Annotated in this window: 58 protein-coding genes and 1 tRNA gene (2 of these 59 only partly in view); 39 read left to right on the top strand and 20 right to left on the bottom strand. The window is 66.9% G+C overall.

The window, feature by feature from the left end; genetic code table 11:
- Positions 1 to 338, top strand: the final stretch of a protein-coding gene (locus ABXG85_RS03390) for a malate dehydrogenase (protein ID WP_353512329.1). The gene continues 646 nt to the left of window position 1, outside the view; only the last 338 of its 984 coding nucleotides appear in the window; its start codon lies beyond the left edge, outside the window; it ends in the stop codon at positions 336 to 338.
- Between the two features lie 6 nt (positions 339 to 344).
- Here ABXG85_RS03390 and ABXG85_RS03395 read toward each other — a convergent pair whose 3' ends face one another.
- Both ABXG85_RS03395 and ABXG85_RS03400 read right to left on the bottom strand, forming a co-directional pair.
- Positions 345 to 803, bottom strand: a complete 459-nt coding sequence (locus ABXG85_RS03395) for a phosphoribosyltransferase (protein ID WP_353512400.1) — start codon at positions 801 to 803, stop codon at positions 345 to 347.
- Positions 800 to 2,017 (bottom strand): aspartate kinase, encoded by a 1,218-nt coding sequence (locus tag ABXG85_RS03400; protein ID WP_353512330.1) that lies wholly within the window; start codon positions 2,015 to 2,017, stop codon positions 800 to 802. Before ABXG85_RS03400 ends, ABXG85_RS03395 begins: the two co-directional genes overlap by 4 nt.
- Positions 2,018 to 2,105: 88 nt before the next feature.
- On the opposite strand from ABXG85_RS03400, the gene ABXG85_RS03405 reads away from it, so the two are divergent.
- Genes ABXG85_RS03405 through ABXG85_RS03415 form a run of 3 tightly spaced genes read left to right on the top strand, consistent with a single transcriptional unit; the run spans position 2,106 to position 5,390 of the window.
- Positions 2,106 to 3,227: a methyltransferase gene (locus ABXG85_RS03405; protein ID WP_353512331.1), complete on the top strand. Its 1,122-nt coding sequence runs from the start codon at positions 2,106 to 2,108 to the stop codon at positions 3,225 to 3,227.
- Positions 3,224 to 4,537, top strand: a complete 1,314-nt coding sequence (gene rpoD, locus ABXG85_RS03410) for an RNA polymerase sigma factor RpoD (RefSeq protein WP_353512332.1) — start codon at positions 3,224 to 3,226, stop codon at positions 4,535 to 4,537. Before ABXG85_RS03405 ends, rpoD begins: the two co-directional genes overlap by 4 nt.
- A gap of 28 nt (positions 4,538 to 4,565) precedes the next feature.
- Positions 4,566 to 5,390, top strand: a complete 825-nt coding sequence (locus ABXG85_RS03415) for an EamA family transporter (RefSeq protein ID WP_353512333.1) — start codon at positions 4,566 to 4,568, stop codon at positions 5,388 to 5,390.
- Here ABXG85_RS03415 and ABXG85_RS03420 read toward each other — a convergent pair.
- The gene (locus ABXG85_RS03420; protein WP_353512334.1) at positions 5,374 to 5,880 is read right to left on the bottom strand and encodes a 2'-5' RNA ligase family protein; all 507 of its coding nucleotides are present in this window, start codon (positions 5,878 to 5,880) and stop codon (positions 5,374 to 5,376) included. The genes ABXG85_RS03415 and ABXG85_RS03420 overlap by 17 nt on opposite strands.
- Before the next feature lie 59 nt (positions 5,881 to 5,939).
- Here ABXG85_RS03420 and ABXG85_RS03425 point away from each other — a divergent pair, with 59 nt between their 5' ends.
- From ABXG85_RS03425 to ABXG85_RS03465, 9 genes are all read left to right on the top strand, one after another.
- Positions 5,940 to 6,428, top strand: a complete 489-nt coding sequence (locus ABXG85_RS03425; RefSeq protein ID WP_353512335.1) for an NUDIX hydrolase — start codon at positions 5,940 to 5,942, stop codon at positions 6,426 to 6,428.
- Positions 6,406 to 7,290 carry a riboflavin biosynthesis protein RibF gene (ribF, locus tag ABXG85_RS03430; RefSeq protein ID WP_353512336.1) on the top strand — a complete coding sequence of 295 codons (885 nt, stop codon included), beginning with the start codon at positions 6,406 to 6,408 and terminating at the stop codon, positions 7,288 to 7,290. The genes ABXG85_RS03425 and ribF overlap by 23 nt, the downstream gene beginning before the upstream one ends.
- Before the next feature lie 37 nt (positions 7,291 to 7,327).
- Positions 7,328 to 8,293, top strand: coding sequence for a sensor histidine kinase (locus ABXG85_RS03435; protein WP_353512337.1), 966 nt, complete (start codon positions 7,328 to 7,330; stop codon positions 8,291 to 8,293).
- Positions 8,290 to 8,886, top strand: coding sequence for a response regulator (locus ABXG85_RS03440; RefSeq protein ID WP_353512338.1), 597 nt, complete (start codon positions 8,290 to 8,292; stop codon positions 8,884 to 8,886). Before ABXG85_RS03435 ends, ABXG85_RS03440 begins: the two co-directional genes overlap by 4 nt.
- A 100-nt stretch (positions 8,887 to 8,986) precedes the next feature.
- On the top strand, positions 8,987 to 9,514 hold the full coding sequence (locus ABXG85_RS03445) for a TorD/DmsD family molecular chaperone (RefSeq protein WP_353512339.1): 528 nt from the start codon (positions 8,987 to 8,989) through the stop codon (positions 9,512 to 9,514).
- On the top strand, positions 9,486 to 11,783 hold the full coding sequence (locus ABXG85_RS03450; RefSeq protein ID WP_353512340.1) for a molybdopterin-dependent oxidoreductase: 2,298 nt from the start codon (positions 9,486 to 9,488) through the stop codon (positions 11,781 to 11,783). Before ABXG85_RS03445 ends, ABXG85_RS03450 begins: the two co-directional genes overlap by 29 nt.
- A complete protein-coding gene (locus ABXG85_RS03455; protein ID WP_353512341.1) occupies positions 11,783 to 12,370 on the top strand; it encodes a 4Fe-4S dicluster domain-containing protein in 588 nt (195 codons plus the stop codon). Before ABXG85_RS03450 ends, ABXG85_RS03455 begins: the two co-directional genes overlap by 1 nt.
- Positions 12,363 to 13,124: a polysulfide reductase NrfD family protein gene (locus ABXG85_RS03460; RefSeq protein ID WP_353512342.1), complete on the top strand. Its 762-nt coding sequence runs from the start codon at positions 12,363 to 12,365 to the stop codon at positions 13,122 to 13,124. The genes ABXG85_RS03455 and ABXG85_RS03460 overlap by 8 nt, the downstream gene beginning before the upstream one ends.
- 41 nt (positions 13,125 to 13,165) lie before the next feature.
- Entirely contained in the window at positions 13,166 to 13,597 is a 432-nt protein-coding gene (locus ABXG85_RS03465; protein ID WP_353512343.1) for a rhodanese-like domain-containing protein, read from the top strand.
- A 40-nt stretch (positions 13,598 to 13,637) separates the two neighbouring features.
- Here the strand turns inward: ABXG85_RS03465 and gcvPB are convergent, their stop codons facing one another.
- From gcvPB to ABXG85_RS03505, 8 genes are all read right to left on the bottom strand, one after another.
- Positions 13,638 to 15,059, bottom strand: a complete 1,422-nt coding sequence (gcvPB, locus tag ABXG85_RS03470) for an aminomethyl-transferring glycine dehydrogenase subunit GcvPB (protein ID WP_353512344.1) — start codon at positions 15,057 to 15,059, stop codon at positions 13,638 to 13,640.
- On the bottom strand, positions 15,056 to 16,372 hold the full coding sequence (gene gcvPA / locus ABXG85_RS03475) for an aminomethyl-transferring glycine dehydrogenase subunit GcvPA (protein ID WP_353512345.1): 1,317 nt from the start codon (positions 16,370 to 16,372) through the stop codon (positions 15,056 to 15,058). The genes gcvPB and gcvPA overlap by 4 nt, the downstream gene beginning before the upstream one ends.
- A gap of 111 nt (positions 16,373 to 16,483) precedes the next feature.
- Positions 16,484 to 16,870 (bottom strand): glycine cleavage system protein GcvH, encoded by a 387-nt coding sequence (gene gcvH, locus ABXG85_RS03480; protein WP_353512346.1) that lies wholly within the window; start codon positions 16,868 to 16,870, stop codon positions 16,484 to 16,486.
- A gap of 18 nt (positions 16,871 to 16,888) precedes the next feature.
- On the bottom strand, positions 16,889 to 17,938 hold the full coding sequence (gene gcvT, locus ABXG85_RS03485) for a glycine cleavage system aminomethyltransferase GcvT (RefSeq protein ID WP_353512347.1): 1,050 nt from the start codon (positions 17,936 to 17,938) through the stop codon (positions 16,889 to 16,891).
- Between the two features lie 15 nt (positions 17,939 to 17,953).
- The gene (locus tag ABXG85_RS03490) at positions 17,954 to 19,678 is read right to left on the bottom strand and encodes an ATP-binding protein (protein WP_353512348.1); all 1,725 of its coding nucleotides are present in this window, start codon (positions 19,676 to 19,678) and stop codon (positions 17,954 to 17,956) included.
- Positions 19,678 to 20,556 (bottom strand): DNA double-strand break repair nuclease NurA, encoded by an 879-nt coding sequence (locus tag ABXG85_RS03495; protein ID WP_353512349.1) that lies wholly within the window; start codon positions 20,554 to 20,556, stop codon positions 19,678 to 19,680. Before ABXG85_RS03495 ends, ABXG85_RS03490 begins: the two co-directional genes overlap by 1 nt.
- A 4-nt stretch (positions 20,557 to 20,560) precedes the next feature.
- Positions 20,561 to 22,291: an NAD-dependent malic enzyme gene (locus tag ABXG85_RS03500; RefSeq protein WP_353512350.1), complete on the bottom strand. Its 1,731-nt coding sequence runs from the start codon at positions 22,289 to 22,291 to the stop codon at positions 20,561 to 20,563.
- Positions 22,292 to 22,352: 61 nt separating this feature from the next.
- Entirely contained in the window at positions 22,353 to 22,685 is a 333-nt protein-coding gene (locus ABXG85_RS03505) for a metal-sulfur cluster assembly factor (RefSeq protein ID WP_353512351.1), read from the bottom strand.
- A gap of 173 nt (positions 22,686 to 22,858) precedes the next feature.
- Here ABXG85_RS03505 and ABXG85_RS03510 point away from each other — a divergent pair, with 173 nt between their 5' ends.
- On the top strand, positions 22,859 to 23,554 hold the full coding sequence (locus ABXG85_RS03510) for a TerC family protein (protein WP_353512352.1): 696 nt from the start codon (positions 22,859 to 22,861) through the stop codon (positions 23,552 to 23,554).
- 1 nt (position 23,555) lies between these two features.
- Positions 23,556 to 24,074, top strand: a complete 519-nt coding sequence (locus tag ABXG85_RS03515; protein ID WP_353512353.1) for a DedA family protein — start codon at positions 23,556 to 23,558, stop codon at positions 24,072 to 24,074.
- On the opposite strand, the gene ABXG85_RS03520 is transcribed toward ABXG85_RS03515, so the two are convergent.
- Positions 24,071 to 24,373 carry a P-II family nitrogen regulator gene (locus tag ABXG85_RS03520; protein WP_353512401.1) on the bottom strand — a complete coding sequence of 101 codons (303 nt, stop codon included), beginning with the start codon at positions 24,371 to 24,373 and terminating at the stop codon, positions 24,071 to 24,073. The two genes, ABXG85_RS03515 and ABXG85_RS03520, sit on opposite strands and share 4 nt — an antisense overlap.
- A gap of 5 nt (positions 24,374 to 24,378) precedes the next feature.
- A complete protein-coding gene (locus ABXG85_RS03525) occupies positions 24,379 to 25,335 on the bottom strand; it encodes a sodium-dependent bicarbonate transport family permease (RefSeq protein WP_353512354.1) in 957 nt (318 codons plus the stop codon).
- Between the two features lie 47 nt (positions 25,336 to 25,382).
- Here ABXG85_RS03525 and purE point away from each other — a divergent pair, with 47 nt between their 5' ends.
- From purE to ABXG85_RS03545, 4 genes are all read left to right on the top strand, one after another.
- The gene (gene purE, locus ABXG85_RS03530; RefSeq protein WP_353512355.1) at positions 25,383 to 25,877 is read left to right on the top strand and encodes a 5-(carboxyamino)imidazole ribonucleotide mutase; all 495 of its coding nucleotides are present in this window, start codon (positions 25,383 to 25,385) and stop codon (positions 25,875 to 25,877) included.
- Positions 25,874 to 26,974, top strand: coding sequence for a 5-(carboxyamino)imidazole ribonucleotide synthase (locus ABXG85_RS03535; RefSeq protein WP_353512356.1), 1,101 nt, complete (start codon positions 25,874 to 25,876; stop codon positions 26,972 to 26,974). The genes purE and ABXG85_RS03535 overlap by 4 nt, the downstream gene beginning before the upstream one ends.
- A 21-nt stretch (positions 26,975 to 26,995) precedes the next feature.
- A complete protein-coding gene (locus ABXG85_RS03540; protein ID WP_353512357.1) occupies positions 26,996 to 28,126 on the top strand; it encodes a phenylacetate--CoA ligase family protein in 1,131 nt (376 codons plus the stop codon).
- Between the two features lie 103 nt (positions 28,127 to 28,229).
- Positions 28,230 to 29,150: a carbohydrate kinase family protein gene (locus tag ABXG85_RS03545; protein WP_353512358.1), complete on the top strand. Its 921-nt coding sequence runs from the start codon at positions 28,230 to 28,232 to the stop codon at positions 29,148 to 29,150.
- Here ABXG85_RS03545 and hisH read toward each other — a convergent pair.
- The 5 genes from hisH to ABXG85_RS03570 all read right to left on the bottom strand — a co-directional run bounded on the left by hisH (position 29,121) and on the right by ABXG85_RS03570 (position 33,079).
- On the bottom strand, positions 29,121 to 29,717 hold the full coding sequence (gene hisH / locus ABXG85_RS03550; protein ID WP_353512359.1) for an imidazole glycerol phosphate synthase subunit HisH: 597 nt from the start codon (positions 29,715 to 29,717) through the stop codon (positions 29,121 to 29,123). The genes ABXG85_RS03545 and hisH overlap by 30 nt on opposite strands.
- On the bottom strand, positions 29,717 to 30,301 hold the full coding sequence (gene hisB / locus ABXG85_RS03555; RefSeq protein ID WP_353512360.1) for an imidazoleglycerol-phosphate dehydratase HisB: 585 nt from the start codon (positions 30,299 to 30,301) through the stop codon (positions 29,717 to 29,719). Before hisB ends, hisH begins: the two co-directional genes overlap by 1 nt.
- A complete protein-coding gene (locus ABXG85_RS03560; protein ID WP_353512361.1) occupies positions 30,294 to 31,337 on the bottom strand; it encodes a pyridoxal phosphate-dependent aminotransferase in 1,044 nt (347 codons plus the stop codon). Before ABXG85_RS03560 ends, hisB begins: the two co-directional genes overlap by 8 nt.
- A 129-nt stretch (positions 31,338 to 31,466) precedes the next feature.
- Positions 31,467 to 32,084 carry a nitroreductase family protein gene (locus ABXG85_RS03565; RefSeq protein ID WP_353512362.1) on the bottom strand — a complete coding sequence of 206 codons (618 nt, stop codon included), beginning with the start codon at positions 32,082 to 32,084 and terminating at the stop codon, positions 31,467 to 31,469.
- Between the two features lie 53 nt (positions 32,085 to 32,137).
- Positions 32,138 to 33,079: a thiamine-phosphate kinase gene (locus ABXG85_RS03570; protein WP_353512363.1), complete on the bottom strand. Its 942-nt coding sequence runs from the start codon at positions 33,077 to 33,079 to the stop codon at positions 32,138 to 32,140.
- Positions 33,080 to 33,106: 27 nt separating this feature from the next.
- Here ABXG85_RS03570 and ABXG85_RS03575 point away from each other — a divergent pair, with 27 nt between their 5' ends.
- From ABXG85_RS03575 to ABXG85_RS03585, 3 genes are read left to right on the top strand one after another with little or no spacing between them, the layout of a single operon-like run.
- A complete protein-coding gene (locus ABXG85_RS03575) occupies positions 33,107 to 33,820 on the top strand; it encodes a 2-phosphosulfolactate phosphatase (protein ID WP_353512364.1) in 714 nt (237 codons plus the stop codon).
- Positions 33,808 to 34,512 carry a WecB/TagA/CpsF family glycosyltransferase gene (locus ABXG85_RS03580; protein WP_353512365.1) on the top strand — a complete coding sequence of 235 codons (705 nt, stop codon included), beginning with the start codon at positions 33,808 to 33,810 and terminating at the stop codon, positions 34,510 to 34,512. Before ABXG85_RS03575 ends, ABXG85_RS03580 begins: the two co-directional genes overlap by 13 nt.
- A 9-nt stretch (positions 34,513 to 34,521) precedes the next feature.
- A complete protein-coding gene (locus ABXG85_RS03585) occupies positions 34,522 to 36,420 on the top strand; it encodes a tetratricopeptide repeat protein (RefSeq protein ID WP_353512366.1) in 1,899 nt (632 codons plus the stop codon).
- 59 nt (positions 36,421 to 36,479) lie between these two features.
- Here the strand turns inward: ABXG85_RS03585 and ABXG85_RS03590 are convergent.
- Positions 36,480 to 36,555 (bottom strand) — tRNA-Ala (locus tag ABXG85_RS03590).
- 37 nt (positions 36,556 to 36,592) lie between these two features.
- Complete coding sequence (locus ABXG85_RS03595; RefSeq protein WP_353512367.1) at positions 36,593 to 36,931, bottom strand: hypothetical protein; 339 nt, start codon at positions 36,929 to 36,931, stop codon at positions 36,593 to 36,595.
- 62 nt (positions 36,932 to 36,993) lie between these two features.
- Here ABXG85_RS03595 and ABXG85_RS03600 point away from each other — a divergent pair, with 62 nt between their 5' ends.
- The 17 genes from ABXG85_RS03600 to ABXG85_RS03680 all read left to right on the top strand — a co-directional run.
- Positions 36,994 to 37,629 carry a Rad52/Rad22 family DNA repair protein gene (locus ABXG85_RS03600; RefSeq protein WP_353512368.1) on the top strand — a complete coding sequence of 212 codons (636 nt, stop codon included), beginning with the start codon at positions 36,994 to 36,996 and terminating at the stop codon, positions 37,627 to 37,629.
- The gene (locus tag ABXG85_RS03605; protein WP_353512369.1) at positions 37,626 to 38,372 is read left to right on the top strand and encodes a metallophosphoesterase; all 747 of its coding nucleotides are present in this window, start codon (positions 37,626 to 37,628) and stop codon (positions 38,370 to 38,372) included. Before ABXG85_RS03600 ends, ABXG85_RS03605 begins: the two co-directional genes overlap by 4 nt.
- A complete protein-coding gene (gene rsmA / locus ABXG85_RS03610; protein WP_353512370.1) occupies positions 38,365 to 39,183 on the top strand; it encodes a 16S rRNA (adenine(1518)-N(6)/adenine(1519)-N(6))-dimethyltransferase RsmA in 819 nt (272 codons plus the stop codon). Before ABXG85_RS03605 ends, rsmA begins: the two co-directional genes overlap by 8 nt.
- Positions 39,184 to 39,349: 166 nt before the next feature.
- Complete coding sequence (locus ABXG85_RS03615) at positions 39,350 to 39,709, top strand: NADH-quinone oxidoreductase subunit A (RefSeq protein ID WP_039455610.1); 360 nt, start codon at positions 39,350 to 39,352, stop codon at positions 39,707 to 39,709.
- On the top strand, positions 39,700 to 40,245 hold the full coding sequence (locus ABXG85_RS03620) for a NuoB/complex I 20 kDa subunit family protein (RefSeq protein WP_353512371.1): 546 nt from the start codon (positions 39,700 to 39,702) through the stop codon (positions 40,243 to 40,245). The genes ABXG85_RS03615 and ABXG85_RS03620 overlap by 10 nt, the downstream gene beginning before the upstream one ends.
- A 3-nt stretch (positions 40,246 to 40,248) precedes the next feature.
- On the top strand, positions 40,249 to 40,869 hold the full coding sequence (locus ABXG85_RS03625) for an NADH-quinone oxidoreductase subunit C (RefSeq protein WP_353512372.1): 621 nt from the start codon (positions 40,249 to 40,251) through the stop codon (positions 40,867 to 40,869).
- Entirely contained in the window at positions 40,866 to 42,083 is a 1,218-nt protein-coding gene (nuoD, locus tag ABXG85_RS03630; protein ID WP_353512373.1) for an NADH dehydrogenase (quinone) subunit D, read from the top strand. The genes ABXG85_RS03625 and nuoD overlap by 4 nt, the downstream gene beginning before the upstream one ends.
- Positions 42,084 to 42,092: 9 nt before the next feature.
- Entirely contained in the window at positions 42,093 to 42,638 is a 546-nt protein-coding gene (gene nuoE / locus ABXG85_RS03635) for an NADH-quinone oxidoreductase subunit NuoE (protein ID WP_353512374.1), read from the top strand.
- Complete coding sequence (gene nuoF / locus ABXG85_RS03640) at positions 42,635 to 43,951, top strand: NADH-quinone oxidoreductase subunit NuoF (protein WP_353512375.1); 1,317 nt, start codon at positions 42,635 to 42,637, stop codon at positions 43,949 to 43,951. Before nuoE ends, nuoF begins: the two co-directional genes overlap by 4 nt.
- 3 nt (positions 43,952 to 43,954) lie before the next feature.
- A complete protein-coding gene (nuoG, locus tag ABXG85_RS03645; RefSeq protein WP_353512376.1) occupies positions 43,955 to 46,306 on the top strand; it encodes an NADH-quinone oxidoreductase subunit NuoG in 2,352 nt (783 codons plus the stop codon).
- Positions 46,307 to 46,332: 26 nt separating this feature from the next.
- On the top strand, positions 46,333 to 47,397 hold the full coding sequence (nuoH, locus tag ABXG85_RS03650) for an NADH-quinone oxidoreductase subunit NuoH (RefSeq protein ID WP_353512402.1): 1,065 nt from the start codon (positions 46,333 to 46,335) through the stop codon (positions 47,395 to 47,397).
- Positions 47,394 to 47,942, top strand: a complete 549-nt coding sequence (gene nuoI / locus ABXG85_RS03655) for an NADH-quinone oxidoreductase subunit NuoI (protein WP_039455593.1) — start codon at positions 47,394 to 47,396, stop codon at positions 47,940 to 47,942. Before nuoH ends, nuoI begins: the two co-directional genes overlap by 4 nt.
- The gene (locus ABXG85_RS03660) at positions 47,939 to 48,472 is read left to right on the top strand and encodes an NADH-quinone oxidoreductase subunit J family protein (RefSeq protein WP_353512377.1); all 534 of its coding nucleotides are present in this window, start codon (positions 47,939 to 47,941) and stop codon (positions 48,470 to 48,472) included. Before nuoI ends, ABXG85_RS03660 begins: the two co-directional genes overlap by 4 nt.
- Positions 48,469 to 48,756 (top strand): NADH-quinone oxidoreductase subunit NuoK, encoded by a 288-nt coding sequence (gene nuoK, locus ABXG85_RS03665; RefSeq protein WP_353512378.1) that lies wholly within the window; start codon positions 48,469 to 48,471, stop codon positions 48,754 to 48,756. The genes ABXG85_RS03660 and nuoK overlap by 4 nt, the downstream gene beginning before the upstream one ends.
- Positions 48,757 to 48,758: 2 nt before the next feature.
- Positions 48,759 to 50,579 (top strand): NADH-quinone oxidoreductase subunit L, encoded by a 1,821-nt coding sequence (gene nuoL, locus ABXG85_RS03670; protein WP_353512379.1) that lies wholly within the window; start codon positions 48,759 to 48,761, stop codon positions 50,577 to 50,579.
- Complete coding sequence (locus ABXG85_RS03675; protein WP_353512380.1) at positions 50,573 to 51,982, top strand: complex I subunit 4 family protein; 1,410 nt, start codon at positions 50,573 to 50,575, stop codon at positions 51,980 to 51,982. The genes nuoL and ABXG85_RS03675 overlap by 7 nt, the downstream gene beginning before the upstream one ends.
- A protein-coding gene (locus ABXG85_RS03680) for an NADH-quinone oxidoreductase subunit N (protein WP_353512381.1) crosses the window boundary here: on the top strand, positions 51,979 to 53,202 show its 5' portion. Its footprint extends 57 nt past the window's final position; only the first 1,224 of its 1,281 coding nucleotides appear in the window; the start codon lies at positions 51,979 to 51,981; its stop codon lies beyond the right edge, outside the window. Before ABXG85_RS03675 ends, ABXG85_RS03680 begins: the two co-directional genes overlap by 4 nt.

The following is a 53,202-nucleotide window of genomic DNA, read 5'->3' on the forward strand; positions in this document are numbered from 1 at the left end:
AGGAGTTCATCCCCACCGTGGCCGGGCGGGGTGCCGCCATCATCCAGGCCCGGGGAGCTTCCAGCGCCGCCAGCGCCGCCAACGCCGCCATTGAGCACATCCGCGACTGGGCCTTGGGCACCCCGGAAGGGGACTGGGTGTCCATGGCCGTGCCCTCCCAAGGGGAGTACGGCATCCCCGAGGGCATCGTCTACTCCTTCCCCGTGACCGCCAAGGACGGGGAGTACCGCATCGTGGAGGGTCTGGAGGTGAACGCCTTCGCCCGCAAGCGCATGGAGATCACGGCGCAAGAACTCCTAGACGAGATGGCGCAGGTGAAGGCCCTTGGCCTCATCTAGGGCCTTCTAGCGCCAGACCTCGGGGGCCCAGGGGTAGACCACCCAGGCCCCCGTTTCCTTGGCGTAGAAATCGGAGCGGTCCGGCACCCGGTTGCGCTCGAGCTTGAAGTGCAAGGTGGCCACCACCGGCACCCCACCCGCCTTTTGGATGCGGGCCTTCACGGCGTAGGCGGTGCGCCCCGAGTCCCAGACATCGTCCACCAAGACCCGCTTACCCATGAGGAGGGAATCCTCGGGGAACTGGAGGAAAACGGGCTCGGGCAGGGTTTCCTCCCCCTCTTTGTAGAACATCACCGCCGCGGTGAGGATGTTACGGGCAGAAAGGGCCTGGGCCAGGAGGGCGGCGGGGATGAGGCCCCCCCGGGCGATGCCCAGGAGGAGGTCAAAGGGCTCCTCCCGAAGACGCTCCGCCAGGGAACGCACCAGGCGCAAAAGCTCTTCCCAGGAGAGGGTTTCCCTCATCAGGGCCTGTCCAGCTCAAAGGCCTGGTGCACGGCGCGCAAGGCGGCCTCGGCATGCTCGGCGGGGATGATGACGGAAATCCGCACCTCGCTGGTGGCGATCATCTCGATGTTGGCCCCGGTGGAGGCCACCGCCTGGAACATCTTGGCGGGGATCTCCGGGGCGGAGGCGAGCCCCACCCCCACGATGGACACCTTGGCGATGTCGGGCCTCAGGATGGCCTCGCCCCCAATCTCGGCCAAGACCGGCTCCAGGGCCTCCAGGGCCTCCTGAGCGAAATCCTTCTTGACCGTGAAGGCCATCTGCTGCCTCGAGGGGTCGTGGCCGGGCACCCCCTGGATGATCATGTCCACGGCGATGCCCCGCTCCGCTAAGGCCTGGAAGACCTTGGCGGCGATGCCCGGCTGGTCGGGAATGCCGATAAGCCCAATCTGGGCGTGGTCCAGGTCCAAGGCCGCGCCCGTCACCACCTTGCCCATCTCCATGTTGACCTCCTTCACCAGGGTACCGGGGTTATAGGAGAAGCTGCTGCGCACGTGAAGCACCACCCCATAGCGCTTGGCGTAGTAGACCGCCCGGGGATGGAGCACCCTGGCCCCCAGGGCCGCCATCTCCAGCATCTGGTCGTAGCCGATGACCTCCAGTTTCCTCGCCTCGGGGATCAGGTGGGGATCGGTGGTGTAGACCCCTTCCGTGTCCGTGTAGATCTCGCACTCCTTGGCCCCCAAGGCGGCGGCGATGGCCACGGCGGTGGTGTCCGAACCGCCCCGGCCCAGGGTGGTGATCTCCCCTTGCGGGGTGGTGCCCATGAAGCCGGCAATCACCGCCACGTAGCCTTGGTCCATGGCCTCTTGGATGCGCCTGGGGTCCACCTCGAGGATGCGGGCGTCGCCATAGCGGCCGTCTGTGGTGATGCCGATCTGGTGCTGGACAAACCCCTTAGCGGGGATGCCCATGGCCCAAAGCTGCATGGAGAGAAGGGCCACGGACACCTGCTCCCCTGTGGTGGTGAGGAGGTCCAACTCGCGAAAAGGAGGTCTCGGGTTCACCCGCTTGGCCAGGGCGATGAGCTCGTCCGTGGTGTGCCCCATGGCCGAAACCACCACCGCAAGTTTATGCCCCTTCTCCCGATAATGGGCGATGCGCTGGGCTACTTTGTGGATGCGCTCCAGGTCGCCCACGGAGGTGCCGCCGTACTTTTGTACCACCAGGGCCACGCTCGCCTCCTTCCCGCCCCAGGGGCGGTTTGAAGAGGAATACTATCACATTTGCCCTTCCTCCCCAAGCCCCGTATCCTGAAAAGACGTGAGCCTGACCCTAAAGGCCTACCACCGCCTTACCCCCCTGCCCCGGGAGGGCGGCCTTCTTTACGTGAAACCGGGCGCGCGGGGCTACCGGGACCCGGTCTACGACGCCTTGCAAAAGGCGGTGGCCCCCTTTGGGAAGCGCGCCTTGGACCTGAACCCCGGCGTGGGCTGGGCCAGCCTCCCCCTGGAGGGGAAGATGGAGGTGGAACGGCTGGAAACCTCCCGGGCCGCTTTCCGCTGCCTAGCGGAAAGCGGCCTAAAAGCGCGCCTCGCCCCCCCGTGGGAAGCGGAGGAAGGGGCTTACGACCTGGTGGTCCTGGCCCTACCCGCAGGCCGGGGCACGGCCTACGTGGAGGCCAGCTTGGTGGCGGCCGCCAGGGCCTTGCGCCTTGGAGGAAGGATGTACCTGGCGGGGGACAAGAACAAGGGCTTTGAGCGCTACTTCAAGGAGGCCAAGCAGCTCCTGGGGTACGGGGAGGTGGTGGGGCGGGAAGGCCCTGTGCGGGTAGCCCTCTTGGAGAAGGAGAAGGAGGCCCCACCCCTGCCTCCCCTTTGGCGAAGCTTCCCAGCGCAAATCCTGGGGGAAACCTTCACCTTTTTCCACCTTCCCGGGGTCTTCTCCGCGGGCAAGGTGGACCCCGCTTCCCTGTTGCTCCTGGAAGCCCTGGGCCCAGAGGAGGTGCGGGGCAAGCGGGTGTTGGACCTGGGGGCAGGCTACGGGGCCCTCACCCTGCCCCTGGCCCGATGGGGAGGCAAGGTGACCGCGGTGGAGGACGATCTGGTTTCCGTGCTCTCTTTAGAGCGGAGCCTGGCGGAAAACCACCTCTCGGCCCGGGTCCTGCACTCGGATGTGGACGAGGCCTTGACGGAAGGCGAGGAGTTTGACATCATAGTGACGAACCCCCCCTTTCACGTGGGGGGTGCGGTCATCCTGGATGTGGCCCAGGCGTTCGTGGAAGCGGCGGCGGCCCGGCTAGCGCCGGGCGGTGGGTTTTTCCTGGTGGCTAACCCCTTTCTCAAGTACGAGCCCTTGCTGGAGGAACGTTTCGGCGCCTTCAAAACCCTCTTGGTGAGGGAGTACAAGGTGCTTTACGCAAAAAAGGAGGGAGGACGGCGTTGAAAAAGGCCAAGACCAAGAAGACGAAGGTAGAGGAAATCGAGGCCAAGGACACCCTCACCGCCTTAGAAGCCCTTCCCGAGGCGGAGGCCCCGGCGGAGGACCTCGCCGACCTCCCCGACCCCGACCCTGAGCTCCTGGAAGCCGAGGGGGACCTGGCCCTTTTGGACGAGGGGCTGGACCTGGACGCTGACCTCCTCCTCCCCGAGGCGGAGGGCGAGGAGGTCTTTGAGGAGGCGGAGGAGGAGCTCGCCCTTCCCAAGGTTTCCACCTCCGACCCCGTGCGCCAGTACCTGCACGAGATTGGGCAGGTGCCCCTCCTCACCCTCGAGGAGGAGATCGAGCTGGCCAGGAAGGTGGAGGAGGGGATGGAGGCCATTAAGAAGCTCTCCGAGGCCACGGGGCTGGACCAGGACCTCATCCGGGAGGTGGTGCGGGCCAAGATCCTGGGCACCGCCCGTATCCAGGAAATCCCGGGCCTCAAGGGCAGGCTGGACCCTAAGACGGTGGAGGAGGTGGACCAGAAGCTCAAAAGCCTCCCCAAGGAGCTCAAGCGCTACCTGCACATCGCCCGGGAAGGGGAGGCGGCGCGGCAGCACCTCATCGAGGCCAACCTGCGCCTGGTGGTCTCCATCGCCAAGAAGTACACCGGGCGGGGGCTATCCTTCCTGGACTTGATCCAGGAAGGTAACCAGGGCCTCATCCGGGCGGTGGAGAAGTTTGAGTACAAGCGCCGCTTCAAGTTCTCCACCTACGCCACCTGGTGGATCCGCCAGGCCATCAACCGGGCCATCGCCGACCAGGCCCGGACCATCCGCATCCCGGTCCACATGGTGGAAACCATCAACAAGCTCTCCCGCACCGCAAGGCAGCTACAGCAGGAGCTGGGCCGGGAGCCCACCTACGAGGAGATCGCCGAGGCCATGGGTCCGGGCTGGGACGCCAAGCGGGTGGAGGAAACCCTGAAAATCGCCCAGGAACCCGTGTCCCTGGAAACCCCCATTGGGGACGAGAAGGATAGCTTCTACGGCGACTTCATCCCCGATGAGCACCTCCCCTCCCCCGTGGAGGCGGCGGCGCAAAGCCTCCTCTCCGAGGAGCTGGAAAAGGCCCTCTCCAAGCTCTCCGAGCGGGAGGCCATGGTGCTCAAGCTCCGCAAAGGGCTCATCGACGGCCGGGAGCACACCCTAGAGGAGGTAGGGGCCTTCTTCGGCGTGACCCGGGAACGGATCCGCCAGATTGAGAACAAGGCCCTAAGGAAGCTCAAGTACCACGAGTCCCGTACGCGGAAGCTCCGGGACTTCCTGGACTAAGCCGCTGGCCCCGCCTGGGGCCCTTTTCATGGACGCCACCGGGCTCGCCTTGGGCTTCGGCCTCCTCTCGGCTCTCGCCTGGGGGGCGGGGGACTTCGGGGGCGGGATGGCCGCCAAAACCGCCCGCACCCAGGCCGTGGTCCTCTGGGCCTCCCTCCTGGGAGGGCTCCTCTTCCTGGTTTTGGCCCAAGCCCGCCAGGAACCCTTTCGCCCCCCTGACCTGCCCTTCGCCCTTTTGGGCGGGGCTTTGGGCACCGTGGGCCTCTACAGCCTTTACCGGGCCCTGGCCCAAGGGACCATGAGCCTGGCCGCCCCTGTGGCCGGGGTGGTGGGGGCCGCCCTCCCCGTGGCTTGGGGCCTCTTCCAGGAGGGGTGGCCCGGAACCGGGCCCGCCTTGGGCCTGGGGGTGGGGCTTTGGGGGGTCTGGCTGGCCTCGAGGCCCGAAGGCAACGCCAACCTCCTAGGCCTTCCCTGGGCCCTCCTCGCCGGGCTAGGCTTTGGCGGCTTCTACGTCCTCATGGACCGGGTGGAGGGCCTCCTCTGGCCCGCTGCCTTGGGCAAGCTCACCGCCTTCACCCTGGTCCTCCTCGTCTCCTCCCCGCCCAAGGCCCACCTGCCCAAGGCCGCCCTCCCTTGGGTCCTCCTCGCCGCCTTGGGGGACGCCGGGGGCAACCTCTTCTTCCTCCTCGCCGCCCAAGCGGGGCGGCTGGACGTGGCCGCTTTGGTTTCCTCCTTCTACCCCGCCACCACCGTGGCCTTGGCCTGGCTCCTCTTAGGGGAGCGCCTCGGCCCTGTGCGCACCCTTGGGGTGCTCCTAAGCCTCCTGGCCTTGGGCCTCATCGCCTTGGGCTAAGGAGGGGAAACCGCGCCACCTCCACCAAGTCTTCCCCCTCCTGGTCCTTGACCAAGGCCACCTCCTTGACCCAAAAGGAACGCCGGGGTGGAGGGGGAAGTTGTTCCGCCAAGGCCTTGGCCTCCGCCTCGCCAAGCCCCAAGGCCAGGGTGATGTGGGGCAGGTAGCTTGGGCCCTCGATCTCCTTCAAGGGCGGGGCCAGGGGCTCCAGGGCATGGAAGAGTCGTCGGAAAGGCGTGCCGCCGTAGGCCCGTAGGTAGACCACCCCTTGGGGAAAATAACCCCAAGCGCCAAGCCGCAGGCGAAAGGGAGCGTGCCCCCTCAGAATACCCTCCAAGGCGATCTTCAGGGCCTCCTCTTCATAGGGCCACTCGAAGGGCTGGCGCAGGTTCAGGTGAGGTGGGCCAAACCCCCGCACCCCGTGGCGGGCCTGCAAGCCTTCCAAAAAGGCCTGCAGGTCAGGGGGTGGCCACACCAGCACCCCGTACACGCCGCCAGTATACCCTGCCTCCCCAAAACGGCCTCTCAAGCCTCCTGTACCATGGAGGCGTGAGCCGCACCTACCTCTACCGCGGGCGCATCCTGAACCTAGCCCTGGAAGGGCGCTACGAGATCGTGGAGCACAAACCGGCGGTGGCCGTGATCGCCCTTCAGGAGGGCAAGATGCTCTTCGTGCGGCAGCCGCGCCCCGCCGTGGGCCTCGCCCCCTTGGAGATCCCGGCGGGGCTTATCGAGCCCGGGGAAGACCCCCTGGCGGCAGCCCAAAGGGAGCTCGCCGAGGAAACGGGGCTCACCGGGGACCTCACCTATCTCTTTAGCTTTTACGTCTCCCCAGGCTTCACCGACGAAAAGGCCTTCGTCTTCCTGGCGGAAAACCTGAGGGAAGCCCGGGCCACCCCCGACGAGGAGGAGGACATAGAGGTGGTCTGGCTAGACCCGGAGGAAGCCCTGGCCCTGCACCGTCGGGGCGAGGCGGAGTTTTCCGCCACAGGGCTTGTGGGGGTCCTCTACTACCATGCTTTTCTCCGAGGTCGCTGACGTTCCCAAGGGCGCCAAGGTGGTGGCCGTGGGCTCCTTTGACGGGGTGCATTTGGGCCACCAGTTCCTCCTGCGCCAGGCCCTGGCCGAGGCCAAGGCCCTAAAGGCGCCCCTTCTCGTCTACACCTTTGACCCTCCCACCAAGGTCTTCACCCGGGGGGAAGGCTTCCTCATGGACCTCACGGAGAAGGTGGAGGCCTTGAGGGAGGTGGGGGTGGAACTCATCCTGGCGGTGCCCTTCAACGAGGAGTTCGCCAAGAGGCCGGCGGAGGCCTTTCTGGAAGACTTAAGGGCCCTGGAGGCCCTCCGCATCCACGTGGGGGAAGACTTCCGCTTCGGCCAAGGAAGGGCTGGGGGGGTGGAGGAGCTCGCCCGGGTGGCCCCCACCCGGGTGGTCCCCCTCCTCACCCTGGGGGGGGAAGCGGTGAAGTCCAGCCGCATCCGCGCCCTCCTGCAAGAGGGGAAGGTGGAGGAGGCCCGCCACCTCCTGGGCCGCCCCTACGGGGCCTACGGGGTGGTGGTGGAGGGGGAGAAGCTGGGGCGGAAGCTCGGCTTTCCCACCGCCAACCTAGCGGTACACCCCAAGAAGGTCCTACCCCCCGGGGTGTACGCCGTGGAGGTGGAGGGGGGGTTCGGCCGCTACAAAGGGGTGGCGAACGTGGGTACCCGGCCCACCCTGGGGGGGGAGGAAAGGCGGCTTGAGGTCCACCTCCTGGGCTTCACCGGGGACCTTTATGGGGAAGAGGCCCGGGTGCGCTTCCTAAAGCGCCTTAGGGAGGAAAGGCGCTTTCCTAGCCTCGAGGCCCTCAAGGCCCAGATCGCCCAAGACGTGGCCCTGGCCCGGGCCTACTTCGGGCTTTAGGGACAACCCTCCCGCCAAAACCCTCTAGGCTAAAGGCGTGGACTGCGCCCGTTTGGCGGAGGCCCTAACCGGGGCCAGGGGGCGGCAAGAGGTGTTCCGCCGGACCCTCGCCGTCTTGGAAGAAGCGGGGCTTATCCGCTGCGGCGAAGCCTACTGGGTGGGAGAAGGGCTTACCCTCTTCCAGATGCAAGCCTGCCGCACCAGCTGTTCCTTGGTGGCCCATTCCCGCCGCTTGGCGGAGGAAGCGCTGCAGCGGAGGGAAAAGGTGAAAGAAGGCGCATTTTTAGCCCTACCCGTGCGCCAAGGGGAGAAGGTCTTAGCGGTCTTGGTCTTGAGCCTAGCCCCCGGGAAAAGGGTCCCGGAGGCGCTCCCATCCCTACTCCTCCTCGCCCTGCGCCGCCCTGGGCTAGAGCTGGCAGGCCGCCTTTTAGCCGCACAGGAAGAGGAGCGGCGGAGGGTGGGCCGGGAACTCCACGATGGGGTGGGGAGCCTCCTCACCGCCGCCCTCCTCACCCTCAAGGTGGCGGAGAGGCGGCCGGAAAAGCTTCCCGAGGCTCGAGCCCGGGTAGCGGAGGCCTTAGAAGAGGTCCGGAGGCTATCGCGCGAACTCCGCCTGCCCCTCTTGGACGACCTCGGGCTTAAGGAGGCGCTGCAACGCTACCTGGAGGACTATGGGAAAGGAGGGCTTCAGGTGGAAGCCCGCCTGGAAATCCCTCCCCTTTCCAAGGAAAAGGAGCTGGCCCTTTTCCGCGTGGTCCAAGAAGCCCTGACCAACGTGATGCGCCACGCCCAAGCCCAGCGGGTTCGGGTGGCGCTTTGGCGGGACGGGGACCGGCTTTTTGGCGTGGTGGAGGACGACGGGCGGGGGTTTGACCCTAGCCAGATCTCCCCTTCCGTAGGCCTATTAGGCATGCAGGAGCGGATCCAGGCCCTGGGGGGCACCCTCCTCGTCCAGTCCGCCCCCGGGGAGGGAACCCGGGTGGAGTTCGGGGTACCTCTATGAGGGTGGTTTTGGTGGAGGACCACCACCTGGTGCGCAAGGGGCTGCGCCTCCTGTTGGAGGAGGGAGGGCATGAGGTGACGGCGGAGTTCGCCACCGCCGAGGAGGCCCTGGCCGCTTGGTGGGAAGGGGATGTGGTCTTGCTGGACCTGAACCTGCCAGGCCTAAGCGGCCTGGAAGCCCTTTCTCCTCTAGCCCAAAGGGCCAAGGTCCTGGTGGTTTCCATGCACGACGAGCCCGCCTACGTAGCCCGGGCCTTCGCCCTAGGGGCTAAGGGCTACCTACCCAAAAGCGCCCTGGACCAAGAGCTCTTGGAGGCTTTAGAGCGGTTAGAGCGGGGCCTGCGCTACCTCCATCCTAGCCTCACCGAGGCGCTCTTGGAGGGCTATACCGAGCCCGGGCCCGAGGTCCTCTCGGAGCGGGAACGGGAGGTGGTCACCCTTTTGGCCCACGGGTACACCCTTTCCCAGGCCGCCGAACGCCTAGGGGTTTCGGTGAAAACCGCTTCCACCTACAAGCAACGGGCCCTAAACAAGCTGGGCCTCATGGACACCCCAGACCTGGTCCGCTGGGCCCGGGAGCGGGGACTGGCTTAGCTGGGACGTTTGCCTTAGGACAACCTCTGACAGGTGGGGCGGAAACCTTCCGTCTCGTGAATGAGGTAGCAAACCGTACCCTCAGACCTGGAGGTGAGGCATGGAACTCCTGGGCTGGGTCACGGCAAGCCTATTCCGCCCCCCGGGGGAGGCCCTTCATCGGGAACTTTACGCCGGCACCCTCCAAGACGCTTTGGAGGAACTGGTCGGGCATCCCGTGGCCTTGCCCCAGGTACCCCTCGAGGAGCTACAGGCGGCCTACACCCTTCTCTTTGTTTCCCATCCCGAGGGCCTCCCGGCGCCGCCTTACGCCGGTTACGCCCTGGATGGGGAGCTCTTCGGGCCCTCCTACCACCGCCTCTTAGAGCTTTACCGAGAAGGGGGGCTCGAGGTCCAGGAAACCTGGCGCGAGCTCCCCGACCACCTGGCGGCGCTTGGGGAGGCCATCGCCCTGCTCCACCCCAAACGCCCCGACCTGGCCCGGGTCTTGGTCCAAGGATTCCTGAGCCCTTGGCTTCAGCGCTTCGCCCAAGCGGTAAAGGCCAAGGACCCCACCGGGTTTTACGCCGCCTTGGTGGGGCTGCTTGAGGAGGTAGTGCATGCAAAGACGGGAGTTTCTGAAGCTTAGCGCCCTAGGGGCCGGGGCCTTGGCCCTGAGGGGAAGCGGCCCCGTCAAAGCGGGGAAAGCCCCCTGGTATACCCAAGAGGCGAGGAGCGTCTACCAGATCTGCGAAGGCTGCTTCTGGCGTTGCGGCATCGTGGCCCACGCCGTGGGAAGCCGCGTTTACAAGGTAGAAGGGTACGAGGCAAACCCCAAAAGCCGTGGCCGCCTCTGCCCCCGGGGCCAAGGCATGCCCCAGACCACCTACGACCCCGACCGCCTGAAACGCCCCCTCATCCGGGTGGAAGGCTCAGCCCGGGGGGAGGGAAAGTACCGGGTAGCCAGCTGGGACGAAGCCTTGGATCACGTGGCCCAGAAGATGCTGGCCATCAAGGAACAATATGGACCCGAGGCCATCGCCTTCTTCGGCCACGGCACCGGGGATACCTGGTTCGTGGATTACCTCCCTGCCGCCTGGGGTAGCCCCAACGCCGCCAAACCCTCCGTTTCCCTCTGCACCGCCCCCCGCGAGGTGGCCTCCCAGTGGATTTTCGGCCGACCTATCGGGGGCCACGAACCCGTGGACTGGGAAAACGCCCGCTACATCGTCCTCATCGGCCACCACATCGGCGAGGACACCCACAACACCCAGCTCCAAGACTTTGCCCTGGCCCTAAAGCGGGGGGCCAAGCTGGTGGTGGTGGACCCCCGCTTCTCCACCGCCGCCGCCAAGGCCCACCGCTGGCTTCCCATCAAACCCGGCACCGACACCGCCTTGCTCCTGGCCTGGATCCACGTTCTCATCTACGAGGAGCTTTACGACAAGGCCTACGTGGCCAAGTACACCACGGGCTTTGACGAGCTCAAGGCCCACGTCAAGGACCTCACCCCCGAGTGGGCGGCAACCCACACGGAGATCCCCGCCGAGGTTATCCGGGAAGTGGCCCGGGAGATGGCGGCCCATAAGCCCAAGGCGGTCCTCCCCCCCACCCGGCACAACGTCTGGTACGGGGACGACACCTACCGGGTCATGGCCCTCCTTTACCTGAACGTGCTCCTGGGCAACTACGGGCGCCCGGGGGGCTTCTACATCGCCCAAAGTCCCTACCTGGAAAAGTACCCCACCCCCCCCTTGCCCTTGGAACCCGCGGCAGGGGGGTGCTCAGGACCTGGGGGAGGTGACCACGAGCCAGAAGGCTTCAAGCCCCGGGCCGACAAGGGTAAGTTCTTCGCCAAATCCACGGCTATCCAAGAGCTCATTGAGCCCATGATCACGGGGGAACCCTACCCCATAAAGGGGCTCATCGCCTACGGCATCAACCTCTTCCACTCCATTCCCAACGTGCCCAGGACCAAGGAGGCCCTGAAGCGTCTGGACCTTTACGTGGCCATTGACGTCCTGCCCCAAGAGCACGTGATGTGGGCGGACGTGATCCTACCCGAGGCCACCTACCTGGAGCGCTACGACGACCTGGTGGCCATCGCCCACAAAACCCCCTTCATCCAGCTGCGGGTCCCCGCCCACGAACCCCTCTTCGACACCAAGCCCGGTTGGTGGATCGCCCGAGAACTGGGCTTGCGCCTGGGCCTCGAGGCGTACTTCCCTTGGAAGGACATCGAGGAGTACCTGAACACCCGCCTGCAAAGCATCGGGTTTGACCTGGAAACCCTCAAAGGGATGGGCACCCTGGTGCAGAAGGGGAAGCCCTGGCTGGAGGACTGGGAAAAGGAGGGCCGCCTGCCCTTCGGCACAGCCTCGGGGAAAATAGAGCTTTACTGCCAAGCCTTCAAGCAAGCGGGGCACCCGCCCCTTCCCGTCTTCACGCCCCCCGAGGAACCCCCCCAAGGCTTCTACCGCCTCCTTTACGGCCGTAGCCCCGTCCACACCTTCGCCCGCACCCAGAACAACTGGGTCCTCATGGAAATGGATCCGGAAAACGAGGTGTGGATCCACAAAGAGGAAGCGCGAAAGCTGGGCCTAAAAGACGGGGACTACGTCAAGCTGGTGAACCAAGACGGGGTGGAGGAAGGCCCGGTGCGGGTGAAGGCCACGGAGAGGATCCGCCGGGATTGCGTCTATCTGGTCCACGGCTTCGGCCACAAGGCCCCCCTGATGAAGGTGGCCCACGGCCGGGGCGCCTCCGACACCTACCTCCAGACCCGCTACCGCCTGGACCCCATCTCCGGGGGAGCGGGCCTGCGGGTGAACTTCGTGCGCCTGGAAAAGACCGAGCGCCCCAGGCTACCGGCCCTCACCGCCTTGGCCAAGCGGCCCTTTGACGAAAGGAGGCTGTGATGCCCCGCTACGCCATGGCCATAGACCTAAGCCTCTGCGTGGGCTGCGCCGCCTGCGCGGTGGCCTGCAAGATGGAAAACGAGGTGCCCCCGGGGGTCTTCAACCTCTGGATCCGGGAACGGGAACTGGGCACCTTTCCCGAGCTCAGCGTGGAGTTCCGCCCCGAACAGTGCATGCACTGCGCAAACCCGCCGTGCGTGCCGGTGTGCCCCACAGGGGCTAGCCACACGACGAAAGAGGGCCTGGTGCTGGTGGACGCCAAGAAGTGCATCGCCTGCGGAGCCTGCATAGCCGCCTGCCCCTACGACGCCCGCTACCTCCACCCAGGAGGCTACGTCGGCAAATGCACCTTCTGCGCTCACCGCCTAGCCCAAGGCAGGGTGCCCGCCTGTGTGGAAACCTGCCCCACCCACTGCCGCACCTTCGGCGACCTGGACGATCCGGAAAGCCCGGTTTCCCAGGCCCTGCGGGCGGCGGAACGGGTGGACGTGCTCCGGCCCGAGCAAGGGACAAGGCCCAAGCTCTTTTACCTCAACGCCCCCTCCAAGAAGGGGCTTTCCCGGGAAAGCGAGGTGCGTCATGACTGAGTTTTACGGCCTTCCCAACGCCCAGGAGTTTTGGCACTGGACCAATGCCCTGCACTTTGTCCTGGTGGGGCTGGCGGGAGGCGTGGCCCTCATCGCCTCCCTCTTGCACCTCAAGGAGCACCCGGAGGCCCGCCGCTACACCCTGTGGGCCTTAGGGCTCATCGCCTTGGACCTCTTCGTCCTTTGGGCCGAGTCTCCTGCCCGCTTCCGCTTCACCCACATCTGGCTTTTCCTTTCCTTCCATCCCCAAAGCCCCATCTGGTGGGGGGCCTGGGGGCTGGCCTTGGCCTTCCTCTGTGGGGGGCTTCTCTACCTGGGGAAAGGGCCTAAGAGGATCCTTAGTTGGGCGCTCCTCCCCTTCAGCTTGGTGGTCCTTTCCTACCCGGGCCTGGCCCTGGCGGTCAACCTGAACCGTCCCTTGTGGAACGGGCTCATGGCTGGCCTCTTCCCCCTCACCGCCCTGGTGCTGGCCCTGGGCCTGGCGTCCCTTCTGAGAAGTTCCTGGGCCCTTTACCCCTTGCGCCTCCTGGCCGGGGCCTCCCTGCTCCTGGCCCTCCTCTACCCTTTCACCCTCGCCGCGGAGGCCCGGGAGCATTTCCTGGAGGAGGGAGGGGTTCTTTACAACCTTCTCCTCCTCCTGGGGCTCGGCACCTTCGGGCGTGAGGGGTTCGCCCCCTGGGCGGGGCTTCTGGCGGCCGCCGGCCTGCGGGCCCTCCTGGTGGTTGTGGGTCAGTGGCAAGGTCTAGGTCTTTAGGGGAGGAAACCCCTAAGGAAAGGAGGTAAGGGATGAAAGGCATGAAGAAGCTGGCTTGGTTTGGTCTCCTTTTGGCCCTCCCGGTTTTAGCGCAGGCTACCACCACCACCTTTTCCGCCCTCACGGTGCGGGAAGTCGGCAACTTCCTGACCACCTTGCCCCAGGACTTCTACGGCATCCAGCCCGCCGCCGCCAAGCAGATGATGGACACCCTGGACGTCTTCATCCTGGACGTGCGGGAACCCAGTGAGCTGCAGGCGGGCAAGATCCCCGGAGCGGTGAACATCCCCATCCGCGACCTTCCCAAGCGCCTAGGCGAGCTGCCTAAGGGCAAGCCCATCCTCGTCTACTGCGGCATCGGCCACCGGGGTGCCATGGCCTTGGTCTTCCTGAAAGGGCAGGGCTACAACGTGAAGAGCATCCTCGGAGGGTTCAAGGCCTGGAGCGAGGCTAAGCTTCCCGTGGAGAAATGAGGGAGTAGAGCTCGGGGCGGGGCAAAGCCCCGCCCCATCTTTATCGGTCAAAGAAGGTGAGCTTGGGGTACTTGTTGGCCCGGAGCTCGTCCAAACGGCGCACCGGGGTGGTGTAGGGAGCGTTTTCCAGCCACTCCTTGGGCTTTTGCAGGAGCTCTCCCATGGCCTCGGCGAAGGCCTCGAGGGTCTCCTTGCTCTCCGTTTCCGTGGGCTCCACCATGAGGGCCTCCTTGACGATGAGGGGAAAGTACACCGTGGGGGGGTGGAAGCCCAGCTCCAAAAGGCCCTTGGCGAGGTCCAAGGCCCTAAAGCCCGCCGGGGGCTGGGCCACGAACTCGTGCATGCATGGCCCATCGTAGGGCACCCGGTAGCCCTTCTCCTTCAAGAGCTCCTTCAGGTAGCGGGCGTTCAGGACGGAAAGGGCTGCGGCCTTTTTGAGCCCGGGAAGCCCCAGGGTGCGGATGTAGGCCCAGGCCCGCACCAAGGCCAGGAAGTTGCCGTAGAAGCTCTTCACCCGCCCGATGCTCTTGGGCCGGTCAACGTCCAGGTAAAAGCCCTCCTCCCCCCGCGCCACCAAGGGCACGGGCAGGTAGGGGGCCAGGTGCGCCTTCACCCCCACGGGCCCCGAACCGGGCCCACCTCCCCCGTGGGGCACGGTGAAGGTTTTGTGCAGGTTGAGGTGGACCACATCAAAGCCCATGTCCCCGGGCCGGGCCCAGCCCAGGATGGCGTTGAGGTTGGCCCCGTCGTAGTAAAGCTGCACCCCCGCCTCCTTGGCCAGACGGGAGATCTCCAGGATGCGCCGCTCAAAAAGGCCCAAGGTGTTGGGGTTGGTGAGCATGATGGCGGCCACATGGGGGCCAAGCTCCCGCTTGAGGGCCTCGAGGTCCACCTCCCCGTCGGGCCCCGAGGGGACCTCCTTCACCTGGTAGCCCGCCATGCTGGCGGTGGCGGGGTTGGAGCCGTGGGCGGAGTCCGGCACCAAAACGAGCCGGCGCGTCTTCCCCTCCCCCCGGTCCTCGTGGTAGGCGCGGATGACCAATATCCCCGTGAGCTCCCCGTGGGCCCCGGCGGCGGGCTGCAAGGTGATGGCGTCCATGCCCGTGAGGGCCTTGAGGTACTCCCCCAGCTCCCACATGAGCGCCAAGGCCCCTTGCGCCGTCTTGGGGTCCTGGTAGGGGTGGAGGTCGGCGAAGAGGCGGGCCGCCTCCTCGTGGAGCTTGGGGTTGTACTTCATGGTGCAAGAGCCCAAGGGGTAGAAGGTGGTGTCCACCCCCACCTGACGGCGGGAAAGCCCGGTGTAATGCCGCACCAGGGTGAGCTCGTCCACCTCGGGAAGCCTAGGGGGCGCTTCCCGCAAGAAGGCCTTGGGGATGAGGTCCTCCGCCCGAGGCACCTCCTTCACCAGCTTCAGGCCCCGCCTCCCTGGGCGGCTCCGTTCAAAGATCAGGGGGTAGCTCACGCCAACACCTCCTCTAGCGCTTTCCGTAAGGCCAAAAGGTCTTCCTCCTGGTGAAGCTCCGTGGCGGCGAAAAGGGCTAGGTTCTCCCCGTACTCCCGGGGCACGGGGGTGGCGGCGTGAAGGCCCCGAGCGGCCAAAGCCGCCCGCACCGCCTCCGGGGCCTTGGGAAGCCTCAGGGCGAACTCGTGGAAGAAGGGCTTTGGGGTGAAGGGCTCCACCCCCGGCACCTCCAGGAGGAGGTCGTGGAGGCGGTGGGCCAGGGCCACGCCCCGAAGGGCCACCTCCCTAAGCCCCTCGGGCCCCAAGGCCGCCAGGTACATGGCCCCCATGAGGGCGGTGAGCTGGGCGTTGGTGGTGATGTTGCTCTTGGCCTTGGCCCGCCTTATGTACTGCTCCCGGGCCTGCAGGGTGAGGATGAAGCCCCGCTTGCCCTCGGCGTCCACGGTCTCGGAAACCAGGCGCCCCGGAAGCTGGCGCACGAAAGCCTTCTTGGTGGCCAAGTAGCCGAAGTGGGGGCCGCCATAACCCATGGGCAGGCCCAGGCTCTGCCCGTCCCCCACGGCGATGTCCGCCCCGTAGGCCCCGGGGGGCTTGAGCACCCCCAAGGAAAGGGGGTCCGCCACCGCCACGAAAAGCGCCCCCGCCCGGTGGGCCGCCTCCGCCAAGGGGGCGAGGTCCTCCAGGGCCCCCAGGTAGTTGGGGTTCTGGCCCACCACCGCCCCCACCGCCTCGGGCACGGGAAGGGAGGGGGTCCGCCCCCCTTCCAGGGGAAGCACCCTAAGCTCCGCCCCCACCGCCTCCAGATAGGCCTTCAGGACCGCCCGGTACTCGGGGTGGACCCCCTGGGAGACCCAAACAACCATCCGCCCCGTTTCCCGAAGGGCCAGCAAGACCCCCTCCGCCAGGGCGGTGGCGCCGTCGTACATGGAGGCGTTGGCCACCTCGAGGCCCGTGAGTTCGGCGATCATGGTCTGGTACTCAAAGGTGGCCTGCAAGACCCCTTGGCTCACCTCGGGTTGGTAAGGGGTATAGGCGGTGAGGAACTCCCCCCGGCTCGCCAGGGCCTGGACCACGGGGGGCACGTGGTGGCTCCTAACCCCCCCGCCCAAAAACGCCTTGGGGGCGGGGAGGTTTTGGGCGGCAAGGCGCCGAAGGGCCTCTAAAACCGCCCACTCCGGGAGCGGCTCAGGCAGGTCTATGGGGGGGTTTAGGATCTCTGCGGGCAGGTGGCGGAAGAGGTCCTCCAGGCTTTCCGCTCCCACCCGTCTGAGCATCTCCTGGATCTCCGCCTCGGTATGGGGCGTGTAGTCCATAGGTCCATCCTTAACCAAAACCCCCGGGCCATTTGACCCGGGGCAACAAAGGGCAAAAGCCCTCCGCCTAAACCCACCTGGGGAAGGCTCGCCCCGCCGAAAGCCATGGCCCTACGCTTCGCTCTCCAAGGCCTCCTGGTAACCCTCGGCGTCCAGGAGGTCATCCAGATCTCCCAGGTCTAGGGGACGGAGGCGGAAGATCCAGCCCTCCCCGTACGGGTCCTGGTTGATGAGCTCCGGGGTCTTCTCCAGGGCCAGGTTCACCTCCACCACCTCCCCGGCCACGGGAGCGTAGATATCGGAGGCGGTCTTCACGCTCTCCACCACCGCCACCGCCTCGCCCTTTTCCACCTTGCGCCCCACCTCGGGGAGCTCCACGTAAACCACGTCTCCCAAGGCGTCTTGGGCGTAGTCGGTGATGCCCACCAGCACCGTGTCCCCCTCGGGCAGGGCCCACTCGTGGGTCTTGGTGTAAAAGCGGTCCTTGGGTATGTCCATAGCGCCTCCTAACCCCCGCTATTTTAGCGGCACAAAGGGCAAGGGGCTAAGGGAAGCCTGTACCCGTCTGCCCCGCACCTCCACGAAGAAGGGACCTTCCGCCCCCTCCTCCACGTAGGCCAAGGCGATGCCCTTCTCGAGAAGGGGGGAGTAGCCCCCGCTGGTCACCCGGCCCACCGGGGCTTCCCCAGAGAGGACCGGGTAGCCTTCCCGGGGGATGCCCGTTTCCAGCACCAGACCCACCACCTTTTCCCGGCAGGGGGAGGCCAGCATGGCCTCCTTGCCAAAGAAGGCCTTCTCCTTCTTCACCACCCAGGCCCAGGGGGTGCAGAGGGGGTTGGTGGCCTCGGTGAGCTCGTGGCCGTAAAGGGGGAAGCCGGCCTCGAGCCTAAGGGTATCCCGGGCCCCAAGGCCCGCCGGCTTCGCCCCCCTTTCCACCAGGGCCACGAACACCGCCTCGGCGTCCTCCGGGGCGAGGAAGATTTCGAAGCCGTCCTCCCCCGTGTACCCCGTGCGGGCGAGAAGGGCGGGACGCCCCGCCACCTGCGCCCGGAACACATCGTTTTTCTTTTTCTGGGAAAGGTCCGCCTCGGTAAGCTCCTGGAGGAGACTTTCCGCCTGTGGGCCCTGGAGGGCGAGGAGGGCCGTCCTTTCGGAGGCATCCTCCAGCTCCACCCGGAAGCCCGCCGCCAGGGCCTCGAGGTGGGCGAAGTCCTTGGCGATGTTGGCGGCGTTCACCACCATGAGGTACTCCGCCTCTCCTAAGCGGTAGAGGTAGATGTCGTCCACCACCCCGCCCCTTTCGTTGGGGAGCATGGAGTACTGGGCCCTTCCCACCTTGAGCCGGGCGGCGTCGTTGGCCGTGGCCCACTGGAGGAAGGCTAACGCCTCCTCCCCCCGGATCCAGAACTCCCCCATGTGGCTCACGTCGAAAAGCCCCGCCCCCTGCCGCACCGCCAGGTGCTCCTCCACGATGGAGGTGTACTGCAGGGGAAGGGCATAGCCGGCAAACTCCACCATGCGCCCGCCCAGGCGCAGGTGGGCCTCGTAAAGGGGGGTCCGCTTCATGGCAAGGCCATGCTACTAAAAAAGCTCCCGCCTTAGGGCCTCGGCGGAGTTGTCCTCCAGGACCTCCTCCCGCTTGGTGGCCCAGGCGGGGAAGGGGAAGCGCACCAAAAGGGGCACGGGGATCTCCGGCTGCTGCAGGATCACCGCCCCCTGGGGCAGGATGAGGGCCCTTTGCCGGAAGGAGGTGGGGAGGAAGCGGTACTCGGGGCGCTCCGCCTCCGCGGCGTCCAGCCGGCCCACCACCCGGATAGCGGCGTTGGCCACCACCCGGCGCTCCACCTCGCTCGCCGTCTGCTCCGCCCCGATGAGGATGACCCCTAAGGAGCGGCCCCGCTCGGCGATGTCTAAAAGCACGTCCTTGATGGGGCCTTCTTCGTCCCGGGGGGCGTACTTGTTGAGCTCGTCCAAGACGATGAAGACCCGGCCCCGGTACTGCCCCCGCTCCTTGCGCTCGAAGACGTCCTTGAGGAGGCTTCCCACCACGAACATCTGCGCCTGGGGGGAGAGCTTGGCCAGGTCCACCACGTGCACCTGCTCCCCCTGAAGGGGGTCCGGGGGGTTGCCGGGGCGGTCGCCCCGGATGAGGTGGGCCACGTTCTCCACGCTGGCCCGAAGCCGCCTGATGAAGGCCTCGAGGGTCCCTCGGGCCTGCCGTGCGGTCCAGCTCCGGTCCCCTTCCCCCTCCCCCGTTTCCGGCCCCAGAAGCTTGTACTCCAAGTAGCGCACCAGCTCGGCAAAGCTCTTCAGGCGCACCTTGCCCAAGGCGTCGAAGGTGATCCCCTCGGGCAGCTCTTCCTTGGCCCAGTCCTCCACCAGGAGGTGGGGACCCTTCTGCCCCTCGGCAAGCCGCCGGAGCTTTTCCGTGAGGTGCTGCACCAAAAAGCCCAGGTTGGTCATAAAGCCCCGGTCGGCGAAGAGGAAGGGCAGAAGCCCCCTTTGGCAGAACTGGACCAGGTCGTAGTGGTAGGCCCGCACCCCCTCCAGCCGGGTCTCCACATCGGGCACGTACCCGTCCTTCTTGGGCGGGGCCAAAAAGGCCACGCTCTGGAAGGGAGTGGCGGGCAGGCCCAGGGCCTGGTAGGCCTGCCTCGCCTCCTCCGTGAGGCGGGCGTTGGGCTTGTCCAGGAAGAAGAGGTCCTCCCCCTTGACGTTGAAAAGGAGCACCTTGGCCTGGTGGGCATCCTTCAGGACCCCGCTTTCCAAGAGGCTTTTGAGGAGAAAGGTGGCGTAGCTGGTCTTGGCCGCCACCCCGCTGATGCCGGAGATGTTCACGTGCCCGCCCTTCACCCCGTTCAAAAACTCCAGGTTCAAATAGGCCACCTCCCCGTTCTTGAGGAGGCCGGCGGGGAGCTTGGTGCTTCCCCTTTGGTTCTTCATGGCCTCGTAGTAAAGGGCGAGCTCCAGGTCCTCCCCCTCCGCCAGGTAAACGGGAGAGCCGGGGTCGGGGGGGAAGAACTCCTCGGGGAGGATCCGGGTCACGCTCACGTGGGCCACGTAGGCCAGGCTCACGGGGATTTGGCCCTGAACGGCGAGGAAGGTGTCCGTATCGTAGGTCTCCCCCTCGTGGACCTTGGCCACGTGGTCCACCATGCCGAAGTAGCGCACCTTCCCCACCTTGGGGTGGAAGCCTTCCACCACCACCAGGTCGTCCAGCCGCAAAAGGCCTTCCCCCTCCACCCCCACCCAGAAGGCCAAGGGGGTGGCCTCCCGGCTTCCCAACACCACGCCGATCCGCTCCATCAACCACCTCCCAGATGCCGGGCCAACAACCTGGCCACCACCTCGCGGCTTCCCATCCTCCGGCCCAGCTCCCTTTCCAAGCCCCCCACGGGGGTGAGGTTCTGGGGCGCCCGGGAGTCCTTGACGGGGTGAGAGGCCAAGGCGGGAAAGAGGCTTAAGGAAAGGGCGGCGAGGGCCTCGTAAGGGCCCTCCATAGGGGTTTCCAGGCGCAAAAGCCCCGCCTCCGGGGGCCTCACCCCTTCCGGGGGCAAGGGCAGGCGCAAATACCAGCTGGCGAGCTCCTGCCCCTTGCGCCGGATGCGGAAAAGGGGGCTTCGCTCCCCGGGGGCAAGCCTGGCCAGGAGGGCCTCCTTTTCCGGGGGCAGGTAGCGGGCCCAGTGGGTTTTGACGTAGCCCACCAGGGGCCCTTCCCGCTTAAGGCGCACGGGGCCATCCACCACCAAAAGCCCTCCGGAAAGCTCCTTAGCCACCTCCGCTTCCAAGGTGGCCCTGGCCCGCCGCAAGCCCTCCTGGAGGGCGTAAATCCCCTCCCCCTCCACGGGGAAGGGCGCATACAGGAGCTCGCCCGCCGGCAGGGGCTCGGAGAGCCCCACCCCCACCCGGCGCACCACGGGGGAAAGAAGCCGCATCCTCCCCTCCTCGTAGACCACCGCCCCCGCGGCCACGCACCCTAAAAGGGCCAACCGCCTCCCCTCGGCCACAAGCCCCTCCGCCCGCTCCTTCCCGTCCAGGAAGTAAAGGGGCTCGGGCCAGGGAAGCGCCTCACCCGTCCTTGGTTCCCAAGGCTCCTCCAGGGGCCAAAACCCCTCGGGTTCCGGCCCCTCGGGCATGAGCTCCTGGGCCTGGGGAAGCTCCAGGGCGTAAAGCCGCCAGGCCATGCCCCTAGATTACCGGGGCAGGGCGGTACGGGAGGTACCTGGGCTCCCAGAAACGGCTTTGCACGAAGGCTAGAAGCTCCTCCAAGGAAAGCCCCTGGATCCGCTCCTCCTCCGCCACCCCCTCCTCCAGGGCCTTGCGCATGACCCGGGCGGCCACGTAGGGGGAGACCTCCCTTAGGTGGCGCACCGGGGGATAAAGGAGTTCAGGGAAACGCTCCCGGGTGAAGTCGTAGAGGGCGTAAGCGGCCTCGAGGACCATCCCGTCCGTCACCTCCCGGGCCCGGGCGAGGACGGCCCCCAGGCCAAGCCCAGGGAAGACGAAGGCGTTGTTCCCCTGGCCCACGGGAATGGTCCGGCCCATGTACCCCACGGGGGGGAAGGGGCTCCCCGCGGCCACCAAGGCCCGCCCCTCCGTCCAGTAGATGAGGTCATCGGGCAGGGCCTCGCTGGCGGAGGTGGGGTTGGAAAGGGGGAAGATCACCGGGCGGGGGGTGTGTTCCAGCATGGCCCGCGCCACCGGCTCGGTGAAGCTCCCCCCCTGCCCGGAAAGGCCCAAGAGCACCGTGGCCCGAGCGTTTTGGATGGTTTCCAAGAGGTTTGGGTACTCGCCCGAGAAGCGCCAGCCCATAAGGCGCTCCCGCCTTTGGGCGAAGGGGCGCTTGTAGGCCTCCATGTTTCGCCCTTCCACCAAAAGCCCCCGGGAATCCAGGACCAGGACCCGGGCCTTGGCCTCCTCCTCGCTTAACCCCTCCCGCTTCATCCCTTCCACAAGGGCCCAGGCCACGCCGATCCCCCCAGCCCCCGCCCCGTAGACCACCACCACCTGGTCCGCCAGCCTTTCCCCCTTAAGGCGGCAGGCGGAGAGGACCCCGGCCAGGGCCACGGCCCCCGTGCCCTGGATGTCGTCGTTGAAGGAAGGCACCACCTTCCGGTAGCGCTCCAGAACGCTAAAAGCTGCCTCCTTGGCGAAGTCCTCCCACTGGATGAGGGCCTTGGGGTAGCGCTGTTTCACCGCCTCCACGAAGCGGTCCAGGAACCGATAGTAGGCCTCGCCCCTTAGGCGCTTGTGCCGCACCCCCAGGTAAAGGGGGTCGTTCAGGAGGTCCTCCCGGTCCGTGCCCACGTCCAGCTCCACGGGCAGGGTCTTGTCGGGCCCCACCCCGCCCACGGCGGTGTAAAGGGTGAGCTTGCCGATGGCGATGGCCATCCCGCCAAAGCCTTGGTCCCCGATGCCCAAGATGGCGGACGAGTCCGTGGCCACGATGAGGCGCACCTCCTCCAGGGGCACGTTCCCCAAGGCCTCCTCCACCCGCTCGATGTTCTTGGTGCTGGCGGTGAAGCCCCGGGGGTAGCGGTAGATGTGGGAAAACTCCCGCACCGCCTCCCCCACGGTGGGGGTGTAGAGGATGGGGAGCATCTCCTCCAGGTGGTCCACCACCAGGGCGTAGAAGAGGACCTCGTTGCGGTCCTGCAGGTGGCGCAGGTAGATGTGCTTCTCCAGGGGGGAGGCGATGAGGCGGTAGCGGCGATAGACCCGTTCCTTCTGCTCCTCTAGGGTGTTCACGTGGGGGGGCAGGAGGCCCTCTAAACCTAGGGCGCGCCTTTCCTCCTCGGTGAAGGCGGTGCCCTTATTGAGGAGGGGAAGCCTTAAGAGCAAAAAGCCCGTGACGTAAGGCTCTAAGTAGCGCTCGCCCTTCTCGTCCCGCTTGACGTCGTAATAGCGGCTAACTGGCATGCCCCTATTTTTTCACCTCGCCCGAGGAAAAAGGCCCCAAGCGGGCGAGGCGGGGGCTCCCCTAGACGTTGAAGCCGAACATGCGCATCATGCGCTTTCCCTCCTCCGTCATGCGGGCCGGGGTCCAGGGCGGGGTCCAGACGAACTCCACGTTCACCCCCTGCACCCCAGGTAGGCGCATGACCGCCATCTCCGCATCCGCCTTCACCACGTCCTGGGCGGGGCAGCCGATAGCGGTGAGGGTCATGGTGATGTCCACCACGCCGTTTTCGTGGATCTCCACGTCGTAGACGAGGCCCAGGTCCACGATGTTCACCGGGATCTCGGGATCGTAGACCACCTTGAGGGCCTCGAGGACCTGCTCCTTGGTGGGCAACGTGGCCTCGGTTTCCATGCCCTTCAGTATACTCGGAAAACCCCAGCGCCTTTTGCTATAATGCCCCCGGTTGGGGAGTAGCCCCAAGCCGGCACCCCGTCAAGACGGGCCCATGGCCCCGGGGGCCGGGGGCAAGAAGCCCGGGCAAGACCACCGCTTCGTGCGGTGGTCTTTCTTTGTGGAGGTGAAGCATGGAGGCCAGCGTCCTTTCGGTGATCCTCATCCTGGTGGCCCTGGAGGTGATCCTCTCCGCGGACAACGCCTTGATCCTCGGGGTTATGGTCCAGAAACTGCCCGTCCACCTCAGGCGGAAGGCCCTCTTCTACGGCATCCTGGGCGCCTACGTCCTAAGGGGTCTCGCCCTCCTCTTCGCTGCCCTGGTCATCAAGCTCTGGTGGGTGCAGGTTCTTGGAGCCCTTTACCTCCTCTACATCGCCCTCAAGCACTTTCTCAAGCCCGAGGAAGCCCAGGCCCCGCCCCCCCTAGAGGTGAGCGCCGCCCACTTCTGGAAGGTGGTGGCCCAGGTGGAGCTCATGGACTTGGCCTTCGCCGTGGACTCGGTGCTGGTGGCCGTGGCCCTTTCCGACAAGCTCTGGGTCATCTACACTGGGGTCTTCTTAGGCATCTTGGCCCTTAGGATGTTGGCCAGCCTGGTGGTGACCCTCCTGGACCGCTACCCCCGGTTCAAGCACCTAGCCTACGTGGTGGTGGGCCTCGCCGGGGTGAAGCTCCTCCTAGGCGGCTGGGACAAGCTGGCCAAGGAAACCCTCCACCGCCCCGAGCTGGCCTTGGGCCTGGACAAAGAAGCCTTTAGCCTCCTCATCCTGGGCGTCCTCCTTCTGGGAAGCCTCTGGGCCCTGCGGAAACCCGCGGAGCGCGCCGCCTAAGATGTGGGCTTACCTCGCCCCCACCCTGGTCCTCTTCCTGGAAGTGGGCTTTCCCTTTGGCCTCTTCGTTCCCGGGGGCGATACCCTCCTCCTGGCCCTAGGGGCGCTGGCGGGGGAAGGGCAGCTCAGGCTCTTTCCCCTCCTCCCCCTTCTCTTCCTGGGAAGCCTTTTGGGCCACGGGGTGGGCTACGCCCTGGGGCGGGTCCTAGGTAAAAGGGTACAGGAGCGGCTTCCCCAGGAGCTCCTGGCCCGCACCCGGCGCATCCTACACCGCTTCGGCCCCACGGCCCTCCTCCTCGCCCCCTTCGTGCCCGGAGTGCGCACCGCCTTACCCTTCCTTATGGGCACCTTGGGCTTTCCCCTACCCCGCTACCTTTTCCTTTCCGCCTTGGGAAGCCTCCTTTGGACCCACGGCCTGGTGCTTTTCGCTTACTTCCTGGGGCAAAAGGTCTCCCCTTGGCTCCTCTGGCCAGCCCTAATCCTCCTGGCCCTCCTACCCCTCTTGCGCCGAGGGCGCTAAACGTACTTCTCCCCTCGCACCACAAAAACGTTTTCCACGTAGGCGATGACGGCGTAGTGGGGGAAGTACACTTCCTGAAGTCGCTCCAATATCTTCAGGGCCACCTCCTCGCTCACGATGGTCTCCAGGCGGATGTTCTGCCCCTCCCAGTCCACGCTCCGCATCCCGCGAGAACCTTCCCCACGGGCGGGAACGATGGTGTAGCCCTTAGCGCCAAGCCGCTTGATCTCCTCTACCAGCTTTCTCTCCAAGAGGCTTTCCGCCACGATGGTCACCAGCTTCAAGGGCACCAGGTTCACCGGCCTCACCCCCCAATCGCCTTGGCCACGGCGTGGTAGATAGGTATCCCCAGGATCAGGTTAAAGGGGAAGGTGACGGCGAGGCTCGCCGTGAGGTACAAACTGGGGTTCGCCTCAGGTAAGGCGATGCGCACGGCAGCAGGGGCGGCGATGTAGCTGGCGCTGGCGCTCATGGCCCCAAGCACCGCAGCGCCCCCTACGCTAAGCCCAGCTTTCAGGCCCAGGTAGACTCCTAAAATCCCGTGGAAAAGGGCTAGGCCCACACCGAAGAGGAGCAACCTAAACCCCAACTGACGAAGTACGGAAAGCCTCGAGGCCGCCACCATCCCCAAGTCCAGGAGAAAGAGAGTGAGAACTCCCTGAAATGGATCCACAAAGAAGGGTTTAACCCGTTCCATCCCCGCCTCCCCCGAAAGAAGGCCAATCAAGAGCCCTCCCAGCATCAAGACCACGCTTTTTCCGGTCAAGACCTCGTGCAGCGCTTCGGAAAGCCGGCCGCTCTGCCGTTTGCCTAGGAGGAGGGCCACTACGATCCCCGGCACCTCCAACAGGGCCACCAGGGTGGGCATAAAACCTTCCGCAGCGTGCCCCACAGTTTGGACGAAGGTGAGGGCGGCGAGGAAGGTCACGGCGGAAACCGAGCCGTAGTGGGCGGCCAAAGCGGCAGCGTCGGATCGGCCCACCTTTAGGAAACGCCGGGCGAGGAAATAGGCGGGAAAAGGCCTAAAAAGACCCAGAACGAGGGTGAAAAGGGCCGGGAGGAACACCAAGGCCAAAGGCGTGTGGGCGAGCTCTACCCCCCCCTTAAAGCCGATCGCAAAGAGGAGATAGATGGAAATGGCGGTGTAGAGGGCCTCGGGAAAGGCGAGGTCGCTCTTAAGAAGCCGGGCCGCCATCCCCAAAAAGTAAGCCAAAACCATGGGAGAAAGAAGGTTGAGCTTTAGGAGTTCCAAAGCGTCCATACCCCCAAGCTTTACTACGGGAAAAAGGGCTTTTACAATCCGGTACGATGGCGCCTTTGGTAGGTCTCATCATGGGCTCCCGCTCCGACTGGGAAACCCTGCGCCACGCCGCGGAGACCTTAGACGCCCTGGGCATCCCCTACGAGGTGCAGGTGGTCTCCGCCCACCGCACCCCGGACCTCATGGCGGAGTACGCCAAGGCCGCCGAGGCGAGGGGCATCCAGGTGATCATCGCCGGGGCGGGGGGAGCGGCCCACCTGCCTGGGATGACCGCGGCCCACACCGCCCTGCCCGTTCTGGGGGTGCCGGTGGAAAGCCAAGCCCTACGGGGCCTAGACTCCCTTCTCTCCATCGTCCAGATGCCCGCAGGCGTTCCCGTGGGCACCCTGGCCATTGGCCGGGCGGGGGCGGTGAACGCCGCTTTGCTGGCCGCTAGCATCCTCGGCCTCAAGTACCCCGAGGTGATGGCGCGGCTCAAGGCCTACCGGAAGGCCCAAACCGAGGCCGTCCTGGCCCACCCCGACCCCCGGGAGGCAGGATGAGGGTGGGCGTTTTGGGCGGGGGGCAGCTGGGGCGGATGCTGGCCCTGGCGGGCTACCCCTTGGGGCTTTCCTTCCGTTTCCTGGACCCTTCCCTCGAGGCCTGCGCCGGGCAGGTGGGGGAGCTTTGCGTGGGGGACTTTGCCGACCTCGAGGCCCTTTCCCGCTTCGCCCAGGGCCTAAGCCTCGTCACCTACGAGTTCGAAAACGTCCCGGTGGAGGCGGCTTTGCACCTGGCCGAAAGGCTTCCCGTCTTCCCTCCCCCCAAGGCCCTGGAGGTGGCCCAAGACCGCCTCCGGGAAAAGGCCTTCATGGCTGGCCTTGGCGTCCCCACCCCTCCCTTTTACCCCGTGGACGGGGTGGAGGACCTAGAGGTGGGCCTCAGCCAGGTGGGCCTCCCCGCCCTCCTCAAGACCCGCCGCGGGGGCTACGACGGCAAGGGGCAGGCCCTGGTGCGCACGGAGGAGGAGGCCCTGGAAGCCCTGCGCACCCTGGGGGGCCAGGGGCTCCTCCTGGAGGGTTTCGTCCCCTTTGACCGGGAGGTTTCCCTCCTCGCCGTGCGGGGGCGGGACGGGTCCATGGCCTTCTATCCCCTGGTGGAAAACCGCCACCACGGGGGCATCCTCCGCCTCTCCTTAGCCCCCGCCCCCGGCCTCACGGAGGCCCTGCAGAAGAAGGCGGAAGCCTACGCCAAGGAAGCCCTTTTGGCCCTGGACTACGTGGGCGTCTTGGCCCTGGAGCTTTTCCAGGTGGGAGAGGAGCTCCTTTTCAACGAAATGGCCCCCCGGGTCCACAACTCCGGCCACTGGACCCTGGAAGGGGCGGAAACCAGCCAGTTCCAAAACCACCTTCGGGCCATCCTGGGCCTCCCCCTGGGGAGCACCGCCCCCCGGGGGGTGAGCGCCATGGTGAACCTCATCGGCCACGAGCCCGACTTCGCCCAGGTCCTGAAGGTGGAGGGCGCCCACCTCCACTGGTACGGCAAAGGGGTGCGTCCGGGGCGCAAGGTGGGGCACATCACCCTGCGGAAAGACTCCTGGGAAGCCCTAAACCCCCTCCTGCCCCAGCTTTTGCGCCTGGCGCAAAGCCCTCCGGTATAATCCGGAGGCAAAGGAGGCGAAATGGAGCGGACAAAGCGCCTGAGGGAGGTCATCCGCGCGGCCAAGGCCCACCCCGTTTATCGGGAAAAGCTCAAGGACGTGGACCCCGAGGAGGTTTCCCTCGAGAACCTTTCCTCCTTGCCCCTCACCACGAGGGAGGAGTGGGTGGCCTACCTCAAGGAAAACCCCACCCCCCCGGAAGGGGCGAGGCTGATGCACCTCACCCCAAGCCCCCTCATGGGCTGGATGCCGGAGTACCTCTCGGAGGAGGACCTCCGCTACCAGGCGGAAGCCCTGGCCGCCCACTACCGGCGGCTTGGCCTTGTGGGCAAGCGGGTTTTGGTGGCCTTCAGCTACCACGTCTTCGCCGGGGGGTGGCTCTTCCACGAGGCGTTGCTCCTGGCGGGGAACCTGGTCTTCCCCCACGGCCCCGGGGAGGCGGCCCGCATCGCCGAGCTGAGCCCCCAGTTTGACGTCCTGGTCACCAACCCCTCCTTCGCCCTCAAGGTGGGCCAAGCGGGCGGGCGGTTCGGCCTGCTCCTGGCTGGGGGGGAGCCGTTCACCTCGGTGCCCGGCTTCCGGGAGAGGGTGGAGGCCCTCCTGGGCGGCACGGCCCTGGACGCCTACGGCACCAGCGAGCTAGGCATCGTGGCTGGGGAAAGCCTGGCCAAGGACGGGCTATGGGAGATCCCCGAGATGGCTGTCCTCGAGGTCCTGGACCCGGAAACCCTAAGGCCCGTGGCGGACGGGGAGAAGGGGGAGCTCGTGGTCACCGCCCTAAGCCGCACCCTCATGCCCATGGTGCGCTTCCGCACCGGGGACCTGGCCCTGGCCGAGCGCCGGGAAGGGCTTACCGTGCTCCCCCGCGGGGTCTTCGGCCGCACGGACCAGATGGTGAAGGTGAAGGGGGTGAAGCTTTACCCCACGGAACTCGCCCCCATCCTGGCCGGCTTCGGCCTGGACCCCAAGGGCTTCCAGGTGGTGGTGGAACGGAAGCTGGAGGGCACGGACAAGTTGGTGCTCCGCCTGAAGGCGGAAAAGGTGCCTCCCGGGCTTTACGAGGCCATCCAAAAGGCCACGGGGCTTAGGCTAGACGAGGTGGAGCTGGTGGGCGAGCTGGAGGGGGGTCTGGTGCTGGACCGCCGCTTCTAGCTCGTTAATCTCTTCTCATAACCCCGGGGTATACTTCCCCCAAAGCAACGGGGCCCTTGCGGTATAGTGAGGGCAAACCCTGTGCCTTGCGGAAGGAGGCAAGATGCGGTTTTTCGTGCTGGGGGATGTTTCCGTTGACCTGCTTTTCTTTGTGGAGCGAATACCGGAACCCGGGGAGGAGGTGCCCTCGAGGCGGGCCCTGATGAAGCCAGGGGGGGCCGGGGGCACCCTGGCGGCCCAGCTGGCGAGCCTGGGCCACCGGGTGTACCTGGCGGGACGGGTGGGCCAGGACCCCTTCGCCGAGCTGGCCCTGAGCCGGGTGCGGGAAGTGGGGGTGGACCTCAGGCACCTCCAGGAAGACCCCGACCACACCACCAGCTCCGTCCTCATCCTGGTGGTGCCCGGCGGGGAAAGGGCCATGGTGAGCGCGGAAGGGGCAAGCCGCTACCTGGACCCCGCCCTCTTCAAGCCCCGTTACCTGGACAGCGCCGACGCCGTGGTCCTCTCCGCCTACGCCCTGGTGGGGGGGCCTTCCCGGAGCTACGCCGTGGAGGTCCTGGAGGCGGCGAGGAAGCGGGAGCTTCCCGTCTTCGCCGACCTGGGCACGGGGGCGGTGCGGGCGGCGGGGGCGGAGCTCCTAAAGTACCTGCGGGGCGTCACCTGGCTCCTCATGAACCAGACGGAGCTTTTGGCCCTCACCGGCGCCGCCTCCCTCTCCCAGGGGGTGGCCCGGCTCCGGCAAGAAGGCTTCCCACACCTGGTCATCAAGGTGGGGGCCATGGGCTCCATCGTGGTGACCCCGGAAGGGGAGGAGCTTTTAGAGCCCTTCCCCATAGAGGACATCGTGGACTCCACCGGGGCCGGGGACGCCTACACCGCCACCTTCGCCCACGCCCTCCTCGAGGGCCGAAGCCCTGTAGAGGCGGGGAGGCTCGCCAACCTGGCGGGGGCCCTGGCCGCCACGGGGCTTGGGGCCCAGGGCCGCCTCATCACCCTAGAGGACCTCAAAGTAGCGGCGGGCTAGGGCCAAAAAGGCCAAGCCCGCCCGCCCGCTCTTCTCGGGGTGGAACTGGGGGGCAAGGAGGTTTGCCTTCGCCAGGAGGGCGGTGAAGGGGGTCCCCTCGTACTCCCCCACCCCCAGGGCGTAAGGGTTGAGGGGGCCATAGTAGGAGTTGGCGAAGTAGAAGTGGCGGCCCGAAAGGCCGGCGAAAGGCCCCTCGAAGGTCAGGGCGTTCCAACCCATCTGCGGCACCCGCCCCTGGGGGAAGCGGCGCACCCACCCCGGCACCACCCCAAGCCCCCTCACCCCCGGCGCCTCCTCGCTCCCCTCGTAGAGGACCTGCATGCCCACGCAGATGCCGAGGAAGGGAAGCCCCCTTTCCAAATGGACCAGAACCCGCTCCAAGAAGCCGCTTCGGGCGAAGGCCCCCATCACCTGGCCGAAGTGCCCCTGGCCCGGGAGGACGAGAAGGCCCGCCTCCGGATAGGCCTTGGGGTCGGCGGAGACCGCCACGGCGAAGCCCGCCGCCTCCAGGGCCTTGGCGGCGCTCTTTAGGTTCCCCGAGCCGTAGTCGATGAGGAGGGCCCGCACTAAAGCACCCCCTTGGTGCTAGGAAGCCCCTCCCCCATGAGGCGGGTGGCCCGGTGGAGGGCCCGGGCCAGGGCCTTGAAGCTCGCCTCCACCACGTGGTGGGCCTCCCGCCCCGCCAAAAGCCTCAGGTGGAGGGTGAGGCGCCCGTGGTTCACCAGGCCCCGCAGAAACTCCCGCAGGTGGTAGTGGTTCACCCCGCCCGCCGCCCCCACCACGGGCCAGGCCTCGGGGCGGTACTCCAGGTGGGGGCGGCCGGATAGGTCCACCACGCAAAGGACCAGGGTCTCGTCCAGGGGGGCGAAGGCCTCCCCGTAACGCTCCAGGCCCCTCCCCTCCCCCAAGGCCTCCTTGAGGGCCATGCCTAGGGCGATGCCCACGTCCTCCACCAGGTGGTGAACGTCCACCTCGAGGTCCCCCTTGGCCTCCACCTCCAGGAGGAAGCGCCCGTGCCGCTGGAGCTGGAGGAGCATGTGGTCCAAAAAGGGAAGCCCCGTGGCCACCTGGCCCCCCGGAGGACCGTCCAGCCCCAGGCGCAGGCGCACCCAGGTCTCCGCCGTGGCCCGCTCCACCAAGGCCTCACGCATAGGCCACCCCAAAAGCCGCCCTCAGGAAGGCGTCCATCTCCGCCTTAAGCCCCACGGTCACCCGAAGGCACCCCGCAAGCCCCGGATAGCGGTCCTGCCGCCGCACCAGGACCCCTTGAGCGAGGAGGTGGCGGAAGGCCGCCTCAGCGTCCGGGGTCTTCACCAGGAGGAAGTTGGTGTGGCTAGTGAAGGGGCGCCAGGTGGGGTGGGCTTGGAGCGCTGCATAGACCCGTTCCCGCTCCCGCACCACCTCCGCCACCACCGCCCGCACGTAGCCCGGGTTCTCCAAGACCACCTCCAAAACCGCCCCGGTGTGGGCAGGGAGGACGAAGGGGGGCAGGACTTCCCGCACCACCCCCGCCACCTGAGGGTGGGCCAGGAGGTAGCCCGCCCTTATCCCCCCCAAGGAGAAGGCCTTGGAAAAGGTGCGCAGAAAGGCCACGTGGGGATTTTCGCGGCCCAAGGGGCTAAAGTCGGTGCCGGCGAACTCCCGATAAGCCTCGTCCACCACAAGAAGCCCCCCCACCGCCTTGGCCCTTTCCGCCAGGGCCGCCACCGCCTCCTCGGGGAAGAGGGCCCCCGTGGGGGCATGGGGGTTGGGGAGGAAGAACACCCCGCCCTGGAAGGCGGCCAGGACCTCCTCCAGGGGCAGGGCGAAGCCTTCCCCCAGGGGCACCGCCCGGTAGGGGGTGCCCGCCACCCGGGCGGCGTGGGCGTAGTGGGGAAAGGAGGGGGCGAGGTCCAAGACCGCCTCCGCCGCCAGGCTCAGGGCCAGGATGAGGAGGTTGGAGCCGGGGGCGAGGACGATCCCCTCCTCCGGCCAGTCCAACAAGGTGGCAAGGCGCTTCCTAAGGGCTTCGGCGTGGATTTCTGGGTATCGGTTCCAGGAAAGCCCCTTGAGGCGCCTTAGGGCCTCCTCCTTGAGGGCCTCGGGCAGGTCAAAGGGGCTTTCGTTCTGGTCCAGCTTCACCGGGGCCTCCTCCTTCTTGTAGGGGTAAGGGGCAAGGTCCCGGAGGTGCGCCTTGAAGGCCCGCATGCCCCGAGTATAGCGGCAGACCAGGGGCACGCACCGGGCCAAGCCAGGCTTGGCCTAAAGCCCCAGGATGGCGCAGGAGGCGGGAAGGCCCAAGGGGCTCGCCCGCCACCCCACGCCCAGGGCCCCGCCCTAGCGCCAGACGGCCACCCGCTCCAGGGGCAAGCGGTGGGAAGAGTAGCCCTCCTCCGCCGGGTAGCCCAAGGGAAGGAGGGCGGGGATGGCCACGTGGGCGGGAAGGCCCAAAAGGGCCTTGACCCTCTCCGGGTCAAAGCCCAGCATGGGCACGCTCCCAAGCCCATAAGCCTCCAAAAGAAGGAGCAGGTAGCCCAAAAAGATGTAGCTCTGCCCCGCGGCCCAGGCCGCCCGCTCCCTCTCCCCCATTCCGGCAAAGGCGTTTTGGATGGCCCGCTTCTGCGCCTCCCGCCGCTCCCCCTGGACATTGGGGTGGATGACCTCGTCCAGGCGGGCCAGGGCCTCCTCGAGGTCCGCATAGACCACCAGGACCACCGGGGCCTCCTCCACCTGGGCCTGGCCAAAGGCCGCCTCCCTGAGGGCCTTCTTGAGGGCGGGGTCCCGCACCACCACCAGGCGCCAGGGTTGGAGGTTCCAGGCGGAAGGGGCCCTGAGGGCCGCCTCCAGGACCTCCCGCAACACCCCCTCGGGCACGGGGTCCGGCCGGTAGCGGCGGATGGAGCGGCGCCTTAGCGCCGCGGTCTTGGCGTCCAGAACGGGGAGCGTGGCCTCCATACCCCGGGGATGGTACCCAAAACCCTCTGGGCCCTTTGTGAAGTAAAGCGCAATCAGGGGCGGAAGTGATCGTACCCCTTCCGGGGCACGGGGGCCCCCCGGAGGTAAACCCCCACCCCCTCCACCAGGCGCCCGGCCCGGAAAAGGGGAAGCCCCACCTCCCTGGCCCGCGCCTCCACCGCTTCCCCGTTCTCAGGGGGCACCACCAAGACCGCCTCAAACTCCTCCCCCCCATAGAGGACGAACGCCAAAGCCCTTTCCTCGCTCCCCGCCAAGGCCAAGACGTCGGGATAAAGGGGTAACGCCTCCAGCTCCACCCGCACCTCGAGCTCGGAAAGCTGCCAAAGGGTCTCGGCAAGGCCGTCGGAGGAGTCCAGTCCCCCCCTTAGAAGCCCCTCCAGGGCCAGAAGGCCCAGGCGGGGCAAGGGGTAGTGGGCCGCTTCCTGGATGGCGGGGAAGGCCTCGAGGTCCACCCCCTGGTAATGGGCGAAAATGGCCGCCCCAAGCCGCCCCCAGCGGTCCCCGGCCAGGTAGAGGAGGTCCCCCGGCAGGGCCCGGCGGGGAAGGGGGCGCTTCGCCTCAGCAAAACCCGCCACCACCAAGGCCGCCTCCTCCCCAGCGTTGGTGTCCCCGCCCAAGAGGAAGGCCCCAAGCCGGCCCGCCGCCTCCGCCGCCCCCCGCACCAGGCCCAGGGCAAGCTCCTCCTCCGCCTCAGGGGGCAGGAAAAGCCCCAGGGCGAAGCCCAAGGGCCGCCCCATCTTGCAAAGGAGGTCGGAGGCGGTGGCCGCCACCCCCCGGAAGCCCACCTCAAAGGGCCCCATGCCCCTTAAGGCCACGTCCCGGTAGCGGAAGCCGTCCACCTTGAGAAGGAGGGCCTTCCCCTCGAGCCACACCCCTCCGGCGTCGTCCCCCGGGGGAAGGGGGGCGTCCAGGGGATAGCCCAAGGGGGCGAGCTTTCGGAGAAGGGCTCTTTCGCCCAGGTCTTTAAGCCGCATAAACCCAGGCTAGGGTATCATGGCGGGGTGTGCCGGGTTGACCTGTGCCTGAGGCCGGCCCCTGGCCCCTTGATCCTGGTGGAGGTCCTGCCCGCGGGTAGCGTCCTCACCCGCCTCCTGGCCCTGGGGGCCAGGGGGGTTTGGGTGGCCCCGGGGCCCAAGGTGGCCCGCCTCCTGGCGGAAAACCTGGGGAAAGACGCCCTTCTCCTGGGCGAGGTGGAGGGCTTTCCCCCCGAGGGGTTCCACGGGCGGCTTTCCCTCTTAGACCTGGAGAAGACGGAGGTGAAGGGGAAGGAGGCCGTCTTGGTGGCCCCCTCCCTCAACGGAAGCCTCCTGCCGGGGGAGGAGGAGGTGTACCTGGCGGGCTTCCGCAACGCCAAGGCCATCCTGGAGCTGGCTAGCACCCTCCAGAACCCCACCTTGCGCCCCTCCGGGGCCCCTGAGCCCCTCCTCTCCGCGGTGGTGGCCCTGGGCTTTTTGCAAAAGCGCCTCTATCCCGAGGCGAAAAGCCTCGCCACCCTCCTCCTCAAGGCCTTCCCTGACCCCCAAGAGGCCCTCTTCCAAAGCCAGGAGGGGCAGGCCCTTCACAAGGAGGGGCGCACGGAGGAGCTGGCCTGGGCGAGCCTCATCGGGGTGGACCCGGTGGTGCCCCGCCTTACCGAGGTCCGCTTCTTCCCCAAGGAGGCCTACGGCCTCACCCAGGACCGCTACGCCCAGAGGTACGCGGCATGGAACGGCTAACCCTATTGGGCCTTCCCCTGGACCCGGTGGACATGGAAGAGGCCCTGAGGCGCATCGGGGGCTTCCTGGAAGGGAGCCGAACCTGCCAGGTGGTGACCCTGAACCCCGAGATGGCCGTGCGGGCCCAGGAGGACCGGGCCCTTAGGGAGGCGGTCCTTCAGGCCGAACTGGTCACCCCAGACGGGGTGGGCATCCTCTGGGCGGCGCGGCGGCTTCTAGGGGTGCGCCTCCCCGAGCGGGTCACGGGGGTAGACCTCACCTTGGCCCTCTTCCGCCGCTACCCGGGCCTCAGGGTCTACCTCCTGGGCGGAAGGCCCGGGGTGGCGGAGCGGGCGGCGCAGGAAGCGGAGCGGCTGGGGGCAAAGATGGTGGGCTTCCACCACGGTTATTTCCGGGAAGAGGCCCCTATTGTCGAAGCCATTCAAAAGGCTGCCCCCGACCTCCTCCTGGTGGGCATGGGGGAAAGGCAGGAAACCTTCATCCACCGCCACAAGCCCCACCTGGGGGCCAAGGTGGCCATGGGGGTGGGGGGCACCCTGGACGTCCTGGCGGGGGAGGCGAGGCGCCCCCCCCTCTGGGCGCAACGCCTGGGCCTGGAGTGGCTTCTGCGCGTGGGGCTGGACCCCAAGCGCTGGCGGCGGGCCCCCCGGCTTCTCCGCTTCGCTTACATGGTCCTCAAGGAGGGGCGTTAGAATGGACCCATGCGGCGGATTTTGGCCTCCTTCCTTCTCTTAGGGCTCGCCCTGGCCCAAGGGCTCGTCCTCCCCTTTGAGGGGCCCAGGGGCTACACCCTGGCCCAGGCCTTCGCCCAGGGCCTGAACGCCCCTCCCCCCACCCTCCTCGCCCTCCTCCTCCCCGACCTCCCCTGGCGGGGAAGTTACGAGCTTGCCGGGGGGCTTTACACCCGGGCTGGGGCCCGATTCGCCCTCGCCGCCACGGGGGCAGACTGGGTGCTCCTGGGGCGGGAGGAGGCGCAGGGCTTAAGGCTCCTCCTCGCCACCCCCCAGGGGGCCCAGGAGGGGCTTTTCCGCACCCCCGAGCTGGCCTGGCTCTGGCTCCAGGGCCAGGGCCTCGCCCCCCGGTTCCGCCCCTTGCCCAAGCCTTCCCTTTCCGAGGAACGCCTGCGGGCCCTGGCGGAAGGCCAGGACCCCGACCCCCTGCACCAGTCCGCCCTGGACCTTAAGGAGGGACGGGGAAGCGGCCTTTTGGAAGGCCTCCTTCCCAAGCAGCTCCTCCTCCTCTGGCAGGGCACCCTCCCTCCCGCCTACCAGGCCTTCCGCCTCCTGGCGGAGGGGAAGCGGGAGGAAGCCCTTAAGCGGGCGGAGGCCTTAGCCCAGGGGGACATCCTGGAAAGGACCGCGGCCCACCTCCTCTTCCGGGCCCTGGAGGACCCGCGCTGGAAGGAAACGGCTCGAGGCCTGGCCCAGGCCTTCCCCGAGCTTCCCCTGGCCTGGGAGGAGGTAAGCTTCGCCGCCTTTGCCGAGGGGAAGGGGGAGGAGGCCAAGGAGGCCCTCCTCCAGGCCCTGAGGCTCCAGCCCGACTCCTGGCTCTACTGGACCAACCTGGGCTGGGCCTACTACCTCGCCGGGAACCTCCCCCGGGCCATCCTGGCCTCGGAAAAGGCCCTTCGGCTCAACCCCAACGCCACCGCCCTCTACAACCTGGGGCTTTTTAGGGCCATCTACGGGGACTATTTGGGGGCCAAGGCCGCCTACGACCGGGCCCTAAGGCTGGACAAAGGGGAGGACTTCCCCGAGGCCCTAAAGGACCTCGAGGCCCGCCTCGAGCCCCTTGCCCTCTACTTCCGCGCCTACCTGGCGGAGCGGGCGGGGCTCGAGGCCAAAACCCTCTACCAGGCCTTCCTCGCCCAACACCCCAAGCACCCGCTAGGCCCCGCCGCCCGGCGGGCCCTGGCCCGGCTTGGGGAAGGGGGGGTGCGGCTGGAGGTCTTGCGGCTTGCCCTCATTCCCGGGGACGTGGACGCCCGCCCCTTCCGGGCGGGGGAGGCGGTCTTCCCCGATGTGCGCCTTACGGGAAACCCCTACCTCACGCGGGACGCCCTGGAAACCCGCCTCTACCGGGATGGCGCCCTCCTCCAGGAGGAGAAAAAGCCCTTGGGCTTTCCACCCCTCACCACCGCCTTGGTGGAACACGCCCCCGCCATTACCCTCCCCGCCCCCGGGCGGTACACCCTCGAGGTCCGCTACGGGGAGGCCACCCTCCTCCTGCCCCTAGAAGCGGGGCCTCCCAGCCTCGCCCGCCGGCTCTACGCCCTGGGCCTGGAGGTGCGGGACCTTTCCGGCCAAGGCCTCCTCACCCCCAAGGAAGCCCTAGGGGAGGAGGGGGAAAGGCTCCTGTTGGAAAGGACGCTCCAGGCGCTGAAGGAGGCTGCCCCCCTCGCCACCTCAAGCCGCCTTACCGCTCCGCTTTCGCAGGGTCCCTACGCGGGGAAGAGCGTGCAGGAGGTGCTGAAGGAGCCGGGCCTCGAGGGGGTGCGGGCTTTCTTCGAAGCGGTCTTGGAAAATCCCCAACTCCTTGCGGAAAACGACGTGGTAAACGCCTTTGTGAACTGGCTCCTTGATCAAGAAAGGGCCCCGTGAAGGCGCGCAAGCGCTCGCCCCCCGGGTTTCCCCGGGGGGCGAGTTTTGCGTCCTGGGCTTGGTGGAGCCGAGGGGATTCGAACCCCTGACCTCCTGAGTGCGATTCAGGCGCGCTCCCAGCTGCGCCACGGCCCCACGCGCCCTATATGGTAGCGGGGGCAAGAAGGCTTGTCTAGTCCCCTTCCTTGAGGCGCACCTCCACCCGCCCCTTCTTGTCCTTCACGGAAAGCTTCGCCTTGGCTTTGCCCTTGCGGTACTCCGCCTTCCACTCGCCCTTCTTCACCTCGTACTTGGTGCGCACCCAGCCCCGGCGGCGCAGGTCCTCGTCGTGGTAGCGGAACACCGCCTCCGCCCGGGAAAAGTTGTAGACCACCACAATCCCCTGGGGCTCCGCCACCCGCTCCACCACCACCGCCTGGGGAAAGAGGTCCAAGGTGAGGTTGGCGGTGATCCGGACCTCGAGGGCCAAAGCCGTGGCCAAAAACAGGGAAAGGGCAAACCATCTCCGCATGCCCCTAGGATACCCCCCTCCCTCCCCTGGCCCATGAGAGCCCGCTAAAGTACACTTGAAAGGTGGACGAAGTCTGGCGGAAACTGGCCGAGCCCTTTCCCCCTGCCGAGGTCCAGTGGCGCATCGAAGCCCTCTCCAAGGACCGAAAGCGGGCCCTGGTGGTGCCCTACGTGGACGCCCGCACCGTCTTGGACCGCCTGGACCGGGTGGTGGGGCCGGAAGGGTGGCACGACAGCTACGAGGTCCTGGCGGATCAGGAAAGGGCCCTCCAGGACGAGCGGGGCGAGCGCCGCGAGCGGCTTTGCGAGGTGAAGTGCCGCCTCACGGTGCTCGGGGTGACCAAGGAGGACGTGGGCGAGGGCGACTCCCTCAAGGCCGCCTTCTCCGACGCCCTGAAGCGGGCGGCGGTGAAATTCGGGGTGGGGCGCTACCTCTACCGCCTAGAAAAGCAGTGGGTGGACTACGACCCGGAAAGGGGGCGCTTCACCCCACCCAAGCTCCCTGAACCGGAAGGCGGGCTCGAGGAAGAGGAAAAACCCGAAGCCCACCGCCTCATAGACCAGCTCCTGGAGCGCCTCAAGGAAAAGGGCCTGGGCAAGGAGGCGGCCAGGATCGTCACCAAATACGGGGGGTACGGCAAGACCCCCGAGGAGACCAAGCGCCTCTACGGGGAACTTCGGGCCTTGCTCAAAGGATGAGGGTCGTCGCCATCGGGGACCTCCACGCCAACTTCCCCGCCTTCTGGCGCATCCTAAAGGCGGAAGGCCTGGTGGACGGCTCCTTCAAACCCACGCCCGCCCTCCGCTTTGGGACCTCCAAGGTGGTCCTCCTGGGCGACCTGGTCCACCCCAAAACGCCCAAGGACTACGAGCGGCTCACGGGCCTCGTTCCCTTCGATCCGGAAAACCCTCTCCACCTGCGCCTGGCGGCCAAGGCGGAGATCCGAGAGCTCTTTCGGCTCAAGGCCCTCCAAGAAGAGGCGGGGGGCAACCTGGTCATCCTCCTGGGAAACCACGACGAGGCGGCCCTCAAGGGAGAGCCCATCCTAGGCAACCGCCACCTGAAGCACCTGGAGTTCCACCCCGAAAAAGGCGGCCAGCCCCTGCCGGAGGCCCTCAAAACCTGGATGGAAAGCTTTCCCAAAGAGTGGGTACTCAACGGGGTGCACTTCGCCCACGTGGGCCCGGTGCCTTGGCTTCAGGAGTACGACGACCTCTTTTACGCCCAAAGCGAGCCCAAGACCTGGTGGTTCCGCACCCCAGACTACGTGGAGCGCATGGGCTACCGCTATGGCGTCTACGGCCACGTGCCCCTGCGGGAGGGCATCCTCCTCAAGGAGCGCTTCGCCCTCATCGACGCCTTGGACCTGGGGCAGTACCTGGAGCTCTTCCCCGAGGAAGACCCCTTAGCCGTCCGGATCAAGCGCCTCCCCCATGCCTAACCCCCTCACCTCCCCCAAGGCGGTACGGGAGCTTCTGACCAAGCACGGCCTGTTCGCCGACAAGCGCTTGGGCCAGAACTTCCTGGTCTCTGAGGCCCACCTAAGGCGCATCGTGGAGGCGGCCAAACCCTTCACGGGACCGGTCTTTGAGGTGGGACCTGGGCTTGGCGTCCTCACCCGGGCCCTGGCGGAGGCGGGGGCCGAGGTCACGGCCATAGAGAAGGACACCCGGCTTAAGCCCGTCCTGGAGGAAACCCTAAAGGGCCTTTCCGTGCGGCTTCTCTTCCAAGATGCCCTCCGCTTTCCCTGGGAGGAGGTGCCCGAAGGAAGCCTCCTGGTGGCCAACCTTCCCTACAACATCGCCACCCCCCTGGTCACCGCCCTTCTCAAGACGGGCCGCTTCGCCCGCCTGGTCTTCCTGGTGCAGAAGGAGGTGGCGGAGCGGATGACAGCGGGGCCAGGAAGCCCTGCCTACGGGGTCTTGTCCCTCCGGGTGGCCCACCACGCCCAAGCGGAGAGGCTCTTCGATCTGCCGCCCGGAGCCTTCTTCCCCCCGCCCAAGGTCCATAGCAGCCTGGTGCGCCTCACCCTTAAAGGGGTGCCCGACGACCCGGCGCTCTTCCGCCTGGCGGAGGCCGCCTTCGGCCAGCGGCGGAAAACCCTGAAAAACGCCCTGGTGGCGGCGGGGTACCCCAAGGAGGGGGTAGAAAAGGCCCTAAGGACCCTGGGCCTTGCCCCGGAGGTGCGGGGCGAAACCCTGGACTTGGAGCAGTTCCGCCAGCTCCGAGCGTCGCTATACACTTCTGAGTAACTTTTCCCCTTGCGTGAGGATAGGCATTACACTGTTTAATCTACTCTTGGTGTAGTCTATCCCCCTTGTCCCGACCTCAGGGTGATAAGATGGGCGGGAAATGAGGCGGGGGTGTTTGGGGTACTGGGTCCCCGCCTCGTGAAGAGATGCACGAAAGGAGGGGACCTTGGCGCCGATCGCGGAGTACGTGAACGTCCTCATCTACCTAGGGGTGGCCCTCTTCATCGGGGTGGCGGCCCTTGGGGTGGGGGCCCTTCTTGGGCCCAAGAAGCCGGGCAGGGCCAAGCTCATGCCCTACGAGTCGGGGAACGACCCCGCAGGGGAGGTGAAGCGCTTTCCCGTCCACTTCTACGTGGTGGCCATGCTCTTCATCCTCTTTGACGTGGAGGTGGCCTTCCTCTGGCCCTACGCCGTGAGCGCTGGTGGGCTTGGGCTTTATGGCTTCCTCGGGGTTTTGGCCTTCACCCTCCTCCTCTTCGTGGGCTTCCTCTACGAGTGGTGGAAGGGGGTGATGCGGTGGCATTGAAAGATTTGTTTGAAAAGGACGTGCAGGAGCTGGAGCGGGAGGGGATCCTCTTCACCACCTTGGAAAAGCTGGTGGCCTGGGGGCGGTCCAACTCCCTGTGGCCCGCCACCTTCGGCCTCGCCTGCTGCGCCATTGAGATGATGGCTTCCACCGACGCCCGTAACGACCTCTCCCGCTTCGGGAGCGAGGTGTTCCGGGCCAGCCCCCGCCAGGCGGACGTGATGATCGTGGCCGGGCGGCTATCCAAGAAGATGGCCCCGGTGATGCGCCGGGTCTGGGAGCAGATGCCCGACCCCAAGTGGGTGATCTCCATGGGCGCCTGCGCCAGCTCCGGGGGGATGTTCAACAACTACGCCATCGTGCAGAACGTGGACTCCGTGGTACCGGTGGACGTCTACGTCCCCGGCTGCCCCCCGCGTCCTGAGGCCCTCATCTACGCCGTGATGCAGCTCCAGAAGAAGGTGCGCGGCCAGGCCTATGACGAGAAGGGGCGGAAGTTGCCGCCCGTGGCCGCCTGGCAGCGGGCAAGGGGGTGAAGCGTGCGGCTTGATCGCGTCTTAGACGAGGCCCGGGCCAAGGGGTATGCCCTAGAGGACAACGGCCTCGGCAACCTCTGGGTGGTCCTGCCCCGGGAGGCCTTCAAGGGGGAGATGGCCCACTACAAGGAGATGGGCTTCAACTACCTGGCGGACATCGTGGGCCTAGACTACCTGGAGTACCCCGAGCCCCGCCCCGAGCGCTTCGCCGTGGTCTACGAGCTGGTTTCCCTGCCGGGGTGGAAGGACGGGGACGGAAGCCGCTTCTTCGTCCGGGTCTACGTGCCGGAGAAAGACCCCAGGCTTCCCACGGTGACCGACCTCTGGGGAAGCGCCAACTTCCTGGAGCGGGAGGTTTACGACATGTTCGGCATCGTCTTTGAGGGGCACCCGGACCTGCGCAAGATCCTCACCCCGGAGGACCTCGAGGGCCACCCCTTACGCAAGGACTTCCCCTTGGGGGAAACCCCCACCCTCTTCCGCGAGGGGCGTTTCATCGTGCCGAGCGAGTTCCGGGCCGCCATCACCGGCAAAAGCCCCGGCCTCACCCTTTACAAGGGGGGTAGCCGCAAGGGCTACCGCGCCCTTTGGGCCGACCTCACCAAGGCCAAGGAGGTCAAATGAAGGACTACCTGGACCCGGTGGAAACCCTGGAGGAGCCCAAAGAGCTCCGCACCGAGGTCATGACCCTGAACGTGGGCCCGCAACACCCCTCCACCCACGGGGTCTTGCGGGTGGTGGTGACGCTTTCCGGCGAAGAGGTCTTGGACCTCGTCCCCCACATCGGCTATCTCCACACCGGCTTTGAGAAGAACATGGAAAACCGGACGTATACGCAGGTCATCACGTATACGCCCCGGATGGACTACCTCCACTCCTTCGCCCACGACCTGGCCTACGCCCTGGCGGTGGAGAAGCTGGTGGGGGCGGTGGTGCCGCCCAGGGCCGAGACCATCCGCATCATCCTGAACGAGCTCTCCCGCTTGGCAAGCCACCTGGTCTTCCTGGGCACGGGGCTTTTGGACCTCGGGGCCCTCACCCCCTTCTTCTACGCCTTCCGCGAGCGGGAAGCCATCTTGGACCTCTTTGAGTGGGTCACGGGCCAGCGCTTCCACCACAACTACATCCGCATCGGCGGGGTCAAGGAGGACCTGCCTGAGGAGTTCGTCCCCGAGCTTAGGAAGTTCCTCGAGGTCATGCCCCACCGCATCGACGAGTACGAGGCCCTTTTCGCCGAAAGCCCCATCTTCTACGAAAGGGCCCGGGGCGTGGGGGTGATCCCCCCGGAGGTGGCCATCCACCTAGGCCTCACCGGGGGGTCCCTAAGGGCGAGCGGGGTGAACTACGACGTGCGCAAGGCCTACCCCTACGCCGGGTACGAAACCTACCAGTTTGACGTGCCCCTGGGGGAGCACGGGGACGTGTTTGACCGGATGATCGTCCGCATCCGGGAGATGCGGGAGTCGGTGAAGATCCTCCGGCAGGCCCTAGAGCGGCTGGAACCTGGGCCCGTGCGCGACCCCAACCCCCAGATCACCCCGCCCCCCCGCCACCTCCTGGAAACCTCCATGGAGGCGGTGATCTACCACTTCAAGCACTACACCGAGGGCTTCCACCCCCCCAAGGGGGAGGTCTACGTGCCCACGGAGTCGGCCCGGGGGGAGCTCGGCTACTACATCGTTTCCGACGGGGGGAGCATGCCCTACCGGGTGAAGGTGCGGGCGCCCAGCTTCGTCAACCTACAAAGCCTGCCCTACGCCGCTAAAGGCGAGCAGGTGCCGGACCTGGTAGCCATCATCGCCAGCCTGGACCCGGTCATGGGGGACGTGGACCGCTAAGGAGGCACGATGGGGTTCTTTGACGACAAAGAGGACTTCCTAAGGGAAACCTTCGCCAAGTACCCGCCCGAGGGGCGGCGGGCCGCCATCATGCCCCTCCTAAGGCGGGTGCAGCAGGAAGAGGGCTGGATCCGACCCGAGCGGATAGAGGAAATCGCCGCCCTGGTGGGCACCACCCCCACGGAGGTCATGGGGGTGGCGAGCTTCTACTCCTATTACCAGTTCGTGCCCACGGGGAAGTACCACCTCCAGGTCTGCGCCACGTTGAGCTGCAAGCTGGCGGGGGCGGACGAGCTTTGGGACCACCTCACGGAGGAGCTGGGCATCGGCCCCGGGGAGGTGACCCCGGACGGGCTCTTTAGCGTGCAGAAGGTGGAGTGCCTGGGAAGCTGCCACACCGCCCCCGTGATCCAGGTGAACGACGAGCCCTACGTGGAGTGCGTGACCCGGGCCAGGCTCCAGGCCCTCCTGGAGGGCCTAAGGGCGGGGAAGCGGCTTGAGGAGATCCAGCTTCCCGGGAAGTGCGGCCACCACGTGCACGAGGTGGAGGTATGACCGGACCCATCGTTTCCGGAAAAGACCCTCGCTTTGAACGCACCCTCTACGCCCACGTGGGCAAGGAGGGGAGCTGGACTTTGGACTACTACCTGAAGCACGGGGGGTACGAGACGGCCAAGCGGGTCCTAAAGGAGAAAACCCCGGACGAGGTCATAGAGGAGGTGAAGCGCTCGGGGCTCCGGGGACGGGGCGGGGCGGGCTTCCCCACGGGGCTCAAGTGGAGCTTCATGCCCAAGGACGACGGCAAGCAGCACTACCTCATCTGCAACGCCGACGAGTCCGAGCCGGGGAGCTTCAAGGACCGCTACATCCTGGAGGACGTCCCCCACCTCCTCATTGAGGGGATGATCCTGGCCGGCTACGCCATCCGGGCCACGGTGGGCTACATCTACGTGCGGGGGGAGTACCGCCGGGCGGCGGACCGCCTCGAGGCCGCCATCCGGGAGGCCAGGGCCCGGGGCTACCTGGGGCCCAACCTCTTCGGCACGGACTTCTCCTTTGACCTCCACGTGCACCGGGGGGCGGGGGCCTACATCTGCGGCGAGGAAACCGCCCTCATGAACTCCCTGGAAGGCCTCCGGGCTAACCCCCGCCTCAAGCCCCCCTTTCCCGCCCAGGCGGGGCTTTGGGGCAAGCCCACCACCATCAACAACGTGGAGACCCTAGCCTCCGTGGTGCCCATCTTAGAACGGGGAGCGGACTGGTTCGCCAGCATGGGCACGGAGCAGTCCAAGGGGATGAAGCTCTACCAGATCTCCGGCCCCGTGCGGCGGCCTGGGGTCTATGAGCTTCCCATGGGCACCACCTTGCGCGAGCTCATCTACGAGTGGGCGGGGGGGCCCTTGGAGCCCATCCAGGCCCTCATCCCGGGCGGGTCCTCCACCCCGCCCTTGCCCTTCACGGATGAGGTCCTGGACACCCCCATGAGCTACGAGCACCTGCAGGCCAAGGGCTCCATGCTGGGCACCGGGGGGGTGATCCTGATCCCCGAGCGGGTGAGCATGGTGGACGCCATGTGGAACGTGACCCGCTTCTACGCCCATGAGTCCTGCGGCAAGTGCACCCCCTGCCGCGAGGGGGTGGCGGGGTTCATGGTGAACCTCTTCGCCAAAATCGGCACGGGGGAAGGGGAGGAAAAGGACGTGGAGACCCTCGAGGCCCTCCTCCCCCTCATCGAGGGCCGGAGCTTCTGCCCTCTGGCGGACGCTGCCGTCTGGCCCGTGAAAGGCTCCTTGAAACACTTCAAGGACCAGTACCTGGCCCTGGCGCGGGAGAAGCGCCCCGTGCCCAGGCCGAGCCTCTGGAGGTGAAGGGTGGTCAGGGTTAAGGTCAACGACCGCGTGGTGGAAGTGCCCCCGGGGACGAGCGTCATGGACGCCGTCTTCCACGCCGGGTACGACGTTCCCCTCTTCTGCTCGGAAAAGCACCTTTCCCCCATCGGGGCCTGCCGCATGTGCCTGGTGCGCATCGGCCTGCCCAAGCGGGGCCCTGACGGGAAGCCCCTCGTGAACGAACAGGGCGAGCCGGAGATCCAGTGGCAACCCAAGCTGGCGGCAAGCTGCGTCACCGCCGTGGCCGAGGGCATGGTGGTGGACACGCTTTCCGAGGTGGTGCGGGAGGCCCAGGCGGGGATGGTGGAGTTCACCCTCCTGAACCACCCCCTGGACTGCCCCACCTGCGACAAGGGCGGGGCCTGCGAGCTCCAGGACCGCACGGTGGAGTACGGGCTTTACGAGAAGTACTACCAGAAGGCCCCCCTGGAGCTTCCCGTCTACACCCGCTTTGAGTTCACCCGCCGTCACGAGGACAAGCACCACCCCCTTTCCCCCTTCGTGATCCTGGACCGGGAGCGGTGCATCCACTGCAAGCGGTGCGTGCGCTACTTTGAGGAGATCCCGGGGGACGAGGTCCTGGACTTCATCGAGCGGGGGGTGCACACCTTCATCGGCACCCTGGACTTCGGTCTCCCCTCGGGCTTTTCCGGCAACATCACCGACATCTGCCCCGTGGGCGCGCTTTTGGACCTCACCGCCCGCTTCCGCGCCCGCAACTGGGAGATGGAGGAAACCCCCACCACCTGCGCCCTCTGCCCCGTGGGGTGCGGGATCACCGCCGATACCCGAAGCGGCGAGCTCCTAAGGGTCCGGGCCCGGGAGGTGCCCGAGGTCAACGAGATCTGGATCTGCGACGCCGGCCGCTTCGGCCACGAGTGGGCGGACAGCCACCGCCTCAAGACCCCCTTGGTGCGGGAAGGCGGGAGGCTTAGGGAGGCCACCTGGGAGGAGGCCTTCCTGGCCCTAAAGGAGGGCCTGAAGGGGGCTAGGGGGGAGGAGGTGGGGCTTTACCTGGCGGGGGACGCCACCCTCGAGGAGGGCCTCCTGGCCGCCGCCCTGGCGGAAGCCCTCAAGACCCCCCACCTGGACTTCCAGGGCCGCACCGCCGCCCCAGCGAGCCTCTTCCCCACGGCCACCCTGGAGGACCTCCTCAGGGCCGACTTCGCCCTGGTCCTGGGCGACCCCACGGAGGAGGCCCCCATCCTGCACCTGCGCCTAAGCGAGTTCGTGCGGGACCTCAAGCCCCCCTACCGCTACGCCCACGGCACCCCCTTCGCCGACCTGCAGATCAAGGAAAGGATGCCCCGCCGCACGGACAAGATGGCCCTCTTCGCCCCCTACCGCGCCCCCCTCATGAAGTGGGCCGCCCTCCACGAGGTCCACGCCCCCGGGGAGGAGCGGGAGATCCTCTTGGCCCTCCTCGGGGAGAAGGAGGGGAGCGAGGCGGTGCAAAAGGCCAAGGAGGCCTTCGAGCGGGCAGAGCGCCCCGTCCTCATCCTGGGGGCCGGGGTGCTCCAGGATGCGGTGGCGGCGGAAAGGGCAAGGCTCCTCGCCGAGCGCAAGGGGGCCAAGGTCCTGGCCATGACCCCTGCCCCGAACGCCAAAGGCCTCGAGGCCATGGGGGTTTGGCCCAAGGAGAAGGGAGCGGCCTGGGACGAGCCGGGGGCCCCTTACGCCTACTACGGCTTCCTTCCCCCCGAGGCGGCCCTGAAGGACAAGCGCTTCGTGGTGATGCACCTTTCCCACCTCCACCCCCTGGCCGAGCGCTACGCCCACGTGGTCCTGCCCGCCCCCACCTTCTACGAGAAGCGGGGGCACATCCTGAACCTGGAAGGCCGCGTCCTCCCCCTCTCCCCCGCCCCCATCGAAAACGGGGAGGCGGAAGGCGCCTTGCAGGTCCTGGCCCTTGTGGCGGAGGCCTTGGGGGTGCGGCCGCCCTTTAGGCTCCACCTGGAGGCGGATCGGGAGCTCAAGGCCAAGAAGGTGCCCGGGGCCATGGGCCTTTACGCCTTCCGCACCAAGGCGCTCCGGCCCAAGGAGGAGAAGGGGAACCTCTACCTCCGCCCCACCATGTGGAAGGCCTGGCAAGCGGAGGGCAAGGCCCAGGAGGCGGCCTCGCCGGAGCTTTGGGTCCACCCGGAGACGGCCCGGCTCGAGGCCCTTCCCGAAGGCGCTTTGGTGGAGGTGGAAACGCCCTTGGGCCCGCAACGGGCCCGGGTGGTCCACCGCCAGGACATCCCCAAGGGCCTCTACTACCTCTCCGCTCTGGGCCCCTTCGCCGGCAAGCGCTTCCCGGCCAAGATCCTGGTCCCGACAGGAGGTGAAGCGTGAACCCCTACCCCCTGGACCCTTACTGGATGGTGGCCCTGAAGGCGCTTTTGGTGGTGGTGGGCCTCCTCACCGCCTTCGCCTTCATGACCCTGATTGAACGAAGGCTCCTCGCCCGCTTCCAGATCCGCATGGGCCCGAACCGCGTGGGGCCTTCTGGCCTCTTCCAGCCCATCGCCGACGCCATCAAGAGCATCTTCAAGGAAGACCTGGTGGTGGAGCGGGCGGACAAGGTCCTCTTCGTCCTGGCCCCCCTCCTCGGGGTGGTCTTCGCCCTCTTGGCCTTCGGGGCCATCCCCTTTGGGCCCCCGGGGAGCTTCTTCGGCTTCCAGCCTTGGGTGGTGAACCTGGACCTGGGGATCCTCTACCTCTTCGCCGTGAGCGAGATGGCCATCTACGGCATCTTCCTGGCAGGGTGGGCCTCGGGGAGCAAGTATAGCCTCCTGGGCTCCTTGCGCTCCTCCGCAAGCCTCATCTCCTACGAGCTCGGCCTCGGCATCGCCCTTCTCGCCCCGGTCCTCTTGGTGGGCAGCCTCAACCTCAACGACATCGTCAACTGGCAAAAGGAAAACGGCTGGCTCTTCCTCTACGCCTTCCCCGCCTTCTTGGTCTACGCCATCGCCGCCCTGGCCGAGGCCGCCCGCACCCCCTTTGACCTCCCGGAGGCGGAGCAGGAGCTGGTGGGGGGCTACCACACGGAGTACAGCTCCATCAAGTGGGCCCTGTTCCAGATGACCGAGTACATCCACTTCATCACCGCCAGCGCCCTCATCCCCACCCTCTTCCTGGGGGGCTGGACCATGCCCTTTTTCAACGTCCCCTACCTTTGGATGTTCCTCAAGATCGCCTTCTTCCTCTTCCTCTTCATCTGGATCCGGGCCACCTGGTTCCGCCTCCGCTACGACCAGCTTTTGCGCTTCGGCTGGGGGTTCCTCTTCCCCGTGGCCTTGGTCTGGTTCCTCGTCACCGCCTTGGTGGTGGCCCTGGACCTGCCCCGGGCGTACCTCGTCTACCTCTCCGGCCTAAGCTTCCTCGCCCTGCTCGGGGCGATGTTCTATAGCCCCAAGCCCGTCCGCAAAGGAGGTGGCGCATGACCCTAAAAGCGCTGGCCCAAAGCCTTGGCATCACCCTCAAGTACCTCTTCTCCAAGCCGGTGACCGTCCCCTACCCCGACGCCCCTGTGGCCCTCAAGCCCCGCTTCCACGGGCGGCACGTCCTCACCCGGCACCCCAACGGCCTGGAGAAGTGCATCGGTTGCTCCCTCTGCGCCGCCGCCTGCCCCGCTTACGCCATCTACGTGGAGCCTGCGGAGAACGACCCGGAAAACCCCGTCTCCGCCGGGGAGCGCTACGCCAAGGTCTACGAGATCAACATGCTCCGCTGCATCTTCTGCGGGCTCTGCGAAGAGGCCTGCCCCACAGGGGCCATCGTCCTGGGCTACGACTTCGAGATGGCGGACTACCAGTACTCCGACCTCATTTACGGCAAGGAGGACATGCTGGTGGACGTGGTGGGGACCAAGCCCCAGCGGCGCGAGGCCAAGATGACCGGGAAAGCGGTGAAGCCCGGCTACGTGGTGCCCTATGTGCGGCCCGAGCTGGAAGGCTTCAAGGCCCCCACGGAAGGAGGCAAAAAGTGAGCCCCTGGGAAGCTTTGGCCCTCCTCCTGCTCCTCGCCACCGGGCTCCTGGTGGTGACGCTCAGAAACGCCATCCACGCCGCCTTGGCCCTCATCGCTAACTTTTTGGTCCTGGCCGGGGTGTACGTGGCCTTGGACGCCCGCTTTCTCGGGTTCATCCAGATCATCGTCTACGCCGGGGCCATCGTGGTCCTCTTCCTCTTCGTCATCATGCTCCTCTTCGCCGCCCAGGGCGAGGTGGGCTTTGACCCCTTGGTGCGCTCCAAACCCTTGGCCGCCCTCCTCTCCTTAGGGGTGGCGGGGATCCTCCTCTCCGGGCTCCTGGGCCTGAAGCTCGCCTTCTCGCAGAACCTCCAAGGCGGGCTCCCTCAGGCCCTAGGCCCCCTCCTCTACGGGGACTGGCTCCTCATCCTCCTCGCCGTGGGCTTCCTCCTCATGGCGGCCACGGTGGTGGCGGTGGCCTTGGTAGAGCCGAATCGTCCCCTGGATGCCTTGCGCCTCGAGGAGCGCAAGGAGGAGGTGTTGCGATGAGCTACCTGTTCGCCTCGGCGCTTCTTTTCGCCCTGGGGGTCTACGGGGTCTTGACCCGCAGGACCGCCATTCTGGTCTTCCTCTCCATCGAGCTTATGCTAAACGCCGCCAACCTTTCCCTCATCGGCTTCGCCCGAGCCCATGGCCTAGACGGCCAGGTGGCCGCCCTCATGGTCATCGCCATCGCCGCCGCGGAGGTGGCGGTGGGCCTCGGGCTCATCGTGGCCATCTTCCGCCACCGGGAAAGCACCGCCGTGGACGACTTGTCCGAGCTTAGGGGGTGAGCATGGCGCTCCTTACCACCATCCTCCTGCCCCTTGTGGGCTTCGCCCTCCTGGGGCTTTTCGGCAAACGGATGCGGGAACCCCTTCCCGGGGTCATCGCCTCCGCCCTGGTCCTGGCCTCCTTCCTCCTCGGGGTAGGCCTCCTCCTCCAGGGCGGGGCCCGCTATGAGGCAGCGTGGCTTCCCGGCATTTCCTTTAGCCTCCTGCTGGACAGCCTCTCCGGGTTTATGCTCCTCATCGTCACCGGGGTGGGTTTCCTCATCCACGTCTACGCCATCGGCTACATGGCGGGCGACCCCGGGTATAGCCGCTTCTTCGCCTACTTCAACTTCTTCATCGCCATGATGCTCACCCTGGTCCTGGCGGACAGCTACCCGGTGATGTTCATCGGCTGGGAAGGGGTGGGCCTGGCCAGCTTCCTCCTCATCGGTTTCTGGTACCAAAACGCCCAGTACGCTGACTCCGCCCGCAAGGCCTTCATCGTGAACCGCATCGGTGACCTGGGCTTCCTCCTGGGCATGGCCATCCTCTGGGCGCTTTACGGTACGCTTTCCATCTCCGAGCTCAAGGAGGCCCTGGAAGGCCCCCTGAAGAACCCCTCCCTCCTGGCCCTGGCGGGGCTTTTCCTCTTCCTCGGCGCGGTGGGCAAAAGCGCCCAGGTACCCCTCATGGTCTGGCTTCCCGACGCCATGGCCGGCCCCACCCCGGTGTCCGCCCTCATCCACGCCGCCACCATGGTGACCGCCGGGGTCTACCTCATCGCCCGGAGCTCCTTCCTCTATAGCGCCCTGCCCGAGGTTTCCTACACCATCGCCGTCATTGGCCTCCTCACCGCCTTCTACGGGGCCCTTTCCGCCTTCGGGCAGACGGACATCAAGAAAATTGTGGCCTACTCCACCATTAGCCAGCTCGGGTACATGTTCCTGGCGGCCGGGGTGGGGGCTTACTGGGTGGCGCTTTTCCACGTCTTCACCCACGCTTTTTTCAAGGCCCTCCTCTTTCTGGCCTCGGGCAGCGTGATCCACGCCCTGGGCGGGGAACAGGACGTGCGCCGGATGGGAGGGCTTTGGAAACACCTGCCCCAGACCCGCTGGCACGGGCTCATCGGGGCCTTAGCCCTGGGCGGGCTTCCCCTCCTTTCCGGCTTTTGGTCCAAGGACGCCATCCTCGCCGCCACCCTCACCTACCCCTTTGGCGGGGTGGGCTTCTACGTGGGGGCGCTCTTGGTGGCGGTCCTCACCGCCATGTACGCCATGCGCTGGTTCGTTCTGGTCTTCCTGGGCGAGGAGCGGGGCCACCACCATCCCCATGAGGCTTCCCCCGTGATGCTCTGGCCCAACCACCTCCTGGCCTTAGGCTCGGTGCTGGCGGGTTATCTGGCCCTGCCCCACCCCTTGCCCAACGTGCTGGAACCCTTCTTGAAGCCGGCCTTGGCGGAGGTGGAAGCCCACCACCTCTCCTTGGGAGCAGAGTGGGGGCTCATCGCCCTCTCCGCCCTTGTGGCCCTTTTGGGGCTTTGGCTTGGCTTCACCTTCTTCCAGCGGAAGACCCTCCCCGCCTGGTACCTGGCCTTTGAGCGGGCGAGCCGGGAGAGCTTCTACGTGGACCAGGTATACAACGCCCTCCTGGTGAACCCCTTGAAGGCCCTGGCCGAGGCCCTCCTCCAGGGGGACTTTGGCCTCCTTAGGGGTTACTTCGGCCTGGGAGGTGTGGTGCGGGGCCTGGGGCAAAGCGTGACCCGGCTCCAGGCGGGCTACCTTAGGGTCTATGCCCTCCTTTTCGTCTTGGGCGTGCTGGTCCTATTGGGGGTGATGCGGTGGTAGTCTTGGCCATTCTTCTACCCATCCTCTTTGGGGCGCTCCTCCTCCTTGGGGCACCCCGGGCGCTGGGGGTTCTTGGGGCCTTGGCCTCCTTCCTCCTCAACCTCGGGCTCTTTTTGGCCCACCGGGGGGGCGAAACCTTTGCCTTCCAGGCGCCCTTGGTGCCCCAGGCCGGGGTCTACTGGGCCTTCGCCCTGGATGGGCTTTCCGCCCTTTTCTTCCTCACGGTGGGCCTCACGGTGCTCCTCGGAGCCCTGGTGGCCCGGGTGGAGGGCCGCTTCCTGGGCCTTGCCCTCCTCATGGAGGGGCTTCTTTTGGGGCTTTTTGCCGCCCGGGACCTCCTCGTCTTCTACCTCTTCTTTGAGGCGGCCTTGATCCCCGCCCTCCTCATGCTCCTCTTCTACGGGGGGGAAGGGCGGCTGAGGGCCCTTTACACCTTCCTCCTCTTTACCCTGGCGGGGTCTTTGCCCATGCTGGCCGCCATCCTGGCGGTGAAAGCCCTGGGGGGAAGCCCCACCTTCCTCCTCCCCGACCTTCTAGCCCACCCGGTGCGGGGCCAGGCCGCCTTCTGGGTCTTCCTCGGCTTCGCCCTGGCCTTCGCCATCAAGACGCCCCTCTTCCCGGTTCACGCCTGGCTGCCCCTGTTCCACCGGGAAAACCACCCTGCGGGCTTGGCGGACGCCCTGGGCACGCTGTACAAGGTGGGGGTGTTCGCCTTCTTCCGCTACGCCATTCCCCTGGCCCCTGAGGGCTTCGCCGAGCTCCAGGGGCTTCTCCTCTTCCTGGCGGCCCTTTCTGCGGTCTATGGGGCCTGGGTAGCCTTTTCCGCTCCCGACTTCAAGACCCTCCTGGCCTACGCCGGGGTTTCCCACATGGGGGTGGCGGCCTTGGGCGTCTTTTCCGGCACCCCGGAAGGCGCCTTAGGGGGGCTTTTCCTCCTGGCAGCCAGCGGCGTCTACACGGGGGGGCTTTTCCTCCTGGCGGGCAAACTCCACGAACGGCTAAGCACCCTGGAGATCGGGCGGTACCGGGGCCTGGCCCATAGCGCCCCGGGCATAGCCGCCTTGGCCCTCTTCCTTTTCTTGGCCATGGTAGGGCTTCCGGGGCTAGCTGGGTTTCCGGGAGAGCTCCTGACCCTCCTCGGAGCCTACCAAGTGAGCCCCTGGCTGGCCGGCCTTGCCTTCCTCTCGGTGATCGCCTCCGCCGCCTACGCCCTCACCGCCTTCCAGAAGACCTTCTGGGAGGAGGAAGGGAAGAAGGTGGCCGACCTTAAGGGCGAGGAGTGGCCCTTCGCCGCCTTGGCCGTGCTGGCCTTGGTGACCATGGGGGTCTTCCCCGGCTTCTTCCTCCACGGGCTCGAGTCCTTGGCGGAGGCCTTTGCCCGCATCCTCGGAGGTGGCGCATGACGCTCTTGGTCCTTGCGGCGGTTTCCGTGGTCCTCACCCTCCTCGGCTTCTTCGTTTCCGTGCCCGCCTTCAAGCGGCTCACCATCCTAGGGCTTTCCCTGGGGCTTCTCGCCCTTTTCGCCACCTGGGGCCGGGCGGAGGCCTTTGGGCCTTACCAGGTGGATGGGGTCTCCCGGGTCTTCACCCTCCTCGCCCTCCTGGGGGCGCTTTGGACGGTGGGGCTCGTGCGCACGCGGCGCTTTGAGTTCTACCTCCTGGTGCTCTACGCCGCCACGGGGATGCACCTCCTCGCCTCCACCAAACACCTGGTGCTGATGCTGGTGGCCTTGGAGGCCCTTTCCCTTCCCCTTTACGCCCTGGCCACCTGGCGGCGGGGGACGGGGTTGGAAGCGGCGCTCAAGTACTTCCTCCTCGGGGCCTTGGCCGCCGCCTTCTTCCTCTACGGCACCGCCCTCTTCTACGGGGCCACGGGGAGCCTGCTGGCGGGCGCCCCGGGGGAAGGCCCCCTCTACGCCTTGGCGGTGGGGCTCTTGTTGGTGGGCCTGGGCTTTAAGGTGGCCCTAGCCCCCTTCCACTTCTGGACCCCCGACGTCTACCAAGGGAGCCCCACCCCGGTGGTGCTCTTCATGGCCACGGGGGTGAAGGCCGCGGCCTTTGCCGCCCTCCTAAGGGTGGTGGCCCCGGCTTCCCTCGAGGCCCTCACCCTCCTTATCGCCCTCTCCGTGCTTTTGGGGAACCTGGCCGCCTTGGGCCAGAAGGAGGCCAAGCGGCTTCTCGCCTACTCCTCCATCGCCCACGCCGGGTACATGGCCCTGGCCCTGTACACCGGAAACGCCCAGGCCCTGGGCTTCTACCTCCTCACCTACGTCCTGGCCACGGGCCTGGCCTTCGCCGTGCTCTCCGAGATCTCCCCGGACCAGGTGCCCCTAACAAGCCTTAAGGGCCTCTTCCACCGGGACCCCCTTCTGGGCCTAAGCCTTTTCGTGGCCGCCCTTTCCCTCCTGGGCCTACCCCCCCTGGCGGGCTTTTGGGGCAAGTACCTGGTCTTCACCGAGGCGGCCCAGGCGGGGCAGTGGGGGCTCCTGGTCCTCGCCCTCCTCACCAGCGCCGTGAGCGCCTACTACTACCTGGGCCTGGCCCTGGCGGTGTTCCAAAAGGGGGAGGCGGCGGCCGCCCCCAGGCCCCTCGCCCGGAGCGTGGCCCTGTTAGTGGCCCTTTTC

This window comes from Thermus sp. LT1-2-5 (assembly GCF_040363165.1).
Lineage (GTDB): Bacteria > Deinococcota > Deinococci > Deinococcales > Thermaceae > Thermus.

Excerpts from the sequence above, each read along its gene's own strand:
- ABXG85_RS03415 (WP_353512333.1), top strand. The coding sequence starts at position 4,566 with ATGGACGCCACCGGGCTCGCCTTGGGCTTCGGCCTCCTCTCGGCTCTC.
- ribF (WP_353512336.1), top strand. The coding sequence starts at position 6,406 with ATGCTTTTCTCCGAGGTCGCTGACGTTCCCAAGGGCGCCAAGGTGGTG.
- ABXG85_RS03440 (WP_353512338.1), top strand. The coding sequence starts at position 8,290 with ATGAGGGTGGTTTTGGTGGAGGACCACCACCTGGTGCGCAAGGGGCTG.
- ABXG85_RS03445 (WP_353512339.1), top strand. The coding sequence starts at position 8,987 with ATGGAACTCCTGGGCTGGGTCACGGCAAGCCTATTCCGCCCCCCGGGG.
- ABXG85_RS03450 (WP_353512340.1), top strand. The coding sequence starts at position 9,486 with ATGCAAAGACGGGAGTTTCTGAAGCTTAGCGCCCTAGGGGCCGGGGCC.
- ABXG85_RS03455 (WP_353512341.1), top strand. The coding sequence starts at position 11,783 with ATGCCCCGCTACGCCATGGCCATAGACCTAAGCCTCTGCGTGGGCTGC.
- ABXG85_RS03460 (WP_353512342.1), top strand. The coding sequence starts at position 12,363 with ATGACTGAGTTTTACGGCCTTCCCAACGCCCAGGAGTTTTGGCACTGG.
- ABXG85_RS03465 (WP_353512343.1), top strand. The coding sequence starts at position 13,166 with ATGAAGAAGCTGGCTTGGTTTGGTCTCCTTTTGGCCCTCCCGGTTTTA.
- gcvPA (WP_353512345.1), bottom strand. The coding sequence starts at position 16,372 with ATGGACTACACGCCCCATACCGAGGCGGAGATCCAGGAGATGCTCAGA.
- gcvH (WP_353512346.1), bottom strand. The coding sequence starts at position 16,870 with ATGGACATACCCAAGGACCGCTTTTACACCAAGACCCACGAGTGGGCC.
- gcvT (WP_353512347.1), bottom strand. The coding sequence starts at position 17,938 with ATGAAGCGGACCCCCCTTTACGAGGCCCACCTGCGCCTGGGCGGGCGC.
- ABXG85_RS03490 (WP_353512348.1), bottom strand. The coding sequence starts at position 19,678 with ATGGAGCGGATCGGCGTGGTGTTGGGAAGCCGGGAGGCCACCCCCTTG.
- ABXG85_RS03495 (WP_353512349.1), bottom strand. The coding sequence starts at position 20,556 with ATGGCCTGGCGGCTTTACGCCCTGGAGCTTCCCCAGGCCCAGGAGCTC.
- ABXG85_RS03500 (WP_353512350.1), bottom strand. The coding sequence starts at position 22,291 with ATGCCAGTTAGCCGCTATTACGACGTCAAGCGGGACGAGAAGGGCGAG.
- ABXG85_RS03505 (WP_353512351.1), bottom strand. The coding sequence starts at position 22,685 with ATGGAAACCGAGGCCACGTTGCCCACCAAGGAGCAGGTCCTCGAGGCC.
- ABXG85_RS03510 (WP_353512352.1), top strand. The coding sequence starts at position 22,859 with ATGGAGGCCAGCGTCCTTTCGGTGATCCTCATCCTGGTGGCCCTGGAG.
- ABXG85_RS03515 (WP_353512353.1), top strand. The coding sequence starts at position 23,556 with ATGTGGGCTTACCTCGCCCCCACCCTGGTCCTCTTCCTGGAAGTGGGC.
- ABXG85_RS03525 (WP_353512354.1), bottom strand. The coding sequence starts at position 25,335 with ATGGACGCTTTGGAACTCCTAAAGCTCAACCTTCTTTCTCCCATGGTT.
- purE (WP_353512355.1), top strand. The coding sequence starts at position 25,383 with ATGGCGCCTTTGGTAGGTCTCATCATGGGCTCCCGCTCCGACTGGGAA.
- ABXG85_RS03535 (WP_353512356.1), top strand. The coding sequence starts at position 25,874 with ATGAGGGTGGGCGTTTTGGGCGGGGGGCAGCTGGGGCGGATGCTGGCC.
- ABXG85_RS03540 (WP_353512357.1), top strand. The coding sequence starts at position 26,996 with ATGGAGCGGACAAAGCGCCTGAGGGAGGTCATCCGCGCGGCCAAGGCC.
- ABXG85_RS03545 (WP_353512358.1), top strand. The coding sequence starts at position 28,230 with ATGCGGTTTTTCGTGCTGGGGGATGTTTCCGTTGACCTGCTTTTCTTT.
- hisB (WP_353512360.1), bottom strand. The coding sequence starts at position 30,301 with ATGCGTGAGGCCTTGGTGGAGCGGGCCACGGCGGAGACCTGGGTGCGC.
- ABXG85_RS03560 (WP_353512361.1), bottom strand. The coding sequence starts at position 31,337 with ATGCGGGCCTTCAAGGCGCACCTCCGGGACCTTGCCCCTTACCCCTAC.
- ABXG85_RS03565 (WP_353512362.1), bottom strand. The coding sequence starts at position 32,084 with ATGGAGGCCACGCTCCCCGTTCTGGACGCCAAGACCGCGGCGCTAAGG.
- ABXG85_RS03570 (WP_353512363.1), bottom strand. The coding sequence starts at position 33,079 with ATGCGGCTTAAAGACCTGGGCGAAAGAGCCCTTCTCCGAAAGCTCGCC.
- ABXG85_RS03580 (WP_353512365.1), top strand. The coding sequence starts at position 33,808 with ATGGAACGGCTAACCCTATTGGGCCTTCCCCTGGACCCGGTGGACATG.
- ABXG85_RS03585 (WP_353512366.1), top strand. The coding sequence starts at position 34,522 with ATGCGGCGGATTTTGGCCTCCTTCCTTCTCTTAGGGCTCGCCCTGGCC.
- ABXG85_RS03595 (WP_353512367.1), bottom strand. The coding sequence starts at position 36,931 with ATGCGGAGATGGTTTGCCCTTTCCCTGTTTTTGGCCACGGCTTTGGCC.
- ABXG85_RS03605 (WP_353512369.1), top strand. The coding sequence starts at position 37,626 with ATGAGGGTCGTCGCCATCGGGGACCTCCACGCCAACTTCCCCGCCTTC.
- rsmA (WP_353512370.1), top strand. The coding sequence starts at position 38,365 with ATGCCTAACCCCCTCACCTCCCCCAAGGCGGTACGGGAGCTTCTGACC.
- nuoD (WP_353512373.1), top strand. The coding sequence starts at position 40,866 with ATGAAGGACTACCTGGACCCGGTGGAAACCCTGGAGGAGCCCAAAGAG.
- nuoE (WP_353512374.1), top strand. The coding sequence starts at position 42,093 with ATGGGGTTCTTTGACGACAAAGAGGACTTCCTAAGGGAAACCTTCGCC.
- nuoF (WP_353512375.1), top strand. The coding sequence starts at position 42,635 with ATGACCGGACCCATCGTTTCCGGAAAAGACCCTCGCTTTGAACGCACC.
- nuoH (WP_353512402.1), top strand. The coding sequence starts at position 46,333 with ATGGTGGCCCTGAAGGCGCTTTTGGTGGTGGTGGGCCTCCTCACCGCC.
- nuoI (WP_039455593.1), top strand. The coding sequence starts at position 47,394 with ATGACCCTAAAAGCGCTGGCCCAAAGCCTTGGCATCACCCTCAAGTAC.
- nuoK (WP_353512378.1), top strand. The coding sequence starts at position 48,469 with ATGAGCTACCTGTTCGCCTCGGCGCTTCTTTTCGCCCTGGGGGTCTAC.
- nuoL (WP_353512379.1), top strand. The coding sequence starts at position 48,759 with ATGGCGCTCCTTACCACCATCCTCCTGCCCCTTGTGGGCTTCGCCCTC.